The sequence below is a fragment of the Mesorhizobium sp. 2RAF21 genome (genome assembly GCF_052115345.1).
In the GTDB taxonomy this organism is placed as follows: Bacteria; Pseudomonadota; Alphaproteobacteria; order Rhizobiales; family Rhizobiaceae; genus Mesorhizobium; species Mesorhizobium terrae.
The window spans coordinates 1-55,191 of record NZ_JBFRGM010000021.1; the positions used below are offsets into that span (position 1 = coordinate 1).

Here is a 55,191-nt window from a genome sequence, read left to right on the forward strand (position 1 = left end):
GTCTTCCTCATATTGTCGTGCGGGACGAGATCGTAGGAACCCTGCTCGAACAGTTTCAGCACCGCCTCGTCCGACATCGGCTTGGCAGCCGGTGCACCGCCAACGGCAGGTGCTGCGGCCGGAGCAGGCGCGACCTTGGCCACGCCACCACCGGCAAGCGCCGCCTCGACATCCGCCTTCACCACGCGCCCATGCGGGCCGGAACCGGTGACGGCGGAGACATCGACGCCGGCATCCTTCGCAATGCGACGAGCGAGCGGCGACGCGAAAGTGCGCTCGCCGGCGGCAACAGGTGCCGCCCCATTCGCAACCGGCTTCGGTGCAACTGGCGCTGCCGCAGCGGTTTGAGCTGTCGGAGCTTCGGCCGGCGCTTCCGCCTTGGGCGCCTCCGCCTTGGCGGGTACTGCACCACCCTTGGCGGCGGCACCGGCATCCTCGCCTTCGGCGGCCAGGATGGCGATCACGGCGTTGACCTTTACACCCTCGCTGCCAGCCGGCACAACCAGCTTGGCAACGGTACCTTCATCGACGGCTTCGACTTCCATCGTCGCCTTGTCGGTCTCGATCTCGGCGATCACGTCGCCCGGCGAAACCTTGTCGCCTTCCTTGACCAGCCATTTGGCAAGATTGCCCTCCTCCATGGTGGGCGAGAGGGCCGGCATGGTGATGTTGATCGGCATGTTGTCCTCCCGGCCAGATCAGCGATAGGTGACGGCTTTCACCGCCTCGATCACTTCCGCGACATTAGGCAGCGCCAGCTTCTCGAGATTGGCGGCATAGGGCATAGGCACGTCCTTGCCGGCGACGGTGATGACCGGCGCGTCGAGATAGTCGAAAGCCCGGCGCGACACCTGGTTGGCGATGTAGTCGCCGACCGAGGACTGCGGGAAACCTTCCTCCACCGTGACCAGGCGATTGGTCTTCTTCACCGAGGCGATGATGGTATCGATATCCATCGGGCGGATGGTTCTCAAATCGACGATCTCGGCGTCGATGCCGAGCTTGGCCAGTTCCGCCTCGGCCTTGACCGCGTAGGTCATGCCGATGCCCCATGAAACAATGGTGACGTCCTTGCCCACCTTGTGGATGCGCGCCTTGCCGATCGGCAGAATGAAATCGTCCATTTTCGGCACGTCGAAGGAGTGGCCGTAGAGGATTTCATTTTCCAGGAAGATGACCGGGTTGGGGTCGCGGATCGCTGCCTTGAGCAGCCCCTTGGCGTCGGCCGCCGTATAAGGCTGCACGACCTTGAGGCCGGGAATGTGGCTGTACCAGGCGCCATAGTCCTGGCTGTGCTGGGCCGCCACGCGCGACGCTGCCCCGTTCGGGCCGCGGAACACGATCGGCGCACCCATCTGGCCGCCGGACATATAAAGCGTCTTGGCCGCCGAGTTGATGATCTGGTCGATCGCCTGCATGGCGAAGTTGAAGGTCATGAATTCGACGATCGGCTTGAGGCCCGTCATCGCGGCACCGACCCCGACGCCGGCAAAGCCGTGCTCGGTGATCGGCGTGTCGACCACGCGCTGCGGGCCGAATTCCTGTAGCAGGCCTTGGGTGATCTTATAGGCACCCTGGTATTCGGCGACTTCCTCGCCCATGACGAAGACGTCCGCGTCACGGCGCATTTCCTCGGCCATGGCATCGCGCAAGGCTTCGCGCACGGTGGTGGAAACCATTTCGGTTCCGGCCGGAATATCGGGATCGGCCGCGATCTGCGCTTTCGGCGCCGCGGCGACGGGAGCGGCGGCCAGCTTCTCGGCCGGAGCCGGCGCTGGCTCGGCTACGGCCGGCGCCTCGGCCTTGGCCGGTGCGGCCGCCTTGCCGATATCACCGGCGCTTTCGCCGTCCTGCAACAGCATCGCGATCGGCGTGTTGACCTTGACGCCTTCGGAACCGGCGGCGATCAGGATCTTTCCGAGCGTGCCTTCGTCGACGGCTTCCACTTCCATGGTCGCCTTGTCGGTCTCGATTTCGGCAATGACGTCGCCCGGGGCGACCTTGTCACCCTCGTTTTTCAGCCATTTCGACAGATTGCCCTCTTCCATGGTCGGCGAGAGCGCGGGCATGAGAATTTCGATCGGCATGGTCGCACCCTCCCCTTAGATCGTGATGTCCGTCCAGAGCTCGGACGCATCCGGCTCGGGATCGGTCTGGGCGAAGTCGGCGGCGTCGGCGACGATGTCGCGCACGTCCTTGTCGATGGCCTTGAGATCGTCCTCGCTCGCCCATTTCTTGGCGGCCAGGCGCGCCTTGACCTGTTCGATCGGATCGTGCTCGGAGCGCATCTTCTGCACTTCCTCCTTGCTCCGGTACTTGGCCGGGTCCGACATCGAGTGGCCGCGGTAGCGATAGGTCTGCATTTCGAGGATGATCGGGCCGTTGCCCGCGCGGCACCATTCTGTAGCGAGCTCCCCAGCGGCCTTTACCGCGCGCACATCCATGCCATCGACCTGGATGCCGGGGATGCGGAACGACAGACCGCGCTGCGAGAAGTCGGTCTCGGCCGACGAGCGCGTCACCGAGGTGCCCATGGCATAGCGGTTGTTCTCGATCACATAGATGACCGGCAGCTTCCACAGCGAGGCCATGTTGAAGCTTTCGTAGACCTGGCCCTGATTGGCGGCGCCGTCGCCGAAATAGGTCACCGAGACATTCTTGTTGCCGCGATAGCGGTTGGCGAAGGCGAGGCCCGTGCCCAGCGACACCTGCGCGCCGACGATGCCGTGACCGCCGTAAAAATTCTTTTCCTTGGAGAACATGTGCATGGAGCCGCCCTTGCCCTTGGAGTAGCCTCCACGGCGTCCGGTCAGCTCGGCCATCACACCGCGCGGGCTCATCTCCATGGCCAGCATATGTGCGTGGTCGCGATAGGCGGTGATCATCTGGTCGCCTTCGATCAGCGACATTTTGAGACCAGTGACGACAGCCTCCTGACCGATATAGAGATGGCAGAAGCCGCCGATGAAACCCATGCCGTAGAGCTGGCCGGCCTTTTCTTCAAAGCGGCGCATCAACAGCATCAGGCGGTAGGCGGAGAGTTCCTGCTCCTTTGAAAAGTCTAACGGTTTTGGAGCTGAGAGGTTCGGCAATTTGCCGTCGGATTTGGATTTGGCAGGCGCTTTTCTGGCGGCGGTTGCCATGCTTCACTCCCTGTTGCGTCTCTTCGCGGACACGGGGGAGCAGCTTGCCTCTCCCCACCGATTGGAGAAAAGGCTAACATGCAAGCTGCCGTTCCGCCATGCGGAAAAATGCATGGCTGACATGCACGTAAGCGATTAGAAATATTGAAAATAACCTTGATTAACCGACTTTCGGTTAATTCGATTTCGTCGGCAGCATGATGACGAGCTCGTCGGCGCTCGTCACATTCAGCGTGCGGCGCGCCTGCTCGTCCAGCATATCCTTCTCCAGCGAGCCGTCATGCAGAAGCCGGACCCGCTGCTCGATTTCCATGCGGCGCGCTTTCACCGACGCCAGCTGTTCTTGCAAGCCCGCGACCTGCGCCTGGAGTTTGGCCTTCGAATTGATGCCGAACGCGCCATGATAGGCATGATAGCCGAAATAGCTCAAGAACAGCGCGCACAGGGACGGCACGATCAGCCGTCCGGCATTTGTCTGCTTGTGCTGGCGTGTCCACATCGGCGCGACTCCTCGTCCACCTCTTGTCGCCCGATTGTGCTTAATGGAGGGTTACGGCGAGGCCGCGGATGCAAAAAGGGCGGGCCTCAGGCCCGCCCTTCGTTGAGGCTGGATTTGCCTGATTAGGCTCTGAGGATCGACGTGCCGGCGTAACGTGCCTGCTTGCCGAGCTCTTCCTCGATGCGGATCAGCTGGTTGTACTTGGCGGTGCGGTCCGAACGTGCCAGCGAGCCGGTCTTGATCTGACCGCAATTGGTGGCGACGGCGAGGTCGGCGATGGTCGAATCCTCGGTCTCGCCCGAACGGTGCGACATGACGGCGGTGTAGCTGGCCTTGTGCGCAGTCTCCACCGCATCAAGCGTCTCGGTCAACGAGCCGATCTGGTTGACCTTGACCAGGATCGAGTTGGCGACGCCCATCTTGATGCCATCGCGCAGGCGCGCCGAATTGGTGACGAACAGGTCGTCGCCCACCAGCTGCACCTTCTTGCCGCACAGGTCGGTCAGATACTTCCAGCCTTCCCAATCGTCCTCAGCCATGCCGTCCTCGATCGAGATGATTGGATAGTCGGCGGCGAGCTTGGCGAGATATTTTGCCTGCGCCTTGGGATCGCGGGTCTTCTTCTCGCCTTCATAGACGTAGTTGCCGCCCTTGAAGAACTCCGTCGCAGCGCAATCGAGCGCCAGCGCCACGTCCTGGCCCGGCTTGAAGCCGGCCTTTTCGATCGAGGCCATGACGAAATCGAGCGCGGCCTGGGCGCTCTTCAGGTTCGGTGCGAAACCGCCCTCGTCACCGACATTGGTGTTGTGGCCGGCTTCCTTCAGGCCCTTCTTCAGCGTGTGGAAGATTTCCGAACCCCAACGCACGGCGTCGCGCAGCGTCGGCGCGCCGACGGGCATGATCATGAATTCCTGGAAGTCGATCGGATTGTCGGCATGGGCGCCGCCATTGATGATGTTCATCATCGGCACCGGCAGCACGCGGGCGTTCGGGCCGCCGACATAGCGGTAGAGCGGCAGGCCGGATGCCTCGGCCGCAGCCTTGGCCACGGCGAGCGAGACGCCGAGAATGGCGTTGGCGCCCAGCCGGCTCTTGTTCGGCGTGCCGTCCAGCTCGATCATGGTCTGATCGATCTGGATCTGGTGTTCGGCCTCCATGCCGCCGATCGCCTCGAACAGCTCGCCATTGACGGCCTCGACGGCGCGCTCGACACCCTTGCCGAGATAGCGCGGACCGCCGTCGCGCAACTCCATCGCCTCATGCGCACCGGTGGAGGCACCGGATGGCACTGCGGCACGACCCATCGAACCGTCTTCGAGGACGACATCGACCTCGACCGTCGGATTGCCGCGGCTGTCGAGGATTTCACGGCCAACTATGTCGATGATGGCGGTCATTTGAGGCTCCTGCTTGGGATGAGGACAAAATGCGGGGCTCACCGGCGGGTGACGCTGCGCAAACTCAATAGCCCAAGCCCCGCGAAACGCAACGCGCTAAAAGCCAGTTTTCGGCCTTTGTCAGGCTGCCGGCTTCACCGTCGCGCTGAATTTCCCCATCAGGTAGGGACCGGACTGCACGGGCTGGTAGCGCGGCACCTCTCCCGGCTTCAGGCAGGTATCCAGGCAGGCGATCTCCTGGTGCCAGTTGGGTTGATGGAAGAAGGCGAGCGACTGGCGCCTGGACGATTTGGCCGCACCGACATCGGGATTGACGACACGGTGCAGTGTCGAAACCCAGCGGTCGTTGGTCCACAACGCCATCAGGTCGCCGATGTTGATGACGAAGGCGCCCGCTACCGGCGGCACCTCGCGCCATTCCCCTTCCGGCGTGTAAATTTGCAGGCCGCCCGAACCCGGCTGCGGCAGAAGGATGGTCAGGCTGCCATAGTCGGTATGGGCGCCGGCGCGCAGCTGGCCGACCAGCGGCGGGGTGTCGGTCTCGGGATAGTTCAACGCCCGCAAGGCACTGATCGGCCGATCGATCATCGGCTCGAAATAGTCTTCCCGCAGGTCGAGCGCGACGGCGAAGACGCGCATGATGCGCGCCGCCAGATCTTCCATGGCGGTGTAATAGGCTTTCCACGCTTCGACGAAACCATCCGGCGCATCCGGCCAGATCGTCTCGGCGTAGCAGAAGGACAGCGCCTGCGGATCGGTCAGCCCCTCGGGCACCGAGAGCGGACCGCCATTGAAACTTTCCTTCAAATCCGGCGGCGTGTCAGCACCCTTGGACCTCGCCAGCGCCTCTACGCCGGGACCGAGATAACCATAGGGATAGCCGGGATAGGGCGCCCTCACCTTTTCCTTGGCTTCCGGCGGCCGATCGAAAAAGGCTTTGGCCTTCGACCAGACGGCGTCGATCACCGCCGGCGGTACCGAATGGCCGCTGATTGCGAGAAAGCCGGTTTCCCGGCAGATCGCGTCGACCTCGCGGCCAAGCGCCTTGCGCCCAGCCGTATCCGCCGCCTCGAAACGCGAAAGATCGAAGACCGGAAACGCCGTCGCAACCATTTTCCACTCCCCTCAGATTTTTGTTCTGGTTGGAGCATAACGTTGCGCTTGGCGGCGCTTCAACGAGGAAGCGTTGTTCCAGGCTTGCTGCTTGGGATCACTCGGCGAGGATGAAGGTGACCTTCATGTTGACCCGGTAGGCGACGATCTTGCCGTTCTCGACCACGACCTTCTGGTCCTGGATCCAGGCACCCTCGACATTCTTAAGCGTCTTGGAAGCGCGCTCGACGCCCTTCTCGATGGCGTCCTGGAAGCTCTTCTTGGATGATGCAGTGATCTCGGTAACGCGGGCGACGGACATATCCTACTCCTGACGACGAGCCAATTTGCCGGGCGAGCCTACAACCGGCCGCCAGCGCTCGCAAGCAAGGGTAGTCGATACAGGGTCGCCGCCGTCAGCCCTTGGCGATGCGGTCGAAAGCCATCAGCCGCTCAAGCAGCGCCGGCATGTCCTTGAACGGCACCATGTTCGGCCCGTCCGACGAGGTCGAATTATCGGGGTCCTCATGCGTCTCGACGAAGACACCTGCGACACCCACAGCCACAGCGGCCCGGGCCAGGGTTTCGACGAAACGACGTTCGCCGCCGGAGGTGGCACCCTGCCCGCCCGGCTGCTGCACGGAATGGGTGGCGTCGAAAATCACCGGCGCGCCAATCTCGGCCATGATCGGCAGCGCGCGCATGTCGGAGACCAGCGTGTTGTAACCGAAGGAGGCACCACGCTCCGTCACCAGCACATTGGCGTTGCCCGAACCGGTCACCTTGCTCACGACATTCTTCATGTCCCACGGCGCCAGGAACTGTCCCTTCTTGACGTTGATGACCTTGCCGGTCTTGGCTGCAGCCACCAACAGGTCGGTCTGGCGCGACAGGAACGCCGGGATCTGCAACACGTCAACATGCGGCGCCACGATCGCGCACTGCTCTTCAGTGTGGACGTCGGTGAGGATTGTTACGCCGAGTTCCTTGCGGAGGTCTGAAAAGGCCGGCAATGCTGCCTCGAGACCGGCGCCGCGCGTGCTGGACAGCGAGCTGCGGTTGGCCTTGTCGAAGGAAGATTTATAGACAAAACCGATGCCGAGTTTCTGCGTGAGTTCCTTCAGCTTGCCGGCCATGTCGAAAGCATGCTGGCGCGACTCGAACTGACATGGACCGGCAATCAGCGACAGCGGCGCGTCATTGGCAAACAGTGTCTTGCCGACGGTCACTTTGGCATTGGGTTTGGTCATGTCCGTTCCTCGAAGATGAAGGCTGCACCCTGGCCGTCTGCTTGGGGCACCACAAGCCGGCCATCGCGCAGATGGTGTTTTACATGCGCGGACACAAGCAGACGTTCGGTCGCAACAAGATCGGCGGTCGCGAAGACCACGGCGACGAAACGCAAAGCCGAACGCGCGCCGGCACCAAGACCGAACTTCGCCTCATACTCCGCCCCGTGCATCAACTCGATATCGGCATTGGGCAGAGCCAGCCGACTTTCCGCCACAGCGGCCTTGTTGGGCGCGCCCGCGGCAATAGCGAGCAGCTTGCGCAGCCTCGCCACATCGTCGCTCACCGCCACAACGCCGCGGATTGCAACGGCGCCGTTGGCATGCGCTTGCAGTGCGGCCCGGTCGACCTTGGGGGCATTGACACGCTGGCAGGCGAAGACGAAGGCGTCCGGCGTATCGCGCCCGGAGGCGAAAGCCAGCCGGAATGAAACCGTGTCGCTCTTGCCGGAGCGGTCGGTGAAGGGGCGCGAAAAATCGAGCCTTTCGCCGGCCGAAATATTCGCCTCGACATAGGCACGATGGTCGGCGTCGGCATCTTCGGTACCGAAGACGATGGCCGAAAACCCTTCGGCGCCATGCTCTTCGCGATAGGTGTGGTCGCGGGCGACAAAGACGTTGCCGGCCATGATTGCCTGCGCGGCGACCTCGGCATCACCCACGGCCAACGGCTCGAGAAAGGTGCCGTCAGCCAGGTAAACGCAGCAATTCTCGGTGCCGAAAGGATGTATGCCACGCGGCGCCACGGTGAATCCGAGAGCGGCGAGCCGAGCCTCTGCCGCGCCGAGGCTTTCAGTCGGCAGCACGATATGATCGAGCGGATGGGCTGGTCGGTGCATGTTGGCGGCGGTGTGCATCATTCTGGCTGCCGGTTCAAGCGAAATGGCGGCGCAATCGCGCTCCGGCCGCATTCCCTGCCACGCCCCTGCGTCAACCGCGTGACGTGAACGGTGGAATTGCCCGACGATTGGTAAGTAACAGCCTACGACTGCAGGTCAAAACGCCAGTCGTTGCTGCGCATCAGCTTGCCCGGCGGGTATTCGAAATCATGTTCGCCCATCAGGACAAAACCGAGTTTGCGGCAGATCGCGTTGGAAGCGAAATTATCGGGCGACGGGAAGGCGTGCAGATAACGATGCCGCGCCTCACCGCGCAACACGCCGATCAGCAGGCCGGTCCCCCTGGCAGCGAGGCCACGGCCTTGCAATTCAGGCACGACCGCCCAACCGGTTTCGTAGACTGGCTGATCCTGCCAGGTTTTCCGCCAATAGCCGACCGAGCCGGCGCCTGCCCCATCGAACGATATCTTGAACATCCGGGTTTCGCCTGGAGCGGTGCTCTCCAGGTAGCGCCGGTGGCGATCGGCCAGCTTTTCAGGTGTTTCAGGACCGCCTATGTGCTGCTTTTCCGCTGGCGTATTGCAGCGTTCGAGGATGTCGAAATCCCTGGAAGACCAGGTTTTCAGCGTAACAGTGCCGTCCTGCGCGACAATCATTCAAGCCATCCTCGGCAGTTCTCGACGACTCAACCGCGTGGCCGGCGAGCGCAGAATCGCTAGCCGATAACCCTGTTTCTCGTTGAATATCTTTTTCGGAAAACCCGGCAAATCATTTTCTTCCCCTTACCCAACGTCAGACCTAACCTGCACTACAAAAAAACAAGGTCATGAGAGGGAACAACTATGACCATCAAAGGAGCTTCGCCCGGCCTTTACAATGAGGATCTGGCGCCCGCCAAGGTCCGCAATTGGGGGCCATTCTCGATCTTCAACGTATGGACTTCCGACGTCCACAGTCTGTGGGGATACTATCTGGCCGCCAGTCTGTTCCTTTTTTGCGGCGGCTTTTTCAACTTCATCATCGCCATTGGTATCGGCTCGCTGATCATCTACGCGCTGATGAACCTCGTCGGCTATGCCGGGGTCAAGACCGGCGTGCCCTACCCCGTGCTCGCCCGGGCTTCCTTCGGCATCTGGGGCGCAAACGTGCCGGCGCTGGTGCGCGCCATTGTCGCCTGTTTCTGGTACGGCGCGCAGACGGCCGCCGCCTCCGGTGCCATCGTCGCGCTGCTGATCCGCAACGAAGGCATGCTCGCCTTCCACCAGAACAACCACCTGCTCGGCCACTCAACGCTGGAAGTGATCTGCTTCGTCGTCATCTGGGCGCTGCAGCTGCTTATCATCCAGAAAGGCATGGAGACGGTGCGACGTTTCCAGGACTGGGCCGGACCGGCGGTGTGGATCATGATGCTGATCCTGGCCATCTATCTCTGTGTAAAATCAGGGAAATTCGCCTTCACCAGCGACATCCCGCTCGACGTGCTGCGTGAAAAGACCAAGGACGCCGGTATTCCGGGCGATCCAGGCTCATGGACGGCGCTGTTCGGCGTCGCGGCCATCTGGGTCACCTATTTCTCGGCGCTTTACCTGAATTTCTGTGATTTCGCCCGCTATGCGCCGGACAAGGCGGCGCTGCGCAAGGGCAACATCTGGGGCCTGCCGGTCAACCTGATCCTGTTCTCGCTGGTCGCCGGCGTCACGACCATCGCGGCCTATGATGTCTATGGCGAAGTGCTGCTGCATCCCGACCAGATATCGGCAAAATTCGATAGCTGGTTCCTGGCGCTGCTTGCCGCGCTGACCTTCGCGGTGGCGACGCTCGGCATCAATGTGGTGGCGAACTTCGTCTCGCCGGCCTTTGATTTCTCCAACGTCTTCCCGCGCCAGATCGACTTCAAGAAAGGCGGCTATATCGCTGCCTTGATTGCGCTTATCCTCTATCCCTTCGCACCGTGGGAGGGCAGCGCGGCGAGCTTTGTCGGCATCATCGGCGCTACCATGGGCCCGATCTTCGGGGTGATGATGGTCGACTACTACCTGATCCGAAAAGGCGAGGTCGATGTCGAGGCACTCTACCGCGAGGATGGCGAGTTCCGCTTCCAGGGCGGCTGGCACGTCAACGCCTTCATCGCGGCCGGCATCGGCGCTGTCTTCTCGTCCATCCTGCCCAATTTCACCAACTGGCTGCCGGTATGGTGGGGTGTCTATGGCTGGTTCTTCGGCGTCGCCATTGCCGGGGTCATCTACTACATCTTGCGCTCGGCCTCAGCCGCCGTGCCGGTCAAAGCCTAGGATTTTTGCTCTCCCAACCTCGACGGGCGGAGGCGCGATTGCCGCGTTTTCCGCCCTTTTTCTTGCCGTTTTTCACGACCGCGTCCGGAATGGATATGTCCGGTCCAGGCCTCCGATGTGGACATCGACGCCCGGCCGGGGACGCGGTGAAAAAACTAACGCGTTCGCTTTCAATGATTTGCCGATCAAGGGCCCTGAAACGGCCCGCGGATTTATTCACCTTGAGCCAAATGACTGCAAAATCGGGTCAAACGGTTTCAAAGTCGCGTGCCTTGGCTTCACTTTGGCTGCCCCGAATGCGCAACCGGCGAAACTGGCGCGGCGGCCCCGGCCCTTCTCGCCGAGCACCCTGGATTTCATGTGTAAGTAAAAGATTACGGAGTTAGAATCTCGGCCAATTTGCGCACGGTGTTCCAGTTGCGCGAGGTGCCGATGCCGAGGCGTTTGTGGCCGACGGCGGACAGCAGGCGCGAATTCGGTCGCTCCCGCGAAAACACGATCCAGATGTCGCCGCCGACGATCGCGATCTTCTCGTCCGCTGCCGCATAGGCCTTGAGCGAACCGATTTCGGCCGCCGGCGCCGGTCGGCGCATGACGCGGACCGCAACCTGGTCGGCGGCCTCGAGAGACTCGTTCGGGAACGGGTTGCCGGCGGCCAGCGCCAGCCAGCCGGTTGCGTCGCGCACGATGATGTCGACATGCCGGCCGAAGGTTTTGGGAAAAGCCGCCTCCAGCCGGCTTTCCAGCTCGGCTATCGGCGTTTCGGGTGCATCGAACACCAGATTGCCGCTGGCGGCGAGCGTGCGCAGGTTTGCGAAGCCCAGCCCCTCGGCCATCGCCTTGAGGTCGGCCATCACCACGCGGCGCTGCGGCGTGAGCACGATGGAATAGAGCAGCGCAATATAGGTCCGCACTGCCCTACCCTTATCTTCAGACCAAACGGCTCTGCGCGATCGCCGCCTCGATGAAGGAGGAGAACAGCGGGTGCGGTTCCAGCGGCCGGCTCTTCAATTCCGGATGATACTGGACGCCGATGAACCAGGGATGGTCGGGATATTCGACCGTCTCTGGCAGCACGCCGTCGGGCGACATGCCGGCGAACACCAGCCCGCATTCCTCCAGCCGCTGCTTGTAGTCGATGTTGACTTCGTAGCGGTGGCGGTGGCGTTCGGAAATTTTTGTGTCGCCGTAGATGTCGGAGATCTTCGAGCCGGATTCCAGCCGCGCTTCATAGGCGCCAAGCCGCATCGTGCCGCCGAGGTCGCCGGCGGACTGCCGCTTCTCCAGCATGTTGCCCTTCAGCCACTCGGTCATCAGACCGACGACCGGCTCCTTGGTCGGGCCGAACTCCGTCGAGGACGCTTTGTCGATGCCGGCCAGCGAGCGGGCCGCCTCGATGCAGGCCATCTGCATGCCGAAGCAGATGCCGAAATACGGCACCTTGCGTTCGCGCGCGAACTTGGCCGCCAGGATCTTGCCTTCCGAACCGCGTTCGCCGAAACCGCCCGGCACCAGAATGCCGTGCACCTTCTCCAGGAACGGAGCCGGGTCTTCCTTCTCGAACACCTCGCTCTCGATCCAGTCGAGCTTGACCTTGACGCGATTGGCAAGACCGCCATGCGACAATGCCTCGATCAACGACTTATAGGCGTCCTTGAGGCCGGTATATTTGCCGACGATGGCGATGGTGACTTCGCCCTCGGGATTGTGGATGCGCTCGGCCACGCCCTGCCAAGGCTCCATGCGCGGCTTCGGCGCCGGCTCGATGCCGAAGGCGGCAAGCACTTCCGTGTCCAGCCCTTCATTGTGATAGGCCATCGGCACATCGTAGATGTGGCCGACATCGAGCGCCTGGATGACGGCCGATTCGCGCACATTGCAGAACAGCGACAGCTTGCGCCGCTCTTCCTTGGGGATCGAGCGGTCGGCGCGCACGAGCAGGATGTCGGGCGCGATGCCGATCGAACGCAGTTCCTTGACCGAATGCTGCGTCGGCTTGGTCTTCAGTTCGCCGGCCGCCGGGATATAGGGCATCAGCGTCAGGTGCACATAGACGGCATTGTTGCGCGGCAGGTCGTTGCCGAGCTGGCGGATCGCCTCCAGGAACGGCATCGCCTCGATGTCGCCCACCGTGCCGCCGATCTCGCACAGCACGAAATCGTAGTCGTCATTGCCATCGAGCACGAAATTCTTGATCTCATCGGTGACGTGCGGAATGACCTGCACGGTCGCGCCCAGATAGTCGCCGCGCCGCTCGCGCTCGATGATGTTCTTGTAGATGCGACCAGTGGTGATGTTGTCGTTGTGATTGGCCGAGCGGTTGGTGAAACGCTCGTAATGGCCGAGATCGAGATCGGTCTCGGCGCCATCGTCAGTCACGAACACTTCGCCATGCTGGTAAGGCGACATCGTGCCGGGGTCTACATTGAGGTAGGGATCGAGTTTTTTGATGCGCGCGCGGTAGCCGCGCGCCTGCAACAGGGCTCCAAGAGCCGCTGCGGCAATGCCTTTTCCAAGGGAAGAAACCACGCCGCCGGTGATGAATACATATCGGGCCATGGGAACCATCGCTTAGCGCGGCTGAATTGATTCCGCCAGTGGAAAAACCGCCGCGCATGGTTTTTCCCGGAGATGAAGGCTGCCGGAACGCAGCCAAAACAAAAGGGCCGGCTGGAGCCGGCCCTTTCGCCAATTGTGTGTACCGCGTTACAGGACGACGACCTTGGTGCCCATCTTGACGCGGTTGTAGAGCTCGATGACGTGGTCGTTGATCATGCGGAAGCAGCCATTGGAGGCGCTGGTGCCGATCGACTGCGGCGCAATCGTGCCGTGGATGCGCAGATGCGTATCCTTCTTGCCGTCATAGAGGTAGATGGCACGGGCGCCGAGCGGGTTCGCACCGCCGCCGGGCATTCCGTCCTTGTACTGGCCGTATTTCTTCGGCTCGCGTTCCTGCATGTCCTTGGTCGGGATCCAGCGCGGCCATTCCTGCTTGTCGCCGACGGTGGTCATGCCCTTGTACTGCAGGCCTTCCTTGCCGACCGCGATGGCGTAGCGGCGAGCCGTGCCCCAGGATTCGACCAGATAGAGCCGGCGCTCTTCGGTGTTGATGACGATGGTACCGGGCTCGTAGCCGGTGAACGCCACTTCCTGCGGTTCGTATTCCGGCTTCACCTTGAACGGCTTCTTGGACTGCTTGCGGTCGAGCGCGGCGTCGAGCGCGCGCGTCTGCGGCAGCATGGACATCGAAGACGAGCCGGCAGCACCGCCGAACAGACCGGCGAACAGGCCGTTGTTGGGACGCGTAGCGGTTTCACCCGGGCGCGGCTCGCTGCGCAGCTCGCCATTGTTGCCGTTTGAAACGACGTCCTGTGCTTCTGGCGTCAGCGGCTCTTCCACGACAGCGGGGATCGGCTGTACCGGCTTTGCGGTTTCAAGTTTCACCAGCTTCTTGGCCGACTTGGCGTCTTCGGCGTCGGCGTCCTGAACGACCGGCTTCTGACCCTTCTTGGTCAGGAATTCCTGACGGGCGGCATCCGCCTTGGCCTTGGCGGCCTCGCGCATGGCCATCTTGCGGGCTTCGAGCACTTTTTCCTTGGCCAGTTCGCGCTCGACCCGGACCTGCTTCTCCAGTTCCTGGATGCGGGCGAGATCGGCCTCGGTCGGCTTCTTTTTCTTCTTGAGCTGTTTCAGCTCGACAGCGGCGCTCTTGGTCTTGGCGATATCCGCCTTGGCTGCCTTGGTATTGGCTGGCGCGGCCGCATAAGCAGGCGCACCAAGGGTGAGCACGGCACAAAGGCCGGCGAGAATGAAACTGCGAAGCCGCATGGCGAGGTTCCGTCCAGAAGAAATGCGTGTTGCCCACGGCAACAGCGGGCGCCCGGAAGGTGCCTCAATTGCCGCAATTTCGCTATAATCGAACAGCCGGCACCTGCTCAAGCGCCAACGGCACACAGATGAGATCGAATCTTCGTGATTGCCGCGCATTTGCCGCGACTGTGTTCAAACGACAACAGATCGCAACATTACTGTGCCAGCGCCGGCGTTGTTTGCCTGGCTATTGTCCAGAATCGGGACGGACAGCCCGCGCCCGTCCCGCGCCAGCACCCTTCCCTGGATTTCCCGAAGGGCCAGCGCCGCGCGTGCCATTCGCCGCCGCAGCGTGGACGAGCAAATAAAAACGCCCGCCGGACCGGTCGGTCCCACGGGCGTTTCTGGATTGGACAACGCGGCCGCTGGAGCGCCGCGCGCCTGTTCGCTTACTGGTTTGGAACCTGCGGCTGCGCCGGCTGTGCCGGGGCGGGAGCGGTGCCAGCCGGAGCGGTGGTCGCCGCGCCATCGCCGGTCGGCGCGGCCGGAGCCGTCGATTGCGGCTTGGCGGCGCCGTCGCCCGAAGCCGGGGCGGCAGTGCCTGCCGGAGCAGCCGGAGTGACCTGGCCCGGAAGCTTGTCGAGAACGCCCTTGCCGCCGGTCTGCTGCGTCACCGGAGCGCGGTCGAGGAAATCGGTCGCCTTGCCGCCGTAACGCGCCGAGATCGACAGGATCAGCGAAGTGGCGAAGAACAGTGCCGCGAGGATCGCCGTCGCGCGGGTCAGCGCGTTGGCGGCACCGCGGGCGGTCATGAAGCCCGAACCGCCGCCGATGCCGAGACCGCCGCCTTCCGAACGCTGCAGAAGCACGACGCCGACAAGCGCGAGCACGATCATGAGATGGACGACGATCAGGACTGTTTGCATTGTCTACCTTGGCAAAGCTGGCTTGGGCGCCAGCGGCGACCGGTGAACAGGTGGCGGCTCTTACAACGCTTTGATGGCATTTCCAAGCCCGGCACCGGAATATGGGGACCGGTGCCGGCTTTGCAACCGAAAAGCACGCCGTCAGAGGTTGCGATAGGCCTCGGCGATGCCAAGGAAATCGGCCGCCTTGAGGCTGGCGCCGCCGACCAGCGCGCCGTCGACATTGGCGACGCCAAGCAGTTCGACCGCGTTGGATGGCTTGACCGAGCCGCCATAAAGAATGCGCATCTTGGCCGCGGCCGCCTGGCCGAGCTTTTCGGCGAGCTTTTCGCGGATATGGGCATGGGCCTCAGCCACATCCGCGGCCGTCGGCGTCAGGCCGGTACCGATCGCCCAGACCGGCTCATAGGCGAGCACCGCATTGGCGGCTGTCGCGCTGGACGGCACCGAACCCGCGACCTGCGTGGACAGAACATCGAGCGTCGCGCCGCTTTCGCGCTGCGCGCGGGTTTCACCGACGCAGATGATGGCGACCAGCCCGGCGCGCCAGGCGGCCTCGGCCTTGGCGTGGACGGTGGCGTCGCTCTCGCCATGGTCGGTGCGGCGCTCGGAATGGCCGACGATGACATGGCTGGCGCCGGCATCCTTCAGCATCTCGGCCGAGACGTCGCCGGTATGGGCGCCGCTCTGATTGGCATGGCAATCCTCGCCGCCGACGTGAACCGGCGTTCCGGAAACCGTTTCGGCGGCGCGCGACAGCAAGGTCGCCGGCACGCAGACCAGCGCGTCGGTCCTGGCGTCGAGCCCGTTGATGAAGCCCTGGCCGATGGAGCGCAGTTCGGGAAGCGAGGCGCTGGTTCCGTTCATCTTCCAGTTGCCTGCCACGAGAGGGCGTATTCCTGGTGTCATTCTTGTGATCTCCGGCCGGTCTGTCGCGGTCTTCCCTACCAAAATCAGGCCACAAAGCAATCGACAGTGGGCGTGAAGGACGCTATTGCGCTTGGCTTGATTTAATTTGGACAACGACATGCTCTCTACATTGCGGAACGCGGCGGGAACCTGGGTCGCGAAAGCGCTGCTCTCCCTGTTGGTGGTGAGTTTCGCCGTCTGGGGCATCTCCAGCCGCATGATGGGCACCATCGCCGGCCACCACAGTGTGCTGACCACGGGCGGCACTTCCGTCTCCGTCACCGAATACCGCCTCGCCTATGACCGCGAGATCAACGTCATGTCGCAGCAGTTCGGCCAGCGGCTGACGCGCGAACAGGCCAAGCAGCTGGGCGTCGAGAATCGCGTTCTGTCGCAGCTGGTCTCCGGCGCGGTGCTGGACGAGCAGGCGCGCAAGCTCGGCCTCGGCCTTTCGGAAAACCGCATCGCCGAGCTGACCCGCGAGGACGCCGCCTTCAAGGGCGCCGACGGTCAGTTCGACCGCCGCATGTTCGACTATGTGCTGCGCCAGATCGGCATGCGTCCGGAAGACTATCTGAAGAACCGCATGCAGGTGGCCACCCGCCAGCAGATCGTCGAGGCCGTCTCCGACGGCATGAAGGCGCCGGACACCTTCCTCAAGGCTGTCGCCCTTTATCGCGGCGAGGACCGCACCGTCGACTATCTGGTGCTGCCGAAGGCGATGGTTGAGCCGATCAATCCGCCGTCCGACAGCGACCTGAGGGCCTATTTCGAGGCCAACAAGAAGAAATACGCCGCGCCCGAATACCGCAAGTTCTCCTATGTGCGCCTCGAGCCCGAGGACATCATGGACCTCTCCGCGGTGACCGAGCAGCAGATCAAGGACGACTACGAGAAGAACAAGGCGCGCTACACGACGCCTGAAACCCGCACCATCCAGCAGCTCGTCTACAAATCGCCGGAAGCCGCCAAGGCTGCCGTCGATTCGCTGAAGAGCGGCGGCACCTTCGACAAGCTGATCACCGCCGAGGGCAAGACGCCGGCCGACACGCTTCTGGGCACGCTCTCCAAGGACAAGATCGGCGACAAGGCGGTGGCCGAGGCGGCCTTCGCGCTGAACGCCAACGAGGTCAGCCAGGTCATCCAGGGCGCCTTCGGCCCGGTGCTGGTGCGCGTCACCGAGATCAAGCCGGAAGTGGTGAAGCCGGTCGCGGAAGTCACAGCCGAGATCCGCAAGGAACTGGCCGTCAACGAGGCGAGCCGCATCCTGCTCGACACCCACGACGCCTATGAGGACGCCCGCGCCGGCGGCGCCACCATGAAGGAAGCGGCCGAGAAGCTGAAGCTCAAGGTAACCACCGTCGACGCCCTCGACCGCACCGGTCAGCGGCCGGACGCCACCGTGGTCACCGGCCTGCCGGAATCGGTGGCGCTGATCCGCGCCGTGTTCGACGCCGGTCAGGGCATCGAGAACGAAGGCCTGACCACCGCCGACAACGGCTATGTGTTCTATGAACTGAACGGCGTCACCCCTGCCCGCGACCGTCCGCTCGACGAAGTGCGTCAGAAGGTGGTCGCCGACTGGACGCTGGCCGAAGCCGACAAGCGCCTGACCGCCAAGGCCGACGAGCTGGAAAAGCGCGTCAAGGCTGGGGCCACGCTCGAAACCGTCGCCGGCGAACTCAAACTGGAGAAGCAGACCAAGCGCGGCCTCAAGCGCGAGACCGACGACGCCGATTTCGGCAAGGACGGCACCTCCGCCATGTTCGCCGTCGGCGAAGGCGGCTCGGGCGTCGTTTCGGCACCGACCGGCGCCGCCAAGATCCTGTTCAAGGTCGCCGAAGTGTTCGAGCCGGCCGGCGTCGATGCCAACACCATGCCCGACGACGTCAAGAAGACCTTCGCCTCGGGCATGTCCGACGACCTGCTCGACGAACTCGTGGCACAGCTGCGGACGCAGTTCGAGGTGCGCGTCGACCAGACAGCCGTTTCGCAGGCCCAGCAGGTCCAATGAGCGCGCTGAAGCCCCATATCGCCCGCGTGGCGGCCGGGCACAGGCTGTCCTTCGAGGAGGCGCGCGAGGCCTTCGACATCATCATGTCGGGAGACGCGACGCCCGGCCAGATCGGTGGCTTCCTGATGGCGCTGCGCGTGCGCGGCGAGGCGGTGAGCGAGATTTCCGGCGCGGTCGCCACCATGCGCGACAAGATGCTGCGCGTCGAGGCGCCGGCCGGCGCGATCGACATCGTCGGCACCGGCGGCGACGGCTCGCATTCGCTCAACATCTCGACCGCCTCGGCCTTCGTCATCGCCGGCGCCGGCGTGCCGGTGGCCAAGCATGGCAATCGCGGCCTGTCCTCGCAGACCGGTTCGGCCGACGTGCTGACCGGCCTCGGCATCAAGCTCGACCTGACGCCGGAGGCCATCGGCCACTGCATCGCCAAGGCCGGCGTCGGCTTCATGTTCGCGCCGTCGCATCACCCGGCCATGAAACATGTCGGCCCGGTGCGCGGCGAACTCGGCACCCGCACCATCTTCAACCTGCTCGGACCGCTGTCCAACCCGGCCGGCGTCACCCGCCAGATGGTCGGCGTGTTCGCGCCCGAATGGATTTTGCCAGTGGCCGAGACATTGAAGGCGCTGGGCGCCGACCATGCCTGGGTTGCGCATGGCGACGGCTATGACGAGATCACCACCACCGGCGAGACCGAGGTGGCCGAACTGGTTGGCGGCGCGATCCGTAGCTTCAAGCTGACGCCCGAGATGGTCGGTCTCAAGCGGCATTCGAAACAGGATCTGCGCGGCGGCGACGCCGCCTACAATGCCGAGGCGCTGCGCCGCATGCTGGCCGGGGCGCCGGGCGCCTATCGTGATACAGTGCTGATGAACGCCGGCGCCGGACTGGTGGTGGCCGGCAAGGCGGCGACGCTGGAGGACGGCATCGCGCAAGCGGTCGCCGCCATCGACAGCGGCAAGGCCAAGGCGGTGCTCGACCGGCTGGTGAAGGTTTCCAACGAGTAGGGCCATGGCCGATATCCTGCGCAAGATAGAAGCCTACAAGCGCGACGAGATCGCCGCCGCCAAGGCGCGCGTGCCGCTGGCCGAGATGAAGGTGCGCGCCGCCGATGCCGACCGCCCGCGGGGTTTCCTGGCGGCGCTGGAGACAAAACGCGCGGCCGGCGCCTTCGCGCTGATCGCCGAGATCAAGAAGGCGAGCCCGTCCAAGGGGCTGATCCGCGCCGATTTCGATCCGCCGGCGCTGGCGCGCGCCTACCAGGCGGGCGGCGCTGCCTGCCTCTCGGTGCTGACCGACGCACCGTCGTTCCAGGGCGCGCCGGAATTCCTGACCGAGGCGCGCAAGGCTTGTAACCTGCCGGCGCTGCGCAAGGATTTCCTGTTCGATCCCTATCAGGTCTACGAAGCGCGTGCCTGGGGCGCCGACGCCATCCTCATCATCATGGCAAGCGTCGACGACGGGCTGGCCGCCGAGCTCGAGGAAACCGCTTTCTCGCTCGGAATGGACGCGCTGATCGAAGTTCACGACGAGGAAGAAACGACGCGGGCGCTGAAACTGCGCTCGCGCCTCATCGGCATCAACAACCGCAATCTGCGCACCTTCGAGACCAGCCTCGAAACCTCGGAGCGCCTCGCCGGCATGGTGCCGGACGGGCGCCTGCTGGTCAGCGAAAGCGGCATCTTCACCCATGAAGACTGCCGCCGCATGGAAAAGAGCGGCATCGGCACCTTCCTGGTCGGCGAAAGCCTGATGCGACAGGCCGACGTGACCGGCGCCACGCGCACGCTTCTCGGGCTCGACGCCAGGGCCGAGGCCCTCTGACCGTGGCCGGCAGCGCCCTCACCCATCTTGGCGCTCAGGGCGAGGCGCATATGGTCGATGTCGGCGACAAGGCCGAGACGGTTCGCACTGCGGTGGCCGAAGGTTTTGTTGCCATGCAGGCCGACACGCTCGCCATGATCCTTGCGGGCAATGCCAAGAAAGGCGATGTGCTGGGCACCGCCCGCATCGCCGGCATCATGGCCGCCAAGAAGGCGCATGAACTGATCCCGCTCTGCCATCCGCTGCTTTTGACCAAGGTTTCGGTCGATATCGAGCCGGACCACGCCCTTCCCGGCCTGAAGGTAACGGCGCTGGCGCGCGTCACCGGCAAGACCGGTGTCGAGATGGAGGCGCTGACGGCCGCCTCGGTCGCCTGCCTCACCATCTACGATATGGCGAAGGCGGTGGACCGCGCCATGACCATTTCCGGTATCCGGCTGGTCGAGAAGACCGGCGGCAAATCCGGCGACTACAAGGCGGGTGCCTGATGTCGCTGGTGCCGGTCGACGACGCGCTGGCGCGCCTTCTCGGCGACGCCATGCCGCTGCCCGCCGAAACCATCCCGCTTGCCGAGGCTTATGACCGGGTTCTGGCCGAGCCGCTGGTGGCGCTGCGCACGCAACCGCCTTTCGACGCCTCCGCCATGGACGGCTATGCCGCCCGCGGCGCGGACGTGGCGGCTGCGGCGGGTCGCCTCACGGTGATCGGCCAGGCGCCGGCGGGCCGCGGATTCACCGGAACGGTGGGACCCGGCGAGACCGTGCGCATCTTCACCGGAGCGCCGCTGCCGGCCGGCGCCGACACCGTCGTCATTCAGGAAAACGTGCGCAATCTCGGCGACGGCAAGGTCGAACTTCTGGAGCCGACCGCCGAAGGGCGCAATGTGCGCCGCAAGGGCCTGGATTTCGAGAGCGGCAACGTGCTGCTCGACAAAGGCCGGCTGCTTGACGCCGCCGCTTTGTCGCTTGCCGCCTCCGCCAATCACCCCACGGTGGCTGTCGTTCGCCGGCCGCTGGTCGCCATCATCGCCACCGGCGACGAATTGCTGCCGCCGGGCAGCGTGCTTGGTTCCGGCCAGATCATCTCGTCCAACGCCTATGGCGTCGCCGCCGCGGCGCAGGCGGTGGGCGCCAGGGCGCTCGACCTCGGCATCGCCGCCGACCGCAAGGACGCGATCGCCGCTTTGGTCAGGCATGCCGTCGACGCCGGTGCCGACATCATCGTCACGCTGGGCGGCGCCTCGGTGGGCGACCACGATTTGGTCCACGACGTGCTGACCGGCGAAGGCATGACGCTCGACTTCTGGAAGCTCGCCATGCGCCCCGGCAAGCCCCTGCTGTTCGGCCGCATGGGCGCCATTCGCTGCATCGGCCTGCCCGGCAATCCGGTCGCCAGCCTGGTCTGCTCGCAACTGTTCCTGAAACCGCTGCTCGCCCGCCTCGGCGGGCGCCTCTTCAGGCAAGACATGCGCGAGGTGAAACTGGCAAGTAATATGCCGGCTAATGATCGGCGCCAGGATTATGTTCGCGCGGTCGTGGAGGAGCGCGCTGGCGCCCTCATCGCCACCCCGTTGGGCATCCAGGACTCCTCGATGCTGCGCACGCTGGCCGATGCCAACGGGCTGATCGTGCGCCCGCCCTTCGCCGCCGCCGCTATCGCCGGCGAGCCCTGCCAGGTGCTGATGCTGCGCTGACGAGCGGAGCAAAAAACTGGCGGCAGCGAAGAACTGTTTTCAAGCCGCCGCACGTCCGCCTCGGACGTACAAAAAGCTCTTTAATCCCTTGAATTTACGCGTTGTTTTTACCGAACACCGATCCCGATTCTCGAACCGTCGCGCGCGGCATCGTTAGGTGAATCAGGTCGCCGCCACGCGCTTCGGCAGCACGAGATCGCCGACGGTGTAGGTGTGAAATTCGCTTTTGGACACCGCGTCCAGCTTGCGGAACTTCTCCACGAAGACTGGATCGGAGAAGAACGTGTCGACATCGCCGGCGCCCTGGATCGCTTCGACATTCACGACCGTTTGTCCGTCCGTGCTCTTGGCCAGCGTGCTCCAGAGGAAACCTTCCTTGCGTTCGGCGACATAGTGCACGACGTCCTGGATGATGGCGAAAGCCTCCTCCTGCTTTCCGGGGTGGGCGTGGATGACGTTGACGATGAAGGTCGTTGGCTGGGGAGTGGCCGCGAAGGCGGCGTTCGATTGGGTGGTCATGCGTATCTCCATTTGAGGATCGCGGCGGACTGTGCGCGACGGCATCTGGATATCGGGACGGAAATATCGGATAAATGGTCCGGTATTCTCATCACATCGGATATTTTTTCCGGAATTGGCTCTCCATGGATACGCTTGGAACGCTTGGCATTTTCATTCAGGTGGCCGAGGCGGGAAGTTTCGCGAGCGCTGCGCAACGGCTCGGCCTGTCAGGTTCCGCTGTCGGCAAGGCCATCCTGCGGCTCGAGGACGAGATGGGCGCGCGCCTTTTTCACCGCTCGACGCGCAGTATGGCGCTGACCGAGGAAGGCAGTTTTTTCCTCGACAGCTGCCGGCGCATCCAGGCGGAATTCGAACAAGCTCAGGCCCAGCTGTCGCGGTCGCAGGCGACCCCGCGCGGGCAGCTTCGCGTGAGCCTTCCCCTGGCCGGCATGCTTTTGATGCCGACGCTGTCGGCTTTCATGGCAACATATCCGCAGATCAACCTCGATCTCGATTTCACCGACCGGCTTGTCGATGTCATCGAGGAGGGTTTCGACGCCGTCGTTCGAACGGGCGACGTCAAGGACACGCGCCTGATGAGCCGCAAGCTCGGGACATTCAGGCACATGATTGTCGCGGCACCCGAATATCTCGCCGAAAACGGCAGGCCGAGTGTGCCGGAGGACCTCCTCCTGCATCGGTGCCTGCATCATCGCTTCGCGAATTCGGGACGGCTCGAACCGTGGCCGCTGGCGCGCGATGGACGCGAGCTGAAGCTCGACCTTCCCGTCACCACGGTCGCCAGCACGTTGGAACCATTGATCTATCTCGCCGAACGATCTTTCGGCATCACATGCCTTCCGCCGTTTGCCGTATCCTCAGGCCTGGCCGAGAGAAAGCTGGTGCCGCTACTGGAAGACTACCTTAGCGAGGCCGGGACGTTTCGGATCCTTTGGCCGACCAACCGATACCTCTCGCCCAAGGTTCGGGTTTTTGTCGACTACATGGCTGCGAATCTTTTTGCCGAGTAATCACCAGGCTGGAAGGCGCGGGACGCGTAGCAGCAACGTCTTTGTCGGCCGGCTTGGCACAATCCGGCCGGGCCGTGCCTTTGTTGCAGGCCCGGGCTCTTCACACCGCGCGCCTGTTCTGCTCAACCATGCAGTGGCGCCTCGATTCTGCCATTTGCAAAGCCACTCGCCCCGGCGCGACGAAAAAGTCGAGATCGAGTTCCGGCGGCATCAGGCTGAACAAAGCGTCAACAGATTCATTAAACTTTAAATGGTTGCGGAACACAAATGGAACAGATAGTGTTTGTTCCGGGTTTGTTTTACTGATTCCGGTTCCAGTCCCCTGGGGGTGACAATGCTGACACGCAAGCAACACGAGCTTCTGCTCTTCATCCACGAACGACTGAAAGAAAGCGGCATCCCACCCTCTTTCGACGAGATGAAGGAGGCGCTCGATCTTGCATCGAAGTCCGGCATCCACCGCCTGATCACCGCTCTGGAAGAGCGCGGCTTCATCCGCCGGCTGCCGAACCGGGCCCGGGCGCTCGAAGTTTTGCGTCTGCCCGATTCCATCGCGCCCGGCCTCAACGCGGCCAGGAGGTTTTCGCCGGCCGTCATCCAAGGCAGCCTCGGCCGCCCGGCGGCCAAGGAGCCGCAGCGCCCGCAGTCGGCCAGCAATGACGACGATGCCGGCTCCGCCGTTTCCATTCCCGTCATGGGCCGCATCGCCGCCGGTGTGCCGATCGACGCCATCCAGCACCGCACGCATTCCATCTCGGTGCCGCCTGACATGATTTCGGGCGGTGACCACTATGCCCTTGAGGTCAAAGGCGATTCGATGATCGAGGCCGGCATTTTCGACGGCGACACGGTCATCATCCGCAATGCCAACACCGCCAATCCCGGCGAGATCGTCGTGGCACTGGTCGACGAGGAGGAAGCGACGCTGAAGCGCTTCCGCCGCAAGGGCGCGTCGATTGCGCTGGAGGCCGCCAATCCGGCCTATGAAACCCGCATTTTCGGGCCGGACCGGGTCAAGGTGCAAGGCAAGCTGGTCGGCCTGATCCGCCGCTATTAATGAGGCCGGAACCGGTCGGCTCGACGCGCTCGGAGCCGGCTCCAAGCGCTCGTAGCAGGTCTCTTTCCTCCGCTGAAATGTCGCGGAGCCGGTTTAGTGGACGCGGTCTTGCCGAATTGATAGCCGGCTAATTTTCTGGCGTTTGAGGCGCGTGATCTCGTTGTTCTGTCGTGACATCAGGACCGTTCGGCGTGGCATCGCGTTTGTTCGCACGCGCATCGCGCCTGTTTGTGTCGGCATCGAATCTGTTTGCCGAGGCATCGAATTTGCCTGCCTTGGCATTGGACTTCACGCGCTCCTGCTGCCGGGGCGGCAGGCCCCTCGCCTCGCGTGAAAACCGGCGCTGCGCGTGCCAGGGCCGGGAGCTGTCTTCGAGGGCGAAGCGCGCCGTTGCGGCAGCAGCGGCATTTTGCGGGTCGAAATAGACCGCCGCGCTGCCGGCGCGGGCCAGATCCTGTCGGGTGATGACGACGACGGCGGCGTCCTCGCAAAGATCGCGCGCCGTGGCGTCGTCGATGACGATCACGGCGGCGACCGCACAGGCGGGCTTCGCGGCGCGCGCATTGGGCGCCGTCGCCACGACCGGGCCATCGGGATGGCGGGCAAAGCAGAGATCCTGCGCACACAGAAACGGCGTGCCGGGCGGCAGGTCCTGCGCGTCCGCCAAGGCGACGCCGGCCGATGCCGCCGTCTCGGGAAGGACGACAGTCTCGGCATCGAGCGCGCGGCGCCAATTGTCGAGCGTGAACGCATTGGGGCGCGGCCGGCTGACCGCCAGTTCGCCGCCGCCGATGGGCATGGCGACGAGGCGCGCATCCTCGGCCACCAGCACGTCGGGCGTCTCGACATCGTCCATCGCCACGATGCCGGCGAAGGCCAGCGGCACGGCGAGCAGCCGCAGCCATGTCGTGGCCATGGCGCCGATCGCCAGTGCGGCCGTGACCAGCAAAACCGATTGCGTCGAGACGAGCCCGACGGCATCGACCGGCGAGCGTGCTGAGATCCATTCGGCGATCGCCATCATCGCCGACAACCCCTTGCCCATGGCGTAGAGGAACGGTCCGTCGGCCCCGAACGGCATGGCGAGCGCGCTGAAAACGGCGGCCGGCATGACGACAAGCGAGACGATCGGCATCACGGCAAGGTTGGCGAGCAGGCTGAGCGGCGAAATGCGCTGGAAGTGCCAGGCCGCGAACAAGGCCGTCGCAAGACCGGCGACGATGGACGTCACGGCGAGACCGATCAGCCCCACCAGCGACTTGTGTACGAGAAATCCCGCCAGCGACCGCGCCGGCGGCGGGCCGGTCGGCGCGATGCCCCGGCGTTCGGACCAGGCAGCATAGGCACCGATCAGCGCGGCGGTGGCGGCAAACGACATCTGGAAGGAGGGCCCGACCACCTCGTGCGGCGCGATCAGGATGACGACGACCGCCGATATCGCCAGATTGCGCATCGACAGCGCGGCACGATCCAAGAGAACGGCGACCAGCATCACCGCCAGCATGATGAAGCTGCGTTCGGCGGCCACCACCATGCCGGAGATGGCGAGATAGGCTGCGATCGAGACCAGCGCGGCAAGGGCGGCATATTTCTTCACCGGATGCCGCGCCGAAAAATCCGGAAACAGCGCGAAGGTCCCGCGCAGCAGCGCCATCACGGTGCCGGCCACCAGCGCCATGTGCAGGCCGGAAATGGAGATGATGTGGTAGATGCCGGTGCGCCGCATCGCCTCGTTGACGGATTCTGGAATGCCGGCGCGCACGCCGACGATCAGTGCGGCGGCGATTTCGCCTTCCGCACCGCCGATGGTGGCGCGAATGCGGGCAGCGATTGTCTCCCGCGCGGTTTCGACCGCCGCCGACAGGCGCGCCATGACGGGCATCGCATCGTTCGCGGGCGTTACCAGCTTCGGCTTGCCCATGAAGAAGCCGGTAGCGCCGATGCCGTCGAAGAAGCTTTCGAAGGAAAAGTCGTAGCCGTCAGGCCGCACCGGGCCGGCTGGCGGCATCAGCCGCGCATAACCGTTGACCATCGAGCCGGCCTTGATCCCCTCGGGCACCGCCAGCGCCGACAGGCGCACCCGCTCGGGCTGGTAGCGCAGCTTGGGCCGCTCGGTGCCAAGAACATCCAGCGTCAGCCTCGTGCGGCCGCTCGCCATCGGCTCGACCGCCACGACGCGCCCGGTGATGCCGGTCGAGACCTCGGCACCCAGCGTGTCGCCCGGCATACGCCAGGTCTCTACCTTGCCGGCCAGGATACCGAGCACGAAGAACAGCATGGCCATTGCCGCCAGATGAGACTTCGCCCCGGCAAGCAAGGCAATGGCCGCCAGCGCAAGGCAGGAGGCGACCGGCTGAAGGAAGGCCGGTTCTTCGGTGAGTGAAAAATAGACGGCGGCACCTGCCGCCAGAAACACCGGCGCGAACAGAAAGGCGGCCCCCCGGTCGAGCTCCAGACTGACAACCGAACCGAGTGCGCCGCGCCAGTCCTGGCGCAACAACAGCCGCATGCGCCGTGTCCAGGCGGCGATGCGATCAGGCAAGACCGGAGGTGGCTGAAGTCTGGCGATCTCCGGCGGCAATACGGGGATGACGCGGCTCTCCGCCACCGGCCCGCCGGCCTCGTTTGCGCCATCGGGCTGCCGGGTCGCAGGCGGGAAAAGCGGCTGGGTCGAAGCAAACAGAAGCTGCTCGCTGATGCCGCGATCGGCATCCGCCCCGCCCTGCCCGCTCCGGCCCCGTCCAGCCATCGGGTCTGCCCCTTGCGCCCCCGACCTCCTATGCTACATGAACGCCCAAACAACGAAAGTCCGCGCCTTTGGCGCCCCTTCCTTGAGAGTTCCATGTCCGATCAGGTCATCACCCGCTTCGCCCCATCCCCCACCGGTTACCTGCATATCGGCGGCGCCCGCACGGCGCTGTTCAACTGGCTGTATGCCAAGCACACCAACGGCAGGATGCTGCTGCGCATCGAGGACACCGACCGCGAGCGCTCGACCGACGCTGCCACCGCCGCGATCCTCGACGGCATGGCCTGGCTCGGTCTCAGCTGGGATGGCGATGCGATTTCGCAATTCGAGCGCGCCGCGCGGCACCGCGAGGTTGCCGAGGAGCTGGTGCGCATGGGCAAGGCCTATTACGCCTATGAGACGCCGGCCGAACTCGAAGCCATGCGCGAGCATGCGCGGGCGAACGGGCTGCCGCCCCGCTATAACGGCCACTGGCGCGACCGCGATCCGTCCGAGGCGCCCGAGGGCGTGCGCGGCGCGGTCCGCATCAAGGCACCGCTGGAAGGCGAGACGCTGGTGCGCGACCGCGTGCAGGGCGAAATCCGCTTCCCCAACAAGGACCTCGACGATTTCATCATCCTGCGCTCGGACGGGGTGCCGACCTATATGCATGCGGTGGTCGTCGACGACCACGACATGGGCGTCACCCACATCATCCGTGGCGACGACCACCTGACCAACGCCGCGCGCCAGACCACCATTTACGATGCGATGGGCTGGGACGTGCCGGTGTGGGCGCATGTGCCGATGATTCTCGGCGCCGATGGCGCCAAGCTTTCCAAGCGGCATGGCGCGCAGGGCATCGATGCATACCGCACCATGGGCTATCTGCCGGCCGCGGTTCGCAATTATCTGGCGCGGCTCAGCTGGAGCCATGGCGACGACGAAGTGATGACGCTCGACCAGATGATCGGCTGGTTCGACATCGACGACATCAACAAGAGCCCAGCCCGTTTCGATTTCGCCAAGCTGGAGGCGCTGAACGGCGTGCATATGCGCGGCATGGACGACGCCGCGCTGACCGAGGCACTCTTCGACACGCTGCCTTATCTACCGAATGGCGAGGCGCTGGCCGCCCAGCTGGACGATGCGAAGAAGGCGCAGGTGCTGCAGGCGATGCCGGGCCTCAAGGAGCGCGCCAAGACCCTGGTCGAACTCGCCGACAGCCTCTATTTCATCGCCGCCAGCCGCCCGCTGCAGCTGGACGAGAAGGCCGCCGGCCTGCTCGACGCCGACGCCAAGGCCGTACTGAAGGCGGTGCTGTCGCACTTCCAGGCGCTGGACGAATGGAGCGCGGCCACCACGGAGGCAGCCGTGCGCGCCTGCGCCGAGGCGACGAACCTCAAGCTCGGCAAGGTGGCCCAACCCTTGCGCGCCGCGCTCACCGGGCGCAGCACCTCGCCCGGTGTTTTCGACGTGTTGGCGGTGCTCGGTCGTGACGAAAGTCTCGCTCGCATTGCCGATCAAATCGATTAGGAGATCTGGCCCAAGAACTTTGGCATTGAAAGGCGCGTTTTGCGGTGCAACATTGCCGCTGGATCAAACAGCCCTATTTCCCTCGGCGGCTGCAATCTCGCGCATTTCAGAGGCTTACAGCGTTTTGCGTGGCGGATTGATTTTGCCTGAAGGCATAGGAACAAGAAGGAGTTAGCGATGACCGGACAGACGGCGAAACTGGAACTCGGCGGCAAGACGCACGAGTTCAAGGTCCGAAGCGGCTCCGTCGGCCCGGACGTCATCGATATCGGCGCGCTTTATACCACCACCGGCGCCTTCACCTACGATCCCGGCTTCACCTCTACCGCCAGCTGCGAATCGCAGATCACCTTCATCGACGGCGACGCCGGCGTGCTCCTGCACCGCGGCTATCCGATCGACCAGCTGGCCGAACACGGCGATTTCCTCGAAGTCTGCTACCTTCTGCTCTACGGCGAACTGCCGACCAAGGCGCAGAAGGACGATTTCGACTATCGCGTCACGCGCCACACCATGGTGCACGAGCAGATGAGCCGCTTCTTCACCGGCTTCCGCCGCGACGCGCACCCGATGGCGGTGATGTGCGGCGTGGTCGGCGCGCTGTCGGCCTTCTATCACGACTCCATCGACATTTCCGACCCGCACCAGCGCATGGTCGCCTCGATCCGCCTGATCGCCAAGATGCCGACGATCGCGGCGATGGCCTACAAATACCATATCGGCCAGCCCTTCGTTTACCCGAAGAACGAGCTGAACTTCGCCGCCAACTTCCTGCATATGTGCTTCGCGGTGCCGTGCGAGGAATACAAGGTCAATCCGGTGCTGGCGCGCGCCATGGAGCGCATCTTCATCCTGCACGCCGACCACGAGCAGAATGCCTCGACCTCGACGGTGCGGCTCGCCGGCTCGTCGGGCGCCAATCCCTTCGCCTGTATCGCCGCCGGCATCGCCTGCCTGTGGGGCCCGGCGCATGGCGGCGCCAACGAGGCGGCGCTCAACATGCTTTCGGAGATCGGCACGGTCGACCGCATTCCGGAATTCATCGCCCGCGCCAAGGACAAGAACGATCCGTTCCGGCTGATGGGCTTTGGCCACCGCGTCTACAAGAACTACGATCCGCGCGCCAAGATCATGCAGAAGACCACGCATGAAGTGCTGGGCGAACTCGGCATCAAGGACGATCCGATGCTGGACGTCGCCATGGAGCTCGAGAAGATCGCGCTCACCGATGCGTATTTCATCGAGAAGAAGCTTTACCCGAACATCGACTTCTATTCCGGCATCACGCTGAAGGCGCTGGGCTTCCCCACCGCCATGTTCACCGTGCTGTTCGCGGTTGCCCGCACCGTCGGCTGGATCGCCCAGTGGAAGGAGATGATCGAGGACCCGCATCAGAAGATCGGCCGTCCGCGCCAGCTCTACACCGGCGCGCCGGAACGCGACTACGTGCCGATCGCCAAGCGCTGACACCTTTCAGTCCTTGCAGTATCCAGCCGCCCCTGATGTAGCAACGTCAGGGGCGGTTTGCTTTGCATCGCCGACCGCCGAACATTGAGCCGGGATGCTCCGGCATCGCGTGAATCGGGCGCAGATCATCACGCGTTTTTCAACAACAGTTGATTTGAAGCGGCCGGCATGTGACCGGCAGGCGGTGGTCTCGACCGAAAATCCCCTATAGAGGCGATCCGGCAGTACTGTGGTACAGCGATTTAGACTAGAATCATTCCAGAGAGACATTGAGGGAAATAATGAAGTTTACTTTCTTGCAGCCTTGGGCTCCGCAGTTGCTCAGCATCCTGCGTATTCTCACCGCAGCGACCTTCTTCTCGCATGGCGCGATGAAGCTGCTTGGCTGGCCCGCACCGTTCCCCTACCCGCTGAACAGCCTGACGACGGCAGCCGGCATGCTGGAAATCGTCGGCGGCGTGCTGTTGGCGATCGGCTTGTTCTCGCGCCCGGTGGCCTTCATCCTGTCCGGCCTGATGGCGTTCGCCTATTTCATGGCGCATGCGCCGCAGGGCTTCTTCCCGGTGCTCAACGGCGGCGAAGCGGCGATGCTGTTCTGTTTCGCCTTCCTCTATATCGCCGCCGCCGGCCCCGGCCCGTGGAGCGTCGACGCGGTGCTCGGCAAGGCCAAGTAACAGCCACAAGCATAAGAACCACGAACAACCGGCCCAAAAGGCCGGTTGTTTTGTTTCCGGCCCGTACTCCTGACGCAAGGGTGTCAGCAGCGCTCGGCTAGAGCATGTCGAGCGTCAGTGAACAAAACGCGAGGCCGGCCATGCTGAAACCGTTCCAGACCATGTCGACCATGATGCGGTCGATGCTGCTGGTCACCTTCCAGGCTCCGGCCGAAGATGTCGACCGCATCATGCGGGCCGTCACCGCTGTCGCGCCGCTGACCATGGGCAACTACGACAGCAATTCCTATCAGTCCGATGCCGGCATCGAACGTTATCGGCCGCTGCAAGGTGCTGCGGCCGGCGCCGAGACCGGGCTGCGCGAACGGCCGGGCGTCGTCGAGGTCTCCTTCGAGATCGAGGACAGCAGCATGAACGCGGACCAGATCGAACGGATCGTCGAAGCCATCTTCCAGGCGCACAGCTATCAGGAACCTGTCATCCGCATCCGCCCGATCCTGAGCAGCCGTTCGCGCGGCCTCGACGACAGCGCCAATCCGAACCGCTGGTGGAACACGACGGGCGACTGGAAGAAACGAGAGCAGGTCGGCTGATTGGCCGGCGACGACTTCAGGCGTTTCGAACTCCCGTCAGGAGCGCTTGGCGATTTCAGCCAGAACGACGTCGGCAGCGATCTCGCCGGCCGGGCGGTCCGTGGCCATGCGGCGGCGCACCTCGTCGAAACCGACCTTTTGCCAGGCGCGCAGCCCGCCGTCCGACCACAGCGCCTCGATCTGCCGGGCAAGGTTCTGCGGCCTGACATAGATGTCGTAGAATTCGGTCACCAGCGCCTTGTCGGCGATCAGGTTGGGCAACAGCGCCGACCAGGTGGTGATGAGTTTCTGCACCAGCTTGGCGACGGCGTCGAGCTTGTAGGTGGACACCATCGGAACGCCCGCCAGCGCCAGTTCCAGCGACACGGTTCCCGACGCGATCAGCGCGGCATCGGCCTCGCCGAAGGCCTGCCACTTGCGCTCAGGTTCCAGCAGGATTTCAGGCTTGTGCGGCCAGTTGGATACCGTGGAGCGCACGAAATCGGCCACATGCGGCACGGTGGGCAGCAGGAGCCGCATCTGGTGGCCGCGCGCGGCGAGTGCTGAAACGGTCTCGCCGAACGGCTCCAGCAGCCTGCGCACTTCGCCCCTGCGCGAACCCGGCAGAAGAAGCAATGTCTTCACCCGGTCGTCAGCGAGATCGCGCGGCGCGGCCTGCATGGCGGCTGCCTTGAGCACATTGGCGTCGTGGCTCAACCGATGGCCGACATAGGTGCCCGCAGGCCCCTTGAGACGCTCCAACTCCTTCACCTCGAACGGCAGGATGCAGAGGATGTGGTCGACATAGGGTCGCATCGCCAGCGCCCTGCCCGGCCGCCAGGCCCAGACCGACGGGCACACATAATGGACGATCGGGATCGACGGATGCGCCGCGCGCACCTTCCTGGCGACACGCAGCGAAAAATCCGGGCTGTCGATGGTGATCAGGCAATCCGGCTTTTCGGCGCCGACCAATGCCGCCGTCTGGCTGATGCGGCGCATCAGGCGCGGCAGGCCGGCCAGCACCGCGCTGACACCCATCAGCGCGATTTCGCTGGCATCGAAGGGCGGGACGAGGCCTTGTGCCTTGAGGTGACGACCGCCGAGGCCGACGAGCGTGATGTCGCGCCCGCTCTTGCGCCGCAGCGCTTCGATCAGGTCGGCGCCGAGCAGGTCGCCGGACTCCTCGCCGGCCACGATCGCGATCTTGAATGGTCGCTCAGCGGCCATCGGTGCCTCCCCGGGGCGGCAGGCCGTAAACGAACAGGCCGAGCGCGTCGGCCCTGGCGATGACGGCGGCGCTGTCCAGGATCAGCGAGCGGCCCGCCTCGACGGCGATGCCGGCCAGGCCGGCCGCATGAGCGCCTTCCACCGTCTGCAGGCCGATGGACGGCAGGTCGACACGAAGCTCCTGTTCCGGCTTGGCGCATTTGACCAGCACGCCGCCGGTCTTGCCGGCAAGCCGGCCATGGCCGCGCAAGGCTTTCACCCGCTCCAGCAGGCCATCGGTGCCCTCTATGCCTTCGAGCGCGATGGCACGACCGCCGATCGCCACCGCGCCCTGGCCGATATCGAGCGCGCCGATGGCGACCGCCGCCTCGCGAGCCGCCTCGATGTCGCGCCAGTCAGCCTTGCCGGGAACGGTCCGTGTGAGGCTGCCTTCGCTGGTTGTCAGGTCGGGCACGATCTGGTGGGCGCCGAGCACGGTGAAACCGCGTGCCTCGAGGCCGCGAACGACCACCTTGAGCAAACCGTCATCGCCACGCGCCAGTGCCGAAATCACAAGCGGAACAACGGCAAGCAGGCCGAAATTGAAGCGCATGGCGCTCAGTCGCGGCCGGCGCCTGATCTCGCCCGCCAGGACGACATGGGTGACGCCATGGCGACGCAGGATGCCGACCAGCGAACCGAGCGATTCGATCGCAAGAACCTCATGTTCGAAGCGACCGAGCCCGCCGGTGGGCGACGCTTCGCCCTCGACCATCAGCACGAATGGCGCGAGACCCTGGGCAACAAGGCCGTCAGCTACATCGAGCGGCAGCCTGCCGCCGCCGGCGATGATGCCGACCTTGGCACCGGCAGCGAGACGAAGGCGCCCGGCGCCCTCAGGCGTCGTTTTCGGCGTCGTCATCGGCCCCGCCCTTCAGCGGCGGCACGGTATAGTGCCGCTTGCCGCGGCTGGTGATGAAATCGATGATCTTCATCGCCGCTGGCGAGGCGGAGAATTCGGCCTTGGCCAATTCGACATTCTCGGCAACGGTGCGCGACGGGTCGAAGATCGTGTTGTAGGCGCGGCGCAGCAGATGGATTTCCGAGCGCGGCACGCCGGAGCGCTTCAGGCCGACGATGTTGAGGCCGCGCAGCTTCGCCCGGTTGCCGACAGCGATCGCATAAGGAATGACGTCGCCGACAAAGGCCGAGCAGCCGGCGAGGAAGGCGTTGTCGCCGACGCGCACGAACTGGTGCACGGCGGAGAGGCCGCCAATATAGACATTGTCGCCGATTTCGCAGTGGCCGCCGAGCGTGGCGCCATTGGCGAAAGTGGCGTTCTTGCCGACGATGCTGTCATGGCCGATATGGGAATAGGCGAGGAAAAAGCCGTTGTCGCCGACGGTGGTCTCGCCGCGGCTGTCGTCGGTGCCCAGATGCATCGTCACGCTTTCGCGGATCGTGCAGTTGGCGCCGATCACCAGCGTGGTGCGGCCGCCCTTGTGCTTGGTGTTCTGCGGCGGCGCGCCAAGCACCGTCATCGGCCACACCTTGGTGCCGGCGCCGATGGTCGTGGCGCCCTGTACCGAGACATGGCCGACCAGTTCGACATTGTCGCCGACGACCGCGTCGGCACCGATGTGGCAGAAGGGACCGATGCGAGCGCCAGTACCAATCTGGGCGCCGGCCTCGACAACCGCCGAAGGATGAATGTTCGTCTGAATTGTCATGCGTTCCTGGAACTTACGGCCGTTCGTTAACGACCATCATTGCCTGCACCTCGGCCTCGGCGACGACGGCGCCCTCGACCTTGCCTTCGCAGGCGAATTTCAAAAGATTGCCACGCTTCTTGAGTTTGCGGACATGGATGAACAACTGATCGCCCGGCACCACCGGCTTGCGGAATTTGGCACCGTCGATGGTCAACAGATAAACCAGCGACGGCTTTTCCGCGCCGGCGGCACGAATGCAGACAGCACCGGCGGTCTGCGCCATCGCCTCCAGGATCAACACGCCCGGCATCACCGGATGCTCGGGGAAATGACCCATGAAATGCGGTTCGTTGATGGTGACATTCTTGACGCCGATGGCGGAATTGTCGCCATCGATGTCGACGATGCGGTCGATCATCAGGAACGGATAGCGATGGGGCAAGATCTTCATCAACCCGATGAGGTCGACGGCTTCAAGCGTCGCGCCGGCCATATCAGCCATTCTTGTCCCCCTTCGAATGCTTCGTAAATGCGCGGATCGCCGAGAGCTCTCGGAAGAAATCACGCATCGGCTGCGCTGGCATGCCGGCCCAACGTTCACCCGCGGGAATGTCATACATCAAGCCCGACGACGCCGCCACCTGCACCCTGTCGCCGACCGTGATGTGATCGGCAATGCCGACGCGGCCGCCCAGCATGACGTAGTCGCCTAGTGTCACGGAACCGGAGAGACCGCAATGGCCGGCGATGATGCATCCCCTGCCAATGCGCACGTTGTGGGCGATCTGGACCAGATTGTCGATCTTGGTGCCCTCGCCGATCACCGTATCGGTCATCGCGCCGCGATCGACGGTGGTGTTGGAGCCGATCTCGACATCGTCCTGTATGACGACGCGGCCGATCTGCGGCATGCGTTCCGGCCCCTTGGCACCGCCGGCGAAGCCGAAACCGTCCTGGCCGATCCTGGCGCCGCCATGAATGACGACGCGGTTGCCGACCAGCGCGTATTGCACGCTGGCGCCGGGCCCGACATAGCCGTCGCGGCCGATCTGGCAGTTGCGGCCGATAACGGCGGTGGGAGCAATCACGGTGCCCGCGCCGATCGACGCGCCGGCGCCGATGATGGCGCCCGCCTCGACAATGGCGCCGGGCTCGATATGTGCGGTATCGTCGACGAAGGCGTTACGCGAAACGCCTGTTTCGGAGGTCAGCGCCACCGGCGTCGAGGCGGCCGGATAAAGCAGCCTGCCGACCGTGGCGAAAGCCTGCTGGGGACGTGGATTGACGAGCACGGCGACGCCGGCCGGTGCCTGGTCGGCGACATCCGACGGGCACAGCACGGCCGCGGCCTTGAGGCTCGGCATCAGGCCGGCATTACGCTTGCCGTCGATGAACACCAGGGCCTTATCGTTGCCGTCCGAAGCGGAGGCGATCGTCTCGATGACGGTCTCGGCATAGGCCAGATTGGCAATGGCCGAGCCGGTCAAGTCCGCGACCTCGGCCACCGTGAACCGGCGCGAAGGCACAAAAAACACCGGTTCGGTCATTCCTGAGCGGTTTCCAGCTAGATGGAACCCCGACCTCCCGGGCCATCGGGCCCGGAAGTCGTCGCGGTTCTCAAATCAGAAGCGGGTCGATATGCCGAAGTTGAATTCCTGGACGTTGTCCGTCTTTTCCTTCTTCAGCGGTATCGCGTAGTCGATGCGCAGCGGTCCGAACGGCGAAGCCCACATCAGGCCGATACCGGCCGACGCCCGCAGCTTCATGCCGGTCGTCGACGAGTCGACACCAAAAACGTCATTGCCATACAGCGTTGCCGCATCGGCGAACACCGCGCCACGCAGGCCGAGGCTTTCCGGAACGACCGGCAGCGGGAATTGCGCTTCGGCCGACGCATTGAAGTAGGTCGTGCCACCGAGATGGTCGCGGCTGCCGTTGGCAGTCGGCGTGGAAGCCGGGCCGATACCGTTGAACTCGAAGCCGCGGATCATGCGGTCGTTGTTCTGGAACATGTCGAAGACGCGCAGATCGTTGCTGCCGTAACCGATGATGTGGCCAGCGCCGCCGGAAACCACGCCAACGATGTCCAGCTCTTCCGACAGCGTCTGGTAGATCGAGCTGCGCGCCGAGAGCTTGACGAACTTGGCATCGCCACCCAGGCCCGCCACCTCGACGGTGCCGTTGGCATAGATGCCGTAGTGCGGGTTCTTCATATCGTCGATGGTGTTGTACACCAGACCGGCGCTGACCGACGACTTGATCCAGGCGCCGCGCGGCTGGCCGGTAAGCGGGTCGGTGATGGCGTTCTGAATGGCGGTCGACACGTTACAGAGCAGCGGGTTGAAGACGCCGGTCGAGTCGAAGCAGCCGTTGTCGTACTTATACTTCTCCTGGGAGATGTTGTAGGCGAGCTGCGTCGTGATGTTCTGCGTGATCGGCAGACCGAAACGGATGGTTCCGCCGATCGTTTCCGAATCATAGGCGTCGTATTTGCGGGTCGACCGATAGATGTCGAAACCGGCTGCGATGCGACGGCCGAGGAAATACGGCTCGGTGAAGGAGACGCTGAAGTCACGCGACCTGCGGCCACCGCCGGCCGACAGCTTGATGAACTGGCCACGACCGAGGAAGTTACGCTCGGTGATCGAGCCGGTGACCGACGGACCGGGCGTTTCGCCGCCGGTCGAATAGCCGGCGCCGACCGAGAAGTCGCCGGTCGACTTCTCGACCACGTCAACCACCAGAACAACCTGGTCCGGCTCGGAGCCTGGCTGCGTCGAAATCTCGACCTTTTCAAAATAATCAAGCGCTTCCAGGCGCTTCTTCGCGCGCTGCACGAGAACCTGGTTGAAGGCATCGCCTTCGCTGAGGTCAAACTCGCGACGAATCACGTAGTCGCGCGTGCGGCTGTTGCCGCGGATTTCGATGCGCTCGATATAGGCCTTGGCGCCCTGATCGATCGTGTAGGTGACCGAAATCGTCTTGTTCTCGAAATTACGGTCGCCACGCGGCGTAACCTGCGCGAACGCATAACCCTGGCCAGCGACCCGCTCGGTCAGCGCGATGATCGAATCCTCGACCTTCTTGGCGTTGTAGGTGTCGCCCTTATAGGTCTGAACCACCGCCTGCAGCGCCTTGGCATCGACTTCCGGGATGGAGCTGTCGACGTTGATTTCGCCGAAATCGTAGCGCTCGCCCTCATCGACCGTGACGGTGACGGTGTACTGGTTGTTGGAGCTGTCGAGCTCGCCCGAGGCCGAGACGACCTGGAAGTCGGCATAGCCGCGATTGTAGTAGAAGCGGCGCAGCAGCTCCTCGTCGGCCTTCAGCTTGTCCTGATCGAACACGTCGTCACGCAGGATGAACGACAGCCAGCTCGACTTCTTGGTGCCGATCACGTCGGACAGGCGACGGCTCGAGAAAGCCTTGTTGCCCACGAAATTGACGGCGACGATCTTGGTGCGCTCGCCTTCGTTGACGTTGTAGACGACGTTCACGCGGTTTTCGCCCAGATCCATGATCTGGCTGGTGACGGCGGCGTCATCGCGGCCGATGCGGCGATAGGCTTCCTTGATCGTCTCGATGTCGGCGTCGACGGCGGCCTGCGAATAGGACGAACGCGGCTTCAGCTGCACGGTGTTGGCGAGCTGGGCGTCCTTGATCTTCTTGTTGCCCTGGAAAATGACCTGGTTGACGACCTGGTATTCGGAAACCTTGATGACCAGCGCCGAACCGACCTGGTTGATGCGCACGTCGGAGAACAGCCCGGTGCCGAACAGCGCCTTCACGGCTTCGTCGATATCGGCATTCGAGAACGCCTTGCCCGGCTTGATCTTCACATAATTGCGAATCGTCTCGGCATCGACACGGGTGTTGCCACTCACATCGACCCGGCTAACCACAGCCGCATGGGCAGCAGACACGGACGCAAACTGAACAGCGAGCGAACCCGGCACAACCAGGGCGGCTGACATAGCCGCCGCGGACGCGGCGCTCAGAAACTTGGATGCTGCCTTCATCGGGCTTTAAAACCTTTTCTCGAAGTCCCCACGGCGAGAAAACCGGACGTCGCGGTCATTTTCCCGTACCGTATTAACCGGATTTTCCCTACACGCAAGGCTTCTGGTTAATTTGTATTTACTTACCAACCCAGCGTGGCTTTCGCGTCACTCATATCCCCGCTCATGGTAAACGGCGCCTCAACAAGCCGCTCCGCGAGCCAAATTCTTTCATGATTTCAGCACCCAAAGAGATCGTTCCAGAAAACGAACCCCATAAACCCCAAAACCAGAATCATCCCCGTTCGATAGACCGCTTCCATCATCCGCTCCGACACCGGCCTCCGGATGACGGCCTCGATCCCATAGAAGAGAAGATGGCCGCCGTCGAGGGGCGGAATCGGCAAGAGATTGAGTATCCCTATACCGACCGATAGCAACGCGACAAGTTGCACGAGCCATTCGAAGCCGAGTTTGGCCGCCTGCCCGGCCATGCCGGCGATCTTGACCGGCCCGCCAAGCTGGCATTTGTCCTCGCGGCCGACCACGAAACGCTTCATGAAGAGGCCGGTGCGCTCGACAATCTGGCCGGTTGCCTCGACGGCCGCGACCACGGCGCCTCCGGGCGAATAGGTGATCAGCCGCGGCTGGCCGACCTCGGCATTGTTGCCGACGCCGATCACCGCCATCTTCACCTTGTTGCCGAGCGCGTCCTTTTCCTCGGAAAGCTGTGGCGTCGCCACCACGGTAACGTTCTTGCCGTCGCGCAGCATCACGAAGGTCATGGCATCGCCCGCCCGGCCGGAAACCAGCCGCTGCACGTCGGAGAAGGTCTCGACCTTCTCGCCATCGACGCTGACGAAGCGGTCGCCCGGCAGAATGCCGGCCACGGCGGCCGGGCTGTTCGGCCGAACCTCGGCGACCGTCGGCTCCAGCACGTAGCGGCCGAAGCTCAGGAACAGCACGGCGAAAACGACGATCGTCAGCAGGAAATTGAACAGCGGCCCGGCAAACACGGTCGCGGCGCGCTTCCAGATCGGCTGCGTGTGGAAGGCGACCTTGCGCTCGTCGTCGGTTAGCTTCTCGATCTCCTCGGAGCCGGGCTGGCTGGAGGTCGCGTTCATGTCGCCGACGAATTTGACATAGCCGCCGAGCGGTATGGCGCAGAGTTTCCAGCGCGTGCCGTGGCGGTCGGTGAAGCCGACGAGTTCCGGACCGAAACCGACGGAAAAGGCGCGCACGCCGATGCCGCAGAGGCGGCCAACCAGATAGTGGCCCATCTCGTGCACGAAGACGACGACGGTCAGCACGAACAGGAACGGGATGAGCGTGCCGAGCACGACGCCACCGATGCCGAACAATCCGGGAAGAAAATCGTTCAAATCACGTCCTCAAAATTCCCGGCGTATATCCGCGCCGCAAATGTGACCTCAATCGGGGCGAATCCGTGGCGGACGCCACCCGAAGCTCAACGATAATTTCAGACCGGAAACAAGCCGTGTGCCGGATGATCGGCCGAGCCGGCCATCCAGCCAATCAGGTAAAGCGCCGCAGCCGCAGCCACCAGCCCGTCGACACGGTCCATGACACCGCCATGTCCCGGGATGATGGCGCTGGAATCCTTGCAATCGTGCCGTCGCTTCACCCAGGATTCGAACAGGTCGCCAGCCTGGGCCACGATTGAAAGGAACAACGCCACCAGCGCCAGCGTTGCCAGATTGGACAGTCCGAGCACGAGCGCGAGCAGCAGTCCTGCCGCAAGGCCGAACACCGCACCACCCAGCGCGCCGCTCTGCGTCTTGCCTGGGGAAATCGCCGGCGCCAGCTTCGGCCCGCCGACGGCACGACCGACAAAATAGGCGAAAATATCGGTCGCCCAGACCACCGCGAACAGGAACAGCACCGCGGCGAGGCCCGACCAGTCGGAATCACGCAGGAAGGCTAGCGAAAAGCCGGACAGGCCGGCATAGGCGACACCGACCGCGTCCCACTGCCCTGCCCCGCGCATGGCACCGACAATGGCCGCGATGGCGACCGCGGCAACCAGCACGACAAGGGTCGGCATAGCCGGCAGGCCGGCAACCAGAACACCCAGAAAGACCAGCATCGACGCTTCCGGTACAAAGCCGAGCCCCGGCCCGGCCTTGGCGCGCGTCATATGCGTCCATTCATAAAAGATCGCGCCCGCGATCAGCGCCGCCAGCAGCCGGAACGGCAAACCGCCGAGCCAAGTCAGCGCCAATGCGGCGATACCAAGCACGACAGCTGAAACGACCCGGGTCTGGAGGTTGCTCAGCTGACCCGTCATGAGGCGACGTCTTGCGGGGCAACACCACCGAATCGGCGCTCGCGCCCGCCGAAATCGCGAATCGCATCCGCCAGATGCTCGCGGCTGAAATCCGGCCAGTAGCACGGCAGGAACACCAGTTCGCTGTAGGCGGCCTGCCACAGCAGGAAGTTGGAAAGCCTGAGTTCGCCGCTGGTGCGGATGATGAGCTCGGGATCGGGAATGCCCGCTGTATCGAGGTTGGCGGCGAAAATCTCGGCATCGACGTCGGCAGGCGTAATCTCGCCGCGCGCTGCCGCGGCCACCAACTTGCGCGTCGCACGCACGATTTCATCGCGGCTGCCATAGTTGAAGGCAATCACCAGCGTCAGCGCCGAATTGTTAGCAGTCAGCGTCTCGGCCTCTACGAGCAGGCCACGAATGTCGGGCTGCAGGCTGGTCCGATCGCCGACGATCCTGACCCGGACACCGTTCTGATGAAGTTCGGCGAGATCGCGGCGGATGAACAGTTTCAACAGCCCCATCAGGTCTGAGACCTCGGACTTAGGCCGCGACCAGTTCTCCGAGGAGAAGGCGTAGAGCGTGAGATAGGAAATGCCGAGGTCGGGCGCCGCCTTCACGGTCCTGCGCACGGCCTCCACGCCCGCCCGATGGCCGGCGAGCCGCGGCAGTCCGCGCGCCTTGGCCCAGCGGCCATTGCCATCCATGATGATCGCGACATGCGCGGGGGTTGCCATGGTTCTGCTTTCGGGCCGGCCAGCCTCGCCTAAACCTGCATGATCTCGGTTTCTTTTTCCGTGAGCATGCGATCGATCATGTTGATCGTCTCGTCGGTCAGCTTCTGGACGCGGTCCGATTCCTTGCGGTGATCGTCCTCGCCGATATCGCCGTCCTTTTCCGCCTTCTTCAGATAGTCCATGCCGTCGCGGCGCACGTGCCGGACGGCGACGCGGGCGTTCTCGGCATAACCATGCGAAATCTTGACCAGTTCCTTGCGGCGCTGTTCGTTCAGCTCCGGCAACGGAATGCGCAGATTGGTGCCGTCGACGATCGGATTGAAACCGAGATTGGCTTCGCGAATGGCGCGATCGACCGCGCCGACCATCGACTTGTCCCACACCGAGACCGAGATCATGCGCGGCTCCGGCACCGAGACGGTCGCCACCTGGTTGATGGGCATCGCCGAACCGTAGGCCTGCACATTGACGGCGTCGAGCAGGTTGGAGGACGCGCGCCCGGTGCGCAGCGAAGCAAGATCGTGCTTGAAGGCGGCAATCGCCCCATCCATGCGCCGCGTCAGATCGTTATAATCGCCACTCATAGTCGTCTCCCCGGCCCGCTGTCCGAACCACTTGCATCAGGGCGAGGCCCTGTTCTCACTTGTCGGCTACCACCGTGCAGTGGCCGCCACCCTTCAGTATCTCGCCGAAACCGCCCTTTTCGTGGATCGAGTAGACGATTATCGGAATGTTGTTTTCGCGCGCAAGCGCAATTGCGGCCGTATCCATGATGGAAAGGCCACGATTGATGACTTCGGCATGGGTAATGCGGTCGAAACGGGTCGCGGTGGGGTCCTTCTTGGGGTCCGCCGAATAGACGCCGTCCACCTGGGTGCCCTTGAACAGCGCATCCGCGCCGATTTCGGCCGCGCGCAATGCCGCAGCCGAATCGGTGGTGAAGAAGGGATTGCCGGTGCCGCCGGCAAAGATCACCACCTTGCCCTGGTTCATGTAGGCAGTGGCCTGGCGCTGCGAGAAGCTCTCGCACAGCTCCGGCATGGCGATGGCCGACAGCACGACGGCATCGACGCCGATCTTGATGAGCGAGGTGCGCAGCGCCAGCGAGTTGATGACGGTGGCGAGCATGCCCATGTGGTCGCCGGTGACCCGGTCGCCGCCCTTGGAAGCCACGGCAACGCCGCGGAAGATGTTGCCGCCGCCGATGACGACGCCGACCTCGACGCCGAGTGTGCGCGCCTCGGCGATATCGGAGGCGATGCGGTCGACGACCGAGACGTCGATGCCGAAATGCTGTTCGCCCATCAGCGCCTCGCCCGACGCTTTCAACAGGACACGTCGGTAGAGCGGTTTGGCTGTCATCGGGTCCCCTAGGATCGCGGAGCGGGATGGTCTCAGGTGAAACCCGGCTCTTTCCCGCGTCTGTTTTGCAATGTGGAGACCGGATACACGAAGGGCGCCGCCATGTCACGCGGCGCCCTGCCCTTAATGCCCGTTCTCCTCAACTGACGCCGGCAAACGTTCCCCGCATCAACAGATCCGGATAATAACCGGCAGGTTTGTCGCCGACCGCCGCGCCCCCGGTGATGCCGCCCTGAATCTCGGGACCGAAGAAGGAGTACGGAAACGGCGTGGCGGGACGGCTCGCGGCATCCAGCCGCAGGCGCAATTCGGCCGGGATTTCGAAGTCCAGCGCGCCGAGATTGTCCTTCAATTGTTCCAGCCTGGTCGCACCGATGATGGTCGAGGCGACGCCCGGCTGGGTCGCCACCCAGTTGAGCGCCACTTGCGCCATGCTTTTGCCGAGCGTTGCCGAAACCTGTTCGAGTTCGGCGACGATCGCCCAGTTGCGGTCGTTGAACTTCTGGAACCCAGGATTGGCCGTACCGCGCACCGTTTCGAGCCGACCGCTTGCCTTGCCCGCATCGCCGCTGCGGTATTTTCCGCTGAGCAGTCCGCTGGCCAGCGGACTCCACACCATGATGCCGGCGCCATGGCGGGTGCCGAACGGCACGAATTCGTGCTCGATGTTGCGCTCGGCCAGGGAATATTCGAGCTGCAGCGCCGAAACCGGCTCGTAGCCGCGGAATTCCGCCACCGCCTGGGCGCGGCTGGCATACCAGGCCGGCACGTCGGACAGGCCGACATGGCGAACCTTGCCGGCCCGCACCAGATCGTCCAGCGTGCGCATCACCTCCTCCGGCGGCGTCAGCCGGTCCCAGCAATGCAGGATGTAGAGGTCGACATAGTCGGTGCCGAGCCGCTTCAGCGAACCGTCGAGCGCCCGCATGATGTTCTTGCGGCCGTTGCCGCCGCTGTTGGGCTCGGGGCCTTCCAGGTTCATGGTGAACTTGGTGGAGATGACGGCGCGATCGCGCAGCCCTCGCTCGGCAATGAATTCGCCGAGCCAGGTTTCGGAGGTGCCGCCGGTATAGGCGTCCGCCGTGTCGAAGAAATTGCCGCCGGCCTCGACATAGGCGTCGAACAGGGCCCGCGCGGTCGCCTTCTCCGTGCCCCAGCCCCATTCAGTGCCGAAGGTCATGGTGCCGAGCGCCAGCCGGCTGACGCGCAGGCCGCTGTTGCCCAGCGTGTAATAGGTCGTGGTCATGATGGTCTCTCTCGAAATTCGGTTGGTTGCAGGTCCGGGCGTGCGGTCGGGTCAGCGGCCGGGCGTGGTTTTCACCCAGTCGCTGCCGCGTTCATGGGTCTTGTGGAAAGCGAAGGCATCGACCTTCCAGCCGTCGCCGCTGCGCACCATCTGATGCGTGTAGGTGCCCCACACTTCCCACAAGGGATCGCCATTGCCTTCCATGCGGTTCCAGGCGTAGCCGTTGGATTGCACGGTGGCGCGGTCGCCTTCAACGGTGACTTCGTGGTTGGTGCGCAGGTGCAGGCTGGTCTTGCTGCCCTTCAGATTGCCGGCCCAGCCGGCGATCAGGTCATCGGCGGGGATGGTGCTTTCGGGCTGGCCGCTGAGCGAGGAGAAATCGACCCGCACCCGGTCGGCGAAATAGCCGCGTGCACGCTTCCAGTCCTGCGCGTCGACGGCGCGGTCGATATGGTCGGCGATGCGGATCAGTGCCCGCTCCTCAGCAAGCACCCGCAGATCCGGGCTCGAAGGATTGGCCGAGGCGGCAATGCCGCCGGCTTCGGGAGCAGTAGCGACAGCGGCGTAGAGCGCAAGGCGCGTCAGGGTTTTCATGGTCTTTCCTCTCATCTGCATGGAATGGATGTTGAGCGACCTGTAGCGGCCCGTCGGTATCGTGGGCGCTGGTCGGTTGAAGGTTGTTGGTCAGTGCTTGGGTCTCGGGCCCGGAGCCGGGCGGTGGACGGCAAGGCTCAGAAGACGCCGCCGCCGGCGCCGACATTCTGCCCGCTGACCCAGCGCGCCGCGTCGCTGGCGAGGAAAGCAGCAACCTCGGCGACTTCCTGCGGGCTGCCGATGCGGTCGAATGGCGACATGCCGGCGGCAACCGCGCGATCCCGATCCGGCAAAAGCTCGGTGTCGGTGAAACCGGGGGAAATGGCGTTCACGGTGATGTTGCGCGGGCCGAGTTCGCGCGAAAGTACCCGCACGAACTGCTCGACCGCGCCTTTGCTGCCGAGATAAAGCGACGTCTGGCCGAAAAACATTTTGGTGCCGCCGGTGGAGGTGACGACGATGTGCCCGCCATCACGTACCCGCCGCGCCGCTTCCTGGAGGACGAAGAAGACGCCCTTGGTGTTGGTGTCGAAGACCCGGTCGTAATCCTCTTCGGTGCAATCGACGATGGACTTGATCACAGCAGTCGCCGCATTGGCCACGACGATGTCGGGCCGCTCGAATGCCGCTTCGGCCTCATCGAACAGGCGCCGGATGTCGGCCGGGCTTGCCATGTCGGCCTGGATCGCGATCGCGCTTCCGCCCCGTGCCTTGATGCCGTCGACGACTTCCCGCGCCCGGCTTTCGTTCTCGAGATAGTTGATGACGACGGCCGCGCCGCCCTCGGCCAGCCGCTCCGCGATGGCGCGGCCGATGCCGCGCGAACTTCCCGTCACCAGGGCGGTTTTTCCCTTGAATTGCATGGACATGACTTGCTCCTGCCTGATGTTCATGCAGGGAAGATGGAGCCCGGACGGCCATTTGATAATGTTGCTTTATCCGCATGCACTATGCGATATCGTTCATGAATGGATCGCGACCTGCTCAGCCACCTGCCCGTCATCATCGCCGTCGCCCGGCGCGGCGGTTTCGCTCCGGCCGCCGCCGCGCTCGGCATGAGCCCTTCGGCGGTGAGCCATGCCGTGCGGCTGGTCGAGGAGCGCATCGGTCAACCGCTTTTTGCCCGCACCACGCGCTCCGTCGCGCTGACGGAAGCCGGCCACGCGCTGCTCGCCACCGCCGGCCCGGCCCTTGACGACATCGCCGAGCGCCTGGAGCGCATCCGCGCCGTGAAAGGCCGTGTCGGCGGGCTTTTGCGCATCAACACCTCGCGCGTGGCGCTGACCATGGCGCTGATGCCGGTGCTGTCCGCCATGGCCGAACGCTATCCGGACGTGACCGTCGAGATCTTCACCGACGAGCGGCTGACCGACATTGTCGGCGAAGGTTTCGATGCGGGTGTGCGGCTGGGCGAGATGATCGCGCAGGACATGGTAACGGTGCGGCTGACGCCGCCGTTCCGCACGGCAATCGTCGCCTCGCCTGCCTATATCGGCCGCCACGGCAAACCGCGCAGCGCCGACGACCTCGCCAATCACAACTGCGTCGGCTACCGGCTGCTGCGCTCGGGCGCGCTCTATCGCTGGGATCTGATGGTGGACGGCAAGGATGTGAGCGTGGCCACGCGCGGCACGGCCGTAGTCACCGAACAGATGTCGGCCCGCGATCTCGCCGTTGCCGGCGTCGGGCTGGTCTACGGGCTGGAGCCGCTGATGCGCCCCGATATCGAGGCTGGCCGGCTGATCGAGGTTTTACGGGAAACCTCCGTCGAGGAGCCGGGGCTGTTCCTCTATTTCCCACGCCGCGCGGCGATGGCGCCGAAACTGCGCGCCTTCATCGACACCGCACAAGAAATCGGCCGGGCATCCTCGCGGACACCCGGCCGATCAATGGCTTAGAAGCAAAGCTTCCAGAGATTACTTCTTGACCGCTGCCGCGACTTCGGCGGCGAAATCGGTCTCTTCCTTCTCGATGCCTTCGCCGAGTGCAAAGCGCAGATAGGCGGTGATCTTCGCCGGCGCGCCGATTTCCTTCTCGGCTTCCTTCAGCGCCTGCTCGACAGTGACGTCGGGGTTCAGCACGAAGGCCTGCTTGAGCAGCACGACTTCCTCGTAGAACTTGCGCAGGCGGCCTTCGACCATCTTCTCGATGATGTTTTCCGGCTTGCCCGAAGCGCGCGCCTGGTCGGAGAAGATCGCCTTCTCGCGCTCGATGGCGGCCGGGTCGAGGGCGTCGATGTCGAGCGACTGCGGGTTGGTGGCCGCGACATGCATGGCAACCTGACGGGCAAAGGCGCTGGCCTTGTGCGCGTCGCCGGCGGTCTCGATGGCGACCAGAACGCCTAGCTTGCCGAGATTGTCGGCAACGGCGTTGTGGATGTAGGTGGCGACCGCACCCTGCGAGACGGTCAGCTTGTCGGAACGACGGAAGCCGAGGTTTTCGCCGATGGTGCCGACCGCGTCCTTGATCGTGTCGGTGACGCTCTTGTCGGAGCCCGGATATTTGGCATTGGCGACGGCTTCGGTCTTGCCATAGGCCAGCGCGACCTTGGAGACGTTGGCGACGATCTGCTGGAAGGCGTCGTTGCGCGCCACGAAATCGGTCTCGGAATTGACTTCGACGACCGCGGCTTCGCGCACGCCGGCGTCGACACCGATCAGGCCTTCAGCCGCGGTGCGGCCGGCCTTCTTGTCGGCCTTGGCAATGCCCTTCTTGCGCAGCCAGTCGACCGCCGCTTCCATATCGCCGTTGGTCTCGGCCAGGGCCGCCTTGCAGTCCATCATGCCCGCGCCGGTGAGGTCGCGCAGTTCTTTGACCTGTGCTGCTGAAATGCTCATTGTCGCCTCTTTGTTTCGCAATAGGGCTGGCGCACCATCGAACTTTCGATGATGCGCCGCATTCAAGCGCTTAACGCGCCAAGATATGAAATTGATGAAGGCCTGAAGCGGCCTTCCTGCTTAGGCTTCCGGGGTTTCGCCGGCCGGGGTCTCGCCGAGAGCCGGCTCGACCGGAGCTTCCGCCGAAGCGCCGACGTCGACGCCGAGCGCGCCCTGCTGACGGGCGATGCCGTCGATGGCAGCCTTGGCGATCAAGTCGCAATAGAGCTGGATCGCGCGGGCGGCGTCGTCATTGCCGGGGATCGGGAAGTCGATCTTGTCCGGATCGCAGTTCGAATCGATGATGGCGACGACCGGAATGCCGAGGCGCTTGGCCTCGAGAATCGCGTTCGCTTCCTTGTTGGTGTCGATCACGAACATCAGATCCGGGGTCGAGCCCATGTCCTTGATGCCGCCGAGAGCCTTGTTGAGCTTCTCGCGCTCACGGTCGAGGTTCAGGCGCTCCTTCTTGGTGAAGCCCTGGGCTTCGCCGCCGGAGAGCAGGTCGTCGAGCTTGCGCAGACGCTGGATCGAGTTCGAGATCGTCTTCCAGTTGGTCAGCATGCCGCCGAGCCAACGCGAGTTGACGTAATACTGGGCCGAACGCTGGGCCGCATCGGCAACGATGTCCGAAGCCTGGCGCTTGGTGCCGACGAACAGCACACGGCCGCCGCGGGCGACGGTGTCGGAAACCTGCTTGAGCGCCTGGTGCAGCAGCGGCACCGTCTGCGACAGGTCGATGATGTGGACGTTGTTGCGGGCGCCGTAGATGTAGGGCGCCATCTTCGGGTTCCAGCGGTGGGTCTGGTGGCCGAAGTGAGCACCAGCTTCGAGAAGCTGACGCATGCTGAAATCTGGCAGAGCCATTCTTTTAGTTCCTTTCCGGTTGACCTCCACGGGCATTTGACGGTTTTGGGAAAACCGGATCGAAAGCATGTCGCTTTTCGGGGTTCGCCTTGACCGCCACCGGAGGTTTCAGCCGGATTTCTCCCGGACAGACACCAAAACCCGTGTGTGGAATGGTCGCGCCTATAACCGTGTTGCAGCGCAAAAGCAAGCGATAGCGCCAAAAACCGGCCATGTGCCGGCGACGGCATTGGCGCAACAGTTCGCGCTTGGCAAAAACGTACACGAAACCTGCATTAGCCGGCCCTGAAATCAAATCCCGCATGAATTTTGATTCTATTGGCTATTTCACCATCTCAAGGACGGGTTTCTGCCGACATTCTACAGATGCGCATGGGTCCGGCCGGCGCCGTAGAAGACCCCGATCCCGATCGACGTGCTGTTCGCCTTCATCTCAACGCGCGGCGATCAATGCTCCGGTGCCGATCATGGCGCCGCCGGCCACGCGGTTCATCAGCCGCATGCGCGACGGCACCCGGAACCAGCGCGAGGCGCGCCCGGACAAGGCCGCGTAAAAGCCCATGGTGAGGATGTTGACCGAGATCACCACGGCCACGACCAGAACGCCGTCGGCGAAGGTCATGGTGTTGAGGTTGAGGATCAGCGGCATGATCGAGGCATGGAACAGGATAGCCTTGGGATTGCCGAGCGCGATGGACGCGCCGAGGAAGAAGGAGCGCGCAAACCGCGTCTCCCCCTTGCCGCTTTCGTCGGCGCTGGCAGCCGCCGCTCGCCACATCCTGATGCCGAGATAGACCAGATAGGCCGCGCCCGCATATTTAACGACGAGAAAAACCCATTCGAAGGTCTGCGCCAAGGCGACCAGGCCAAGCAAAGCCAGCGTAACCAGCACAGCATCGCCTGCCGCCACGCCGAGACCGGTCGTGAAAGCGCGCATGAAGCCGCGCGTAACGCCATTGGTGATGACGGCGAACATCGCCGGACCGGGCGTCATCGCCGCCAGCGTGGCGGCCATGCAATAGGCAAGCAATGCTGTCGGCGTCATTTTCTCACCTTCCCGTTCCTGATCCGCACGCGCCGGAAAATCGCGACGATCTCCTCGCGGCTGCACTCGACGGCGCCGAGACGGACGGCGCGATCGCGTTCGAAGCCAGTAATATCGTAGTGTGGAGCCGATGTCTTGGGCGGCCCCTGATAGGACGAGCGTTTGACGCCGAGCTCGGCGGCGAACCGGTGCAGTTCGTCGGTATCGTCGGCCATGAGATGGCACCAGCGGTGCCCTGCCCACTTCCATATCGCCGCATCGACATAGACAGCCATGAGCCGGCCGCGACGCCCGCTACTGGTTGCAGGGCTTCTGAGCCGGCAGATCGAACAGCGACAGGTTGACGAGCTTGCCGGTCATCGAGAAGTCGCCGTAATCCATCGTCAGGTCGCGCGTCAGGCCGTTTTCATGCAGCTTGAAGGAGATGCGGTATTCCGGCAGCTCCTCGCCGCTCTCCTTGTTGGTCTCGTCGAAATAGGCAATGTCGACGGGCCAGTATTTGTCCTTGGCGAAGCTGGCGAGCGCCGGCCGCTCCGGATCGTCGGTTGCAACGGTCGACGGCTTTCCGACCACCACGGTCGTGGTCATCACCTTGTCGGCGGCATCGGAACCGTCGAACAGGTTGGTTTCATAGAAGGTTTCGCCCTTCTCGGCCTTGCCGATCAATTCCACCAGATGCTGGGTCGGAAACTGGGTGAGTTTCAGTTCCAGCGTCTTCTTGTCCGGCCTGTCGAGCTCGACCTTGAGGTCCTTGGCTTCCTTGGTGGCGGTACCCTTCACTTCCTTGTCGAGGTTCTGGTCGACAAAGGATTTCGTCACGAAGGAGAAGGTCTTGCCCTGCGCGTCCTCGAAGGTGGTCGTCTGCTGGTCGGTCAGCCTGGTGTTGTCGTTCGTCGCGATCTGCGTGACGAAGCGGAACTTCACCGTATAGCCTTCGCAGGGCGAGCCGTTGAATTCATAGACCATGCGGCCGGACAGCCCGGTGATGCCGGACCGGTCGGAAGCCTTGTTCAGCGCCAGGTCATAGACGGCGCGGTGCGGCTGCAGCGTTGGCACGGCGAAGGCAGGCACCGCCGGCAGCACTGCGGAGAGCAGAAGGGCACTCTGGAAAAGGCGCGTGACGCGCATGGGCGGCTCCGGTCGGCGCGGCTGACGGCATGCCGCACGAAAGATGATCGACATCGAAAAAAGTCGTGGCGGAAGCGTGTCAAACATTGCAGGTTCGACCCAGCCGACGCCGGCACGTTCAAGCAATAAGGAATTACCATGGGCGAAACAATCGAAAAGCGGCTAAGCGAACTCGGCATCACCCTGCCGGCCGCCGCTGCACCCGCCGCCAACTACGTTCCGTTCGCGCGTTCCGGCAATCTTCTGCTCACCGCCGGCCAGTTGCCATTGAAGGATGGCAAGCTGGTCGCCACCGGACTGCTCGGCCGCGACGTCGATGTCGCCACCGGCAAGGAAGCCGCCAAATATTGCGCGGTCAACATTTTGGCGCAGGCCAAGGCCGCGCTCGGCGACCTCGAAAAAATCCGCCGCATCGTCAAGATCACGGTCTTCGTCGCCTCGACGCCGGATTTCGTCGAACAGCACCTCGTTGCCAATGGCGCTTCCGATCTTCTGGCGGCTGTCCTCGGCGACAAGGGCAAGCACGCACGCTCGGCCGTGGGCAGCGCCTCGCTGCCGCTCAACGCCCCGGTCGAAATCGAAGCGATCCTGGAAGTCGAGTAAGCCGGGCCCATCATGACCGACATTTCCTGGCTGACCGCCCGTCCGATCGCGCATCGCGGCTTTCACGATCTCAACAACAAGCGTTGGGAGAACACGCTTTCCGCCTTCTCCGCCGCCATCGAGCGCGGTTATGCGATCGAATGCGACGTGCATCTCAGCGCCGACGGCGTGCCGATCGTCATCCACGACGACGATCTGCGCCGGCTGACCGGCACCGAAGGCTTCGTCTGGCAGCGCACCGCCGCCGAGATGGCACAATTGCGCATCGGTGGCACCGGCGACCATCCGCCGACGCTGAAGGAAATGCTCGATCTCGTCGACGGCCGCGTGCCGCTGGTGGTCGAGATCAAGGGCGTTCCCGGTCACGATGCCGGTCTGGTCAAGGCGGTCGGGCGCCTGCTCAAGCGTTATGACGGCCAGGTTGCCATCATGTCGTTCGACCACTGGCTGATCCGTGAATTCTCGACCGAGGCGCCCGGCATTCCCGGCGGTTTGACCGCTTACGGCACCGGCAACCACGAAATCGAGGCGCATTTTGCCATGCTGGCGCACGGCATCGCCTTCACTTCCTATGCCGCCGGAGACCTGCCGAACCGCTTCGTCTCCTTCGTGCGCGGAAAACTGGCGATGCCGGTGATCACCTGGACCATCCGCGACCAGCCGGCCATCGATCTGACCTTCAAATATGCCGACCAGATGACGTTCGAGGGTTTCGAACCCGATCCCGTCCGCATCGCTTGATGGCATCTTGCACCCGGCCCGATGGACCATAAGTAACAGGCCATGGACCAGGGCAACGACGCGGGCGAACACAATGAGGCGGGCTATGCCGTGCGCATAGCCGCCGGCATCAACGCCTTCACCCGCGACGAATGGAACGGTTTTTTCGGCACAACCAGAACATCGAAAGCCGGCTATAACCCTTTCGTTTCCTTCGATTTCCTGAGTGCTTTGGAAGAATCCGGCTGCGCCGTGCCGCGCACCGGCTGGCAGGGCCATCACCTGCGCCTGGAAGCCGACGGCAAGCTGCTGGGCGCGGTGCCCTGCTACGCAAAATCGCACAGCCAGGGTGAATATGTCTTCGATCATGGCTGGGCCGACGCGTTCGAACGCGCCGGCGGCCACTATTATCCCAAGCTGCAATGCTCGGTGCCGTTCACGCCGGCCACCGGCCCTCGTTTGCTGGTCTCGCATGGCGAGGATGCAGGCACCGTAAAAGCCGGGCTGGCGGCGGGATTGAAGCTCGTTACCGAGCAGCTCGGCGTGTCGTCGGCCCATGTCACTTTCGCCGGCGAAGACGATGTCGCAACGCTGGAAGCCGCCGGTTTCCTGCATCGCACCGACCAGCAGTTCCATTTCTTCAACGAAGGATATGGCTGCTACGACGACTTCCTGGCCACGCTGGCGTCACGTAAGCGCAAGGCACTGAAGAAGGAGCGCCGCGAAGCGCTGGGTAACGGCATCACCATCGAGCGGCTGACGGGCAAGGACATCACCGAACGCGCCTGGGACGATTTCTTCGCCTTCTACATGGATACCGGCGGGCGCAAATGGGGCCGTCCCTATCTCAACCGCCGCTTTTTCTCGCTGATCGGCGAACGCATGGCAGACGACATCCTGCTGGTGATGGCCAAACGCAATGGCCGCTACATCGCCGGCGCGATCAACTTCATCGGCTCCGACACGCTTTATGGGCGCAACTGGGGCTGTATCGAGGACCATCCCTTCCTGCATTTCGAGGTCTGCTACCATCAGGCCATCGACTTCGCGATCGAACGCAAGCTGAAGGTGGTCGAGGCCGGCGCGCAAGGCGAGCACAAGCTGGCCCGCGGCTACCGGCCGGTGACGGTTCATTCGGCGCACTACATCGCCCATCCGGGCCTGCGGCGCGCGGTGGCCGACTATCTGGCGCGCGAGCGCCGTGAAGTGGCGGCGATGGGCGATTATCTCGACGACCACACACCATTCCGCAAAAGCGAGCCGGTGGCGGATTAAATCGCGTAGACGGCTAAGTCACTCTCATTACGTCATTCCGGGTTCCGCTGCGCGGCCCCGGAATGACGTAAATCGGGGCCGATCGCGCCTTATGTGGACCCTAACCGTTCACACGTCCTAGTGGACGAGCGTCTTGGAAAACAGATTGATCACCACTACGCCTGCCATGATCAGCCCCATGCCGATCACGGCCGGCAGATCGAGCGCCTGGCGAAACCAGATCCAGCCGATGGCGGTGATGAGCACGATGCCGGCCGCGCACCACAGCGCATAGACAATGCCGACCGGCATGGTGCGCAAAGGCAGCGACAGGAAATAGAAGGCGAAGGCATATCCCGTCACCACGACTAGCGACGGCCCGAGCCGGGTGAACCCTTGCGTCTCCTTGAGCGCGGTGGTGGCAACCACCTCGAACAGGATCGCGACGATGAGGTAGAGATAGTTTCGCAGCATCTTTTCCGGTGCCTGATTTCGTGCAACGACGCATAGACTAGTGAAGCTTCGACGCCGACATTTGCCCAAACCATCGTCCCAGTGGGATACAAATGTCGGAATCCAACCACCGGCCGTAAAAACAGCACGAGAGGCATGTCATGAGCTATGACGATACCAACATCTTCGCCAAGCTGCTGCGCGGCGAAATCCCTTCGCATCGCGTCTATGAGGACGATGCGGTCATCGCCTTCATGGATGTCATGCCGCAGGGGGTAGGCCATACGCTGGTGGTGCCGCGCGCGCCATCGCGCAACCTGCTCGACGCCGATCCGGCGACGCTCGCCCCCCTCTTCGCCGTCACCCAGAAGATCGCCCATGCCGTGAAAAAGGCTTTCGCAGCCGACGGCGTAACCGTCATGCAGTTCAACGAGCCGGCTTCGGGCCAGACCGTCTACCACCTGCATGTTCATGTCGTCCCCCGCTTCGAAGGCGTGCCGTTGAAGCCGCATACCGGAGGAATGGAGAAGCCCGAGGTGTTGGCGGCTAACGCGGAGAAGATCAAGGCGGCGCTGGCGGGCTGACCCGCCGGCGCAACGGGTCAGAGAGGCAGATAGAGGCCCAGCGCCAGCACCATTTCGGCCGTCAAAATGCCCACGACCATGCGCTTGCCGGAGGCGAGGTAGACGGCGAAACCGAGGGCGGCAGCCGCGACGCGCAAGATCGCCGGGGTATGAGCCAGCGCTCCGCCCGGAAAGACAATCAGATTGCCGATGACGGCGGCCACCAGCGCCGTCGCCATTGTGCGGACCAGCACCAGGAGATCGGAATCCTCGGAGAGCCTGCCGCCGAGATAGACACCGAGGAAGCGCCAGAAATCCGTTGCCGCGAAACCGGCGACGAGGATGAACAGATAGGGCCACCACCAGGCATTGTTGCCGAAAAAGCTCATGCGGCGCGCGCCTTGCGCCGCCACCGATGCCAGCCATAAGCCGCCGTGCCACCGACCAGTCCGGCCGCCAGGAGATCCAGTTTCGGCACCAGGACATGGAAGAGCGGCCCGAGACCGAGGCCGAGAACCATGGCGAGATGCCCTGCCCGCTCGCGCGCCGAGCCCCATAGCGAGGTCAGGAAATACATCGGTGTCAGCAAAAGCAGCATCGCCGATACGGTCGACGGGAGCCTGTCCGCCACGGCATAGACGGTGGCGACCACGATCATGTTCGTCAAAACCAGCGTGCTGCCGAGCCCGGCGTAATAGGTCGCGCGCATGTCGCGCGGAATATGCCTCAGGCGTTCCATCGCCAGCACCCAGGAGGTAACAGCGACAAAATGCGAAAGCAGATAAAGCACCCACGGCCGGGTTTTGTCGGCGCGCATCTCGGGCAAAAGCGCCATCACCATCGGCATCAGGCGTATGGCCGACAAAGTCACGGCGAGCATCGCCGCCGGCAGGATCGCTCCGGACACAATGGCGCCCACCAGCACGACCATGGACGGCAATGCCCAGACGATGCCTGTCATGAACACGGCCTGCGCCGCCGTCACGCCCGCATCCTTCGCCAGGGCTGCGAAACCGACGAAAGAGCTGACGAGGATCAGACCAGGAAGCGAGAACGCGCCGCGCATGCCTTTCAGATACCAGGCCCTTCGCCGGTATATGGAGCGGTGCGTGGTTTGGTCTGGCATCGGCCTTCGCGACTAGCACAGGCCCGGTGGCGGCGCAAAGCTGGCCAGTAGGTCCAGACATGTGGTCGGGGTGGATTCGCGACATCGATCCGCCAATAAAAAAGCCCCGTTGCCGGGGC

General features: G+C 63.8%; 57 protein-coding genes. 17 read left to right on the forward strand and 40 right to left on the reverse strand.

Annotated features, from left to right (window positions below; translation table 11 throughout):
• The 10 genes from AB4136_RS26790 to AB4136_RS26835 form a co-directional block, all read right to left on the reverse strand.
• The coding region (locus AB4136_RS26790) for a biotin/lipoyl-containing protein (RefSeq protein WP_441931818.1) at window positions 1-680 on the reverse strand (680 nt) is incomplete at its 3' end.
• 18 nt (window positions 681-698) lie between these two features.
• Complete coding sequence (locus AB4136_RS26795; RefSeq protein ID WP_024924062.1) at window positions 699-2,087, reverse strand: pyruvate dehydrogenase complex E1 component subunit beta; 1,389 nt, start codon at window positions 2,085-2,087, stop codon at window positions 699-701.
• A 15-nt stretch (window positions 2,088-2,102) separates the two neighbouring features.
• Window positions 2,103-3,143, reverse strand: coding sequence for a pyruvate dehydrogenase (acetyl-transferring) E1 component subunit alpha (pdhA, locus tag AB4136_RS26800; RefSeq protein ID WP_024924063.1), 1,041 nt, complete (start codon window positions 3,141-3,143; stop codon window positions 2,103-2,105).
• A 175-nt stretch (window positions 3,144-3,318) separates the two neighbouring features.
• Window positions 3,319-3,642 carry an FtsB family cell division protein gene (locus tag AB4136_RS26805; RefSeq protein ID WP_024924064.1) on the reverse strand — a complete coding sequence of 108 codons (324 nt, stop codon included), beginning with the start codon at window positions 3,640-3,642 and terminating at the stop codon, window positions 3,319-3,321.
• Window positions 3,643-3,764: 122 nt separating this feature from the next.
• The gene (eno, locus tag AB4136_RS26810) at window positions 3,765-5,039 is read right to left on the reverse strand and encodes a phosphopyruvate hydratase (RefSeq protein ID WP_024924065.1); all 1,275 of its coding nucleotides are present in this window, start codon (window positions 5,037-5,039) and stop codon (window positions 3,765-3,767) included.
• A 120-nt stretch (window positions 5,040-5,159) separates the two neighbouring features.
• Window positions 5,160-6,152 carry an isopenicillin N synthase family dioxygenase gene (locus AB4136_RS26815; RefSeq protein ID WP_024924066.1) on the reverse strand — a complete coding sequence of 331 codons (993 nt, stop codon included), beginning with the start codon at window positions 6,150-6,152 and terminating at the stop codon, window positions 5,160-5,162.
• A 97-nt stretch (window positions 6,153-6,249) separates the two neighbouring features.
• A complete protein-coding gene (locus AB4136_RS26820) occupies window positions 6,250-6,453 on the reverse strand; it encodes a dodecin family protein (protein ID WP_024924067.1) in 204 nt (67 codons plus the stop codon).
• Between the two features lie 94 nt (window positions 6,454-6,547).
• The gene (gene kdsA, locus AB4136_RS26825) at window positions 6,548-7,381 is read right to left on the reverse strand and encodes a 3-deoxy-8-phosphooctulonate synthase (protein WP_024924068.1); all 834 of its coding nucleotides are present in this window, start codon (window positions 7,379-7,381) and stop codon (window positions 6,548-6,550) included.
• Window positions 7,378-8,280, reverse strand: a complete 903-nt coding sequence (locus tag AB4136_RS26830) for a VOC family protein (protein WP_051504901.1) — start codon at window positions 8,278-8,280, stop codon at window positions 7,378-7,380. Before AB4136_RS26830 ends, kdsA begins: the two co-directional genes overlap by 4 nt.
• A 122-nt stretch (window positions 8,281-8,402) precedes the next feature.
• A complete protein-coding gene (locus AB4136_RS26835) occupies window positions 8,403-8,915 on the reverse strand; it encodes a GNAT family N-acetyltransferase (protein WP_024924070.1) in 513 nt (170 codons plus the stop codon).
• Window positions 8,916-9,101: 186 nt separating this feature from the next.
• Between AB4136_RS26835 and AB4136_RS26840 the strand changes: the two genes are divergently transcribed.
• A complete protein-coding gene (locus tag AB4136_RS26840; protein ID WP_024924071.1) occupies window positions 9,102-10,550 on the forward strand; it encodes an NCS1 family nucleobase:cation symporter-1 in 1,449 nt (482 codons plus the stop codon).
• A 374-nt stretch (window positions 10,551-10,924) separates the two neighbouring features.
• On the opposite strand, the gene AB4136_RS26845 is transcribed toward AB4136_RS26840, so the two are convergent.
• The 5 genes from AB4136_RS26845 to tpiA form a co-directional block, all read right to left on the reverse strand.
• The gene (locus AB4136_RS26845; protein ID WP_024924072.1) at window positions 10,925-11,464 is read right to left on the reverse strand and encodes a DUF1697 domain-containing protein; all 540 of its coding nucleotides are present in this window, start codon (window positions 11,462-11,464) and stop codon (window positions 10,925-10,927) included.
• Between the two features lie 16 nt (window positions 11,465-11,480).
• Window positions 11,481-13,118 carry a CTP synthase gene (locus tag AB4136_RS26850; RefSeq protein ID WP_137900708.1) on the reverse strand — a complete coding sequence of 546 codons (1,638 nt, stop codon included), beginning with the start codon at window positions 13,116-13,118 and terminating at the stop codon, window positions 11,481-11,483.
• A gap of 138 nt (window positions 13,119-13,256) precedes the next feature.
• The gene (locus tag AB4136_RS26855) at window positions 13,257-14,378 is read right to left on the reverse strand and encodes a L,D-transpeptidase (RefSeq protein ID WP_024924074.1); all 1,122 of its coding nucleotides are present in this window, start codon (window positions 14,376-14,378) and stop codon (window positions 13,257-13,259) included.
• Window positions 14,379-14,809: 431 nt separating this feature from the next.
• Window positions 14,810-15,286, reverse strand: a complete 477-nt coding sequence (gene secG, locus AB4136_RS26860; RefSeq protein ID WP_024924075.1) for a preprotein translocase subunit SecG — start codon at window positions 15,284-15,286, stop codon at window positions 14,810-14,812.
• Between the two features lie 141 nt (window positions 15,287-15,427).
• Window positions 15,428-16,195 (reverse strand): triose-phosphate isomerase, encoded by a 768-nt coding sequence (gene tpiA, locus AB4136_RS26865; RefSeq protein ID WP_024924076.1) that lies wholly within the window; start codon window positions 16,193-16,195, stop codon window positions 15,428-15,430.
• Between the two features lie 118 nt (window positions 16,196-16,313).
• Here tpiA and AB4136_RS26870 point away from each other — a divergent pair, with 118 nt between their 5' ends.
• From AB4136_RS26870 to AB4136_RS26890, 5 genes are read left to right on the forward strand one after another with little or no spacing between them, the layout of a single operon-like run.
• Window positions 16,314-18,209, forward strand: coding sequence for a peptidyl-prolyl cis-trans isomerase (locus AB4136_RS26870; RefSeq protein WP_024924077.1), 1,896 nt, complete (start codon window positions 16,314-16,316; stop codon window positions 18,207-18,209).
• Entirely contained in the window at window positions 18,206-19,216 is a 1,011-nt protein-coding gene (gene trpD / locus AB4136_RS26875) for an anthranilate phosphoribosyltransferase (RefSeq protein ID WP_024924078.1), read from the forward strand. The genes AB4136_RS26870 and trpD overlap by 4 nt, the downstream gene beginning before the upstream one ends.
• A 4-nt stretch (window positions 19,217-19,220) precedes the next feature.
• Window positions 19,221-20,033 carry an indole-3-glycerol phosphate synthase TrpC gene (trpC, locus tag AB4136_RS26880; protein ID WP_024924079.1) on the forward strand — a complete coding sequence of 271 codons (813 nt, stop codon included), beginning with the start codon at window positions 19,221-19,223 and terminating at the stop codon, window positions 20,031-20,033.
• 2 nt (window positions 20,034-20,035) lie between these two features.
• The gene (moaC, locus tag AB4136_RS26885) at window positions 20,036-20,521 is read left to right on the forward strand and encodes a cyclic pyranopterin monophosphate synthase MoaC (RefSeq protein ID WP_024924080.1); all 486 of its coding nucleotides are present in this window, start codon (window positions 20,036-20,038) and stop codon (window positions 20,519-20,521) included.
• Window positions 20,521-21,726, forward strand: a complete 1,206-nt coding sequence (locus AB4136_RS26890; RefSeq protein WP_137900709.1) for a molybdopterin molybdotransferase MoeA — start codon at window positions 20,521-20,523, stop codon at window positions 21,724-21,726. The genes moaC and AB4136_RS26890 overlap by 1 nt, the downstream gene beginning before the upstream one ends.
• A gap of 162 nt (window positions 21,727-21,888) precedes the next feature.
• Here AB4136_RS26890 and AB4136_RS26895 read toward each other — a convergent pair whose 3' ends face one another.
• On the reverse strand, window positions 21,889-22,245 hold the full coding sequence (locus AB4136_RS26895) for an antibiotic biosynthesis monooxygenase (RefSeq protein WP_024924082.1): 357 nt from the start codon (window positions 22,243-22,245) through the stop codon (window positions 21,889-21,891).
• 125 nt (window positions 22,246-22,370) lie between these two features.
• Here AB4136_RS26895 and AB4136_RS26900 point away from each other — a divergent pair, with 125 nt between their 5' ends.
• Together AB4136_RS26900 and lexA are read left to right on the forward strand one after the other, a co-directional pair.
• Window positions 22,371-23,258, forward strand: a complete 888-nt coding sequence (locus AB4136_RS26900; RefSeq protein ID WP_024924083.1) for a LysR family transcriptional regulator — start codon at window positions 22,371-22,373, stop codon at window positions 23,256-23,258.
• Window positions 23,259-23,592: 334 nt separating this feature from the next.
• On the forward strand, window positions 23,593-24,315 hold the full coding sequence (gene lexA, locus AB4136_RS26905) for a transcriptional repressor LexA (RefSeq protein WP_024924084.1): 723 nt from the start codon (window positions 23,593-23,595) through the stop codon (window positions 24,313-24,315).
• Between the two features lie 127 nt (window positions 24,316-24,442).
• Here lexA and AB4136_RS26910 read toward each other — a convergent pair whose 3' ends face one another.
• Window positions 24,443-27,064, reverse strand: a complete 2,622-nt coding sequence (locus AB4136_RS26910) for a ComEC/Rec2 family competence protein (RefSeq protein ID WP_137900710.1) — start codon at window positions 27,062-27,064, stop codon at window positions 24,443-24,445.
• A gap of 93 nt (window positions 27,065-27,157) precedes the next feature.
• On the opposite strand from AB4136_RS26910, the gene gltX reads away from it, so the two are divergent.
• From gltX to AB4136_RS26930, 4 genes are all read left to right on the forward strand, one after another.
• Window positions 27,158-28,579: a glutamate--tRNA ligase gene (gltX, locus tag AB4136_RS26915; RefSeq protein WP_024924086.1), complete on the forward strand. Its 1,422-nt coding sequence runs from the start codon at window positions 27,158-27,160 to the stop codon at window positions 28,577-28,579.
• 177 nt (window positions 28,580-28,756) lie between these two features.
• Window positions 28,757-30,046, forward strand: a complete 1,290-nt coding sequence (gene gltA, locus AB4136_RS26920) for a citrate synthase (RefSeq protein ID WP_024924087.1) — start codon at window positions 28,757-28,759, stop codon at window positions 30,044-30,046.
• 281 nt (window positions 30,047-30,327) lie between these two features.
• Complete coding sequence (locus AB4136_RS26925) at window positions 30,328-30,720, forward strand: DoxX family protein (RefSeq protein WP_024924088.1); 393 nt, start codon at window positions 30,328-30,330, stop codon at window positions 30,718-30,720.
• A 140-nt stretch (window positions 30,721-30,860) separates the two neighbouring features.
• On the forward strand, window positions 30,861-31,313 hold the full coding sequence (locus AB4136_RS26930) for a hypothetical protein (RefSeq protein WP_137900711.1): 453 nt from the start codon (window positions 30,861-30,863) through the stop codon (window positions 31,311-31,313).
• Window positions 31,314-31,349: 36 nt separating this feature from the next.
• Here AB4136_RS26930 and lpxB read toward each other — a convergent pair whose 3' ends face one another.
• From lpxB to AB4136_RS27000, 14 genes are all read right to left on the reverse strand, one after another.
• Window positions 31,350-32,522: a lipid-A-disaccharide synthase gene (gene lpxB / locus AB4136_RS26935; RefSeq protein WP_137900712.1), complete on the reverse strand. Its 1,173-nt coding sequence runs from the start codon at window positions 32,520-32,522 to the stop codon at window positions 31,350-31,352.
• Window positions 32,512-33,423, reverse strand: coding sequence for a UDP-2,3-diacylglucosamine diphosphatase LpxI domain-containing protein (locus AB4136_RS26940; protein ID WP_137900713.1), 912 nt, complete (start codon window positions 33,421-33,423; stop codon window positions 32,512-32,514). Before AB4136_RS26940 ends, lpxB begins: the two co-directional genes overlap by 11 nt.
• Window positions 33,398-34,231: an acyl-ACP--UDP-N-acetylglucosamine O-acyltransferase gene (gene lpxA / locus AB4136_RS26945; RefSeq protein WP_137900714.1), complete on the reverse strand. Its 834-nt coding sequence runs from the start codon at window positions 34,229-34,231 to the stop codon at window positions 33,398-33,400. Before lpxA ends, AB4136_RS26940 begins: the two co-directional genes overlap by 26 nt.
• Window positions 34,232-34,244: 13 nt before the next feature.
• A complete protein-coding gene (gene fabZ / locus AB4136_RS26950) occupies window positions 34,245-34,715 on the reverse strand; it encodes a 3-hydroxyacyl-ACP dehydratase FabZ (protein WP_024924093.1) in 471 nt (156 codons plus the stop codon).
• On the reverse strand, window positions 34,708-35,760 hold the full coding sequence (gene lpxD / locus AB4136_RS26955; protein ID WP_137900715.1) for a UDP-3-O-(3-hydroxymyristoyl)glucosamine N-acyltransferase: 1,053 nt from the start codon (window positions 35,758-35,760) through the stop codon (window positions 34,708-34,710). Before lpxD ends, fabZ begins: the two co-directional genes overlap by 8 nt.
• Window positions 35,761-35,835: 75 nt before the next feature.
• Entirely contained in the window at window positions 35,836-38,232 is a 2,397-nt protein-coding gene (gene bamA / locus AB4136_RS26960; protein WP_024924095.1) for an outer membrane protein assembly factor BamA, read from the reverse strand.
• Window positions 38,233-38,450: 218 nt separating this feature from the next.
• Window positions 38,451-39,593 carry an RIP metalloprotease RseP gene (gene rseP, locus AB4136_RS26965; RefSeq protein WP_024924096.1) on the reverse strand — a complete coding sequence of 381 codons (1,143 nt, stop codon included), beginning with the start codon at window positions 39,591-39,593 and terminating at the stop codon, window positions 38,451-38,453.
• Window positions 39,594-39,691: 98 nt separating this feature from the next.
• Complete coding sequence (locus AB4136_RS26970; RefSeq protein WP_024924097.1) at window positions 39,692-40,507, reverse strand: phosphatidate cytidylyltransferase; 816 nt, start codon at window positions 40,505-40,507, stop codon at window positions 39,692-39,694.
• Between the two features lie 8 nt (window positions 40,508-40,515).
• Window positions 40,516-41,235 (reverse strand): isoprenyl transferase, encoded by a 720-nt coding sequence (locus tag AB4136_RS26975; RefSeq protein ID WP_024924098.1) that lies wholly within the window; start codon window positions 41,233-41,235, stop codon window positions 40,516-40,518.
• A gap of 29 nt (window positions 41,236-41,264) precedes the next feature.
• A complete protein-coding gene (frr, locus tag AB4136_RS26980; protein WP_024924099.1) occupies window positions 41,265-41,819 on the reverse strand; it encodes a ribosome recycling factor in 555 nt (184 codons plus the stop codon).
• 55 nt (window positions 41,820-41,874) lie between these two features.
• Window positions 41,875-42,597, reverse strand: a complete 723-nt coding sequence (pyrH, locus tag AB4136_RS26985; RefSeq protein WP_024924100.1) for a UMP kinase — start codon at window positions 42,595-42,597, stop codon at window positions 41,875-41,877.
• Between the two features lie 139 nt (window positions 42,598-42,736).
• Complete coding sequence (locus tag AB4136_RS26990) at window positions 42,737-43,843, reverse strand: aldo/keto reductase (RefSeq protein ID WP_024924101.1); 1,107 nt, start codon at window positions 43,841-43,843, stop codon at window positions 42,737-42,739.
• A 51-nt stretch (window positions 43,844-43,894) separates the two neighbouring features.
• On the reverse strand, window positions 43,895-44,437 hold the full coding sequence (locus tag AB4136_RS26995; protein ID WP_024924102.1) for a nuclear transport factor 2 family protein: 543 nt from the start codon (window positions 44,435-44,437) through the stop codon (window positions 43,895-43,897).
• Between the two features lie 137 nt (window positions 44,438-44,574).
• A complete protein-coding gene (locus AB4136_RS27000; RefSeq protein ID WP_024924103.1) occupies window positions 44,575-45,306 on the reverse strand; it encodes an SDR family oxidoreductase in 732 nt (243 codons plus the stop codon).
• Window positions 45,307-45,405: 99 nt separating this feature from the next.
• On the opposite strand from AB4136_RS27000, the gene AB4136_RS27005 reads away from it, so the two are divergent.
• A complete protein-coding gene (locus tag AB4136_RS27005) occupies window positions 45,406-46,335 on the forward strand; it encodes a LysR family transcriptional regulator (protein WP_024924104.1) in 930 nt (309 codons plus the stop codon).
• 18 nt (window positions 46,336-46,353) lie between these two features.
• Here AB4136_RS27005 and tsf read toward each other — a convergent pair whose 3' ends face one another.
• From tsf to AB4136_RS27035, 6 genes are all read right to left on the reverse strand, one after another.
• Entirely contained in the window at window positions 46,354-47,274 is a 921-nt protein-coding gene (tsf, locus tag AB4136_RS27010; RefSeq protein ID WP_024924105.1) for a translation elongation factor Ts, read from the reverse strand.
• A 120-nt stretch (window positions 47,275-47,394) separates the two neighbouring features.
• Window positions 47,395-48,180 (reverse strand): 30S ribosomal protein S2, encoded by a 786-nt coding sequence (rpsB, locus tag AB4136_RS27015; RefSeq protein ID WP_036255262.1) that lies wholly within the window; start codon window positions 48,178-48,180, stop codon window positions 47,395-47,397.
• 4 nt (window positions 48,181-48,184) lie between these two features.
• Window positions 48,185-48,484, reverse strand: a complete 300-nt coding sequence (locus AB4136_RS27020; RefSeq protein ID WP_137900716.1) for a hypothetical protein — start codon at window positions 48,482-48,484, stop codon at window positions 48,185-48,187.
• A 129-nt stretch (window positions 48,485-48,613) separates the two neighbouring features.
• The gene (locus tag AB4136_RS27025; RefSeq protein ID WP_024924107.1) at window positions 48,614-49,225 is read right to left on the reverse strand and encodes a LysE family translocator; all 612 of its coding nucleotides are present in this window, start codon (window positions 49,223-49,225) and stop codon (window positions 48,614-48,616) included.
• Window positions 49,222-49,500, reverse strand: coding sequence for a DUF4031 domain-containing protein (locus tag AB4136_RS27030; protein ID WP_024924108.1), 279 nt, complete (start codon window positions 49,498-49,500; stop codon window positions 49,222-49,224). Before AB4136_RS27030 ends, AB4136_RS27025 begins: the two co-directional genes overlap by 4 nt.
• A 19-nt stretch (window positions 49,501-49,519) precedes the next feature.
• Complete coding sequence (locus AB4136_RS27035; RefSeq protein ID WP_024924109.1) at window positions 49,520-50,353, reverse strand: cell envelope integrity EipB family protein; 834 nt, start codon at window positions 50,351-50,353, stop codon at window positions 49,520-49,522.
• A gap of 138 nt (window positions 50,354-50,491) precedes the next feature.
• On the opposite strand from AB4136_RS27035, the gene AB4136_RS27040 reads away from it, so the two are divergent.
• Genes AB4136_RS27040 through AB4136_RS27050 form a run of 3 tightly spaced genes read left to right on the forward strand, consistent with a single transcriptional unit; the run spans window position 50,492 to window position 52,951 of the window.
• A complete protein-coding gene (locus tag AB4136_RS27040; protein WP_024924110.1) occupies window positions 50,492-50,956 on the forward strand; it encodes a RidA family protein in 465 nt (154 codons plus the stop codon).
• 12 nt (window positions 50,957-50,968) lie between these two features.
• Window positions 50,969-51,697, forward strand: a complete 729-nt coding sequence (locus AB4136_RS27045) for a glycerophosphodiester phosphodiesterase (RefSeq protein WP_024924111.1) — start codon at window positions 50,969-50,971, stop codon at window positions 51,695-51,697.
• A gap of 42 nt (window positions 51,698-51,739) precedes the next feature.
• A complete protein-coding gene (locus tag AB4136_RS27050) occupies window positions 51,740-52,951 on the forward strand; it encodes a GNAT family N-acetyltransferase (protein ID WP_024924112.1) in 1,212 nt (403 codons plus the stop codon).
• Between the two features lie 117 nt (window positions 52,952-53,068).
• On the opposite strand, the gene AB4136_RS27055 is transcribed toward AB4136_RS27050, so the two are convergent.
• Window positions 53,069-53,401 (reverse strand): DMT family transporter, encoded by a 333-nt coding sequence (locus AB4136_RS27055; protein ID WP_065997926.1) that lies wholly within the window; start codon window positions 53,399-53,401, stop codon window positions 53,069-53,071.
• Between the two features lie 143 nt (window positions 53,402-53,544).
• On the opposite strand from AB4136_RS27055, the gene AB4136_RS27060 reads away from it, so the two are divergent.
• Window positions 53,545-53,967, forward strand: coding sequence for an HIT family protein (locus tag AB4136_RS27060; RefSeq protein ID WP_024924114.1), 423 nt, complete (start codon window positions 53,545-53,547; stop codon window positions 53,965-53,967).
• Window positions 53,968-53,984: 17 nt separating this feature from the next.
• On the opposite strand, the gene AB4136_RS27065 is transcribed toward AB4136_RS27060, so the two are convergent.
• Both AB4136_RS27065 and AB4136_RS27070 read right to left on the reverse strand, forming a co-directional pair.
• Window positions 53,985-54,335 carry an AzlD domain-containing protein gene (locus AB4136_RS27065; RefSeq protein WP_024924115.1) on the reverse strand — a complete coding sequence of 117 codons (351 nt, stop codon included), beginning with the start codon at window positions 54,333-54,335 and terminating at the stop codon, window positions 53,985-53,987.
• Window positions 54,332-55,072, reverse strand: a complete 741-nt coding sequence (locus tag AB4136_RS27070) for an AzlC family ABC transporter permease (RefSeq protein ID WP_051504897.1) — start codon at window positions 55,070-55,072, stop codon at window positions 54,332-54,334. The genes AB4136_RS27065 and AB4136_RS27070 overlap by 4 nt, the downstream gene beginning before the upstream one ends.
• Window positions 55,073-55,191 lie beyond the last annotated feature (119 nt).

What these genes read in the sequence shown, in the direction of transcription:
- AB4136_RS26795 (WP_024924062.1), bottom strand. Translation starts at nt 2,087, where the DNA reads ATGCCGATCGAAATTCTCATGCCCGCGCTCTCGCCGACCATGGAAGAG.
- pdhA (WP_024924063.1), bottom strand. Translation starts at nt 3,143, where the DNA reads ATGGCAACCGCCGCCAGAAAAGCGCCTGCCAAATCCAAATCCGACGGC.
- AB4136_RS26805 (WP_024924064.1), bottom strand. Translation starts at nt 3,642, where the DNA reads ATGTGGACACGCCAGCACAAGCAGACAAATGCCGGACGGCTGATCGTG.
- eno (WP_024924065.1), bottom strand. Translation starts at nt 5,039, where the DNA reads ATGACCGCCATCATCGACATAGTTGGCCGTGAAATCCTCGACAGCCGC.
- AB4136_RS26815 (WP_024924066.1), bottom strand. Translation starts at nt 6,152, where the DNA reads ATGGTTGCGACGGCGTTTCCGGTCTTCGATCTTTCGCGTTTCGAGGCG.
- AB4136_RS26820 (WP_024924067.1), bottom strand. Translation starts at nt 6,453, where the DNA reads ATGTCCGTCGCCCGCGTTACCGAGATCACTGCATCATCCAAGAAGAGC.
- kdsA (WP_024924068.1), bottom strand. Translation starts at nt 7,381, where the DNA reads ATGACCAAACCCAATGCCAAAGTGACCGTCGGCAAGACACTGTTTGCC.
- AB4136_RS26830 (WP_051504901.1), bottom strand. Translation starts at nt 8,280, where the DNA reads ATGATGCACACCGCCGCCAACATGCACCGACCAGCCCATCCGCTCGAT.
- AB4136_RS26835 (WP_024924070.1), bottom strand. Translation starts at nt 8,915, where the DNA reads ATGATTGTCGCGCAGGACGGCACTGTTACGCTGAAAACCTGGTCTTCC.
- AB4136_RS26840 (WP_024924071.1), top strand. Translation starts at nt 9,102, where the DNA reads ATGACCATCAAAGGAGCTTCGCCCGGCCTTTACAATGAGGATCTGGCG.
- AB4136_RS26850 (WP_137900708.1), bottom strand. Translation starts at nt 13,118, where the DNA reads ATGGTTCCCATGGCCCGATATGTATTCATCACCGGCGGCGTGGTTTCT.
- AB4136_RS26855 (WP_024924074.1), bottom strand. Translation starts at nt 14,378, where the DNA reads ATGCGGCTTCGCAGTTTCATTCTCGCCGGCCTTTGTGCCGTGCTCACC.
- secG (WP_024924075.1), bottom strand. Translation starts at nt 15,286, where the DNA reads ATGCAAACAGTCCTGATCGTCGTCCATCTCATGATCGTGCTCGCGCTT.
- tpiA (WP_024924076.1), bottom strand. Translation starts at nt 16,195, where the DNA reads ATGACACCAGGAATACGCCCTCTCGTGGCAGGCAACTGGAAGATGAAC.
- AB4136_RS26870 (WP_024924077.1), top strand. Translation starts at nt 16,314, where the DNA reads ATGCTCTCTACATTGCGGAACGCGGCGGGAACCTGGGTCGCGAAAGCG.
- trpD (WP_024924078.1), top strand. Translation starts at nt 18,206, where the DNA reads ATGAGCGCGCTGAAGCCCCATATCGCCCGCGTGGCGGCCGGGCACAGG.
- trpC (WP_024924079.1), top strand. Translation starts at nt 19,221, where the DNA reads ATGGCCGATATCCTGCGCAAGATAGAAGCCTACAAGCGCGACGAGATC.
- AB4136_RS26890 (WP_137900709.1), top strand. Translation starts at nt 20,521, where the DNA reads ATGTCGCTGGTGCCGGTCGACGACGCGCTGGCGCGCCTTCTCGGCGAC.
- AB4136_RS26895 (WP_024924082.1), bottom strand. Translation starts at nt 22,245, where the DNA reads ATGACCACCCAATCGAACGCCGCCTTCGCGGCCACTCCCCAGCCAACG.
- AB4136_RS26900 (WP_024924083.1), top strand. Translation starts at nt 22,371, where the DNA reads ATGGATACGCTTGGAACGCTTGGCATTTTCATTCAGGTGGCCGAGGCG.
- lexA (WP_024924084.1), top strand. Translation starts at nt 23,593, where the DNA reads ATGCTGACACGCAAGCAACACGAGCTTCTGCTCTTCATCCACGAACGA.
- AB4136_RS26910 (WP_137900710.1), bottom strand. Translation starts at nt 27,064, where the DNA reads ATGGCTGGACGGGGCCGGAGCGGGCAGGGCGGGGCGGATGCCGATCGC.
- gltX (WP_024924086.1), top strand. Translation starts at nt 27,158, where the DNA reads ATGTCCGATCAGGTCATCACCCGCTTCGCCCCATCCCCCACCGGTTAC.
- gltA (WP_024924087.1), top strand. Translation starts at nt 28,757, where the DNA reads ATGACCGGACAGACGGCGAAACTGGAACTCGGCGGCAAGACGCACGAG.
- AB4136_RS26925 (WP_024924088.1), top strand. Translation starts at nt 30,328, where the DNA reads ATGAAGTTTACTTTCTTGCAGCCTTGGGCTCCGCAGTTGCTCAGCATC.
- AB4136_RS26930 (WP_137900711.1), top strand. Translation starts at nt 30,861, where the DNA reads ATGCTGAAACCGTTCCAGACCATGTCGACCATGATGCGGTCGATGCTG.
- lpxB (WP_137900712.1), bottom strand. Translation starts at nt 32,522, where the DNA reads ATGGCCGCTGAGCGACCATTCAAGATCGCGATCGTGGCCGGCGAGGAG.
- AB4136_RS26940 (WP_137900713.1), bottom strand. Translation starts at nt 33,423, where the DNA reads ATGACGACGCCGAAAACGACGCCTGAGGGCGCCGGGCGCCTTCGTCTC.
- lpxA (WP_137900714.1), bottom strand. Translation starts at nt 34,231, where the DNA reads ATGACAATTCAGACGAACATTCATCCTTCGGCGGTTGTCGAGGCCGGC.
- fabZ (WP_024924093.1), bottom strand. Translation starts at nt 34,715, where the DNA reads ATGGCTGATATGGCCGGCGCGACGCTTGAAGCCGTCGACCTCATCGGG.
- lpxD (WP_137900715.1), bottom strand. Translation starts at nt 35,760, where the DNA reads ATGACCGAACCGGTGTTTTTTGTGCCTTCGCGCCGGTTCACGGTGGCC.
- bamA (WP_024924095.1), bottom strand. Translation starts at nt 38,232, where the DNA reads ATGAAGGCAGCATCCAAGTTTCTGAGCGCCGCGTCCGCGGCGGCTATG.
- AB4136_RS26975 (WP_024924098.1), bottom strand. Translation starts at nt 41,235, where the DNA reads ATGGCAACCCCCGCGCATGTCGCGATCATCATGGATGGCAATGGCCGC.
- frr (WP_024924099.1), bottom strand. Translation starts at nt 41,819, where the DNA reads ATGAGTGGCGATTATAACGATCTGACGCGGCGCATGGATGGGGCGATT.
- pyrH (WP_024924100.1), bottom strand. Translation starts at nt 42,597, where the DNA reads ATGACAGCCAAACCGCTCTACCGACGTGTCCTGTTGAAAGCGTCGGGC.
- AB4136_RS26990 (WP_024924101.1), bottom strand. Translation starts at nt 43,843, where the DNA reads ATGACCACGACCTATTACACGCTGGGCAACAGCGGCCTGCGCGTCAGC.
- AB4136_RS26995 (WP_024924102.1), bottom strand. Translation starts at nt 44,437, where the DNA reads ATGAAAACCCTGACGCGCCTTGCGCTCTACGCCGCTGTCGCTACTGCT.
- AB4136_RS27000 (WP_024924103.1), bottom strand. Translation starts at nt 45,306, where the DNA reads ATGTCCATGCAATTCAAGGGAAAAACCGCCCTGGTGACGGGAAGTTCG.
- AB4136_RS27005 (WP_024924104.1), top strand. Translation starts at nt 45,406, where the DNA reads ATGGATCGCGACCTGCTCAGCCACCTGCCCGTCATCATCGCCGTCGCC.
- tsf (WP_024924105.1), bottom strand. Translation starts at nt 47,274, where the DNA reads ATGAGCATTTCAGCAGCACAGGTCAAAGAACTGCGCGACCTCACCGGC.
- rpsB (WP_036255262.1), bottom strand. Translation starts at nt 48,180, where the DNA reads ATGGCTCTGCCAGATTTCAGCATGCGTCAGCTTCTCGAAGCTGGTGCT.
- AB4136_RS27020 (WP_137900716.1), bottom strand. Translation starts at nt 48,484, where the DNA reads ATGCGGGATTTGATTTCAGGGCCGGCTAATGCAGGTTTCGTGTACGTT.
- AB4136_RS27025 (WP_024924107.1), bottom strand. Translation starts at nt 49,225, where the DNA reads ATGACGCCGACAGCATTGCTTGCCTATTGCATGGCCGCCACGCTGGCG.
- AB4136_RS27030 (WP_024924108.1), bottom strand. Translation starts at nt 49,500, where the DNA reads ATGGCTGTCTATGTCGATGCGGCGATATGGAAGTGGGCAGGGCACCGC.
- AB4136_RS27035 (WP_024924109.1), bottom strand. Translation starts at nt 50,353, where the DNA reads ATGCGCGTCACGCGCCTTTTCCAGAGTGCCCTTCTGCTCTCCGCAGTG.
- AB4136_RS27040 (WP_024924110.1), top strand. Translation starts at nt 50,492, where the DNA reads ATGGGCGAAACAATCGAAAAGCGGCTAAGCGAACTCGGCATCACCCTG.
- AB4136_RS27045 (WP_024924111.1), top strand. Translation starts at nt 50,969, where the DNA reads ATGACCGACATTTCCTGGCTGACCGCCCGTCCGATCGCGCATCGCGGC.
- AB4136_RS27050 (WP_024924112.1), top strand. Translation starts at nt 51,740, where the DNA reads ATGGACCAGGGCAACGACGCGGGCGAACACAATGAGGCGGGCTATGCC.
- AB4136_RS27060 (WP_024924114.1), top strand. Translation starts at nt 53,545, where the DNA reads ATGAGCTATGACGATACCAACATCTTCGCCAAGCTGCTGCGCGGCGAA.
- AB4136_RS27065 (WP_024924115.1), bottom strand. Translation starts at nt 54,335, where the DNA reads ATGAGCTTTTTCGGCAACAATGCCTGGTGGTGGCCCTATCTGTTCATC.
- AB4136_RS27070 (WP_051504897.1), bottom strand. Translation starts at nt 55,072, where the DNA reads ATGCCAGACCAAACCACGCACCGCTCCATATACCGGCGAAGGGCCTGG.